The following is a 57,671-nucleotide window of genomic DNA, read 5'->3' on the forward strand; positions in this document are numbered from 1 at the left end:
GTTGAAACTGACGAGATAAAATATCTCTTGTTTGATTTTGCGAACAAAATCATTTTACTCACTCGTTGTTCAGTTTTCAAAGATCAAACCTGCATAATGTCTCACTTTGTTTCACCACCACATCTCAGCGGCGACTTAAATAATATATCATGTTTTCTACGTCTTTGCAACACTTTTTTTCAAGAGAATTTTTTAATCAATTCTGCTTTGTTTTCGTGTTGCTAACTATCTTGTAAAAGACATCTATAAGAATATACCACATAAATACGCTAAATAGCAACACCTTTTTTTGAATTCTTTTTTCATCTTTAAATCACTGCATTTAAATAAAGAGACCATTATTCCCACAAGCAGAATAACAGTCTCTTTAACATTCATTTCTTTCTCTTAATGAATAGTAAAACCGGGCACTACTAGGAGGTCCCTCTCTTTTTACATTTAGACACGTCAGTCCTTAATCCATGGATTTTTACGCGAACGAGCATTATAGGATGAGGAACGGGGTTCTCCTCCACTTGAATTATGGGATTTTTGCTTCTTATTGCTAGCATTTTTACTGGAAACCTTGGCTTTGGACGTCTCTTCTTTGGATGTACCGCCAGAACCGTCTTTTGATTTACCTTTACGCACGCTACGTTCCTTTGGTTTAGAAGAAGAAACAACTTCATTTTGGGATGCAATAGTCAGATTGTTACCCATCTCCTGCGTTCCTGGAATTGCTGGTGCCGACTGGACGTTATCTTCCCGGCATCCACAGTCTGGCATAAACATATAGGGGGTTGTATATCCCTCTAATGGATACATAGGTGCATTCCCATGCGCAAACGGATGATAAGGGGAATTCGCAGATTGTTGTCCTTGTAGCTGGCTATAGTCGGACACGTTTCCACCCGCAGGCAAACCATATTGAGGTCCTCCCCATGCCTGGCTCCATTGACTGCCCTGGACTGTACTCTCTGGATACTGCTGCGGATGCCCTTGATGGATAAAGGGAGGATAGACAGGGTAGGATGCATTTTCAGACGCCTCATGACTCGGATAATATCCGGGGGCGCAGCAATCTGAATAGGCAGGATAAGGTGTTGGATAGGCATTTATGGGTGATGTCTGCACAGGCCCCCAGCACCATGGATGCTCACATTCATGATGATAGCCCTGATCAGAAACTACAGTAGGAGAGGCATATTCTGCTAAGGAGGTATTTATAGGCGCATTCCCCAAAGTTTGTGGAGACCCAATCCCCGGATACCACGAGTTCGGCATTGCATTTATTTGTGGGCTATAATCAAATGTCGGCTGTTGTATCGACCACTCGGAATTTACCATCGGCTCCGATTTTGTGCAGCCGCAAAATTTTTCAGCTACAGGTTGCTTCACAACAGTTGTAGGAAGCTGTGGCTTAGATGCAATCGGTTGGGTAACTATGGGCTGCATTTGAGGTGGAGCAGGATTTACGGGTGCCATAGGAACTTCAGGCAGTTTTAATTCAGGAAGCTTAGGAGGATTCACTGTTTCTTTTGGCTGTGTCATCTCTTCTTTAGGGCTAGGCATATTCTCCTGCTTAGGCTGCGTCAACTCCGCCTTGGGCTGGGTAAGTTCTTGCTTGGTTGGGGATTCAGGTTTAGGCTGTGTCATCTCTTCTTTGACTGCGGTATTTTTTTTATTCTCAGTAAAATCAGACGCCTCTTCTTTGTAGTGTGGAATATTAACTGTTTCTCCAACCAGAAGTGCGTTCGGGTTTTTAAGCTGGGAATTGGCATCAATAATTAGCTTAAGCGGTACATTCCACGCCTTGGACAACTTCCACAATGAATCTCCTTGCTTAACCTTGTGTTGATATACCGTTGACGGCTGTGTTTCCATCGTAACAGGGTCTGTTGGAATTTTAATTTTCTCGCCGATGCTCAACTGATTAGGGTCTGCCAATTGGGGATTGGCGGCAATAACTTTCTCCAGCGTCACATTATACTTCTGTGCCAGCAAGTACAGAGTGTCACCTTTTTTGACGATGTGTATTTTCACAGGTCACAAACCTCCTAGACTTTCGTTCGGGCGGGATAAACGCCCGGCTTCTGTTATTACATCCTATGCACCTCCCGGGCGAATGACCCCATACAAACAAAAAAATCCTCTCAACCGAATACTCTCACGAGCATTCAGCTAAAAGGATTCGGTTTTATTTTAGTCCTGCCACACTTTGTAGCCATCCTTATCCACGATCTTCCGGAACTCAGCCAAGAGCTCCAAAGTCACTGGGCCAGCAACGCCGGAGCCGATCGTACGACCATCCACTTCATAAGCTGCAATAACTTCTGCTGCAGTTCCTGTAAAAAACACCTCGTCCGCAACATATACATCATGCAGTGTAAAAGGTTGTTCCTTAAGGGGGTATCCAAGCTTAGCACACAAATCGATAATAGCATTACGAGTAATCCCTTCAAGCGCTCCCAAATAGCAAGGAGGTGTATATAACACTCCGTTTTTGACAATGAAAATGTTGTCCGCAGAGCCTTCCGTCACATACCCTTGGGAATTGAGCATAATAGCCTCACCTACACCAGCATAGTTAGACTGGATCTTCACGAGGATATTGTTGAGATAGTTCAATGATTTAATCTTCGGATTCAAAGCATCTGGGATGTTGCGACGCTGAGAGACAGAAATTGTCTTCAGGCCAGTCAAGTAAGCTTCTTCCGGGTAAATGGCGAGCTGTTCCACGATAATGATGACACTCGCCTTCGCACAACGAAGAGGATCTAAACCTAGATTTCCTGCACCTCGGGATACAATCAGACGGATATATCCGTTACGCATTTCGTTAAGACGAATCGTTTCAGCCATTGCTTCCAACATCTCATCAGGAGACAACGGAATGTTTAACTGAATGGACTTCGCAGAATCATACAGACGCTCCAAGTGCTCCTTACATTTAAAAATATTCCCGTTATAGATACGAATGCCCTCAAATATACCGTCTCCGTACAAGAATCCATGATCATATACGGAAACCTTTGCGTTTTCCTTAGTCACATGCTGCCCATCCAGATAGATCCATTGTTCTGCCATTAAAACCACACCTCCGATTAATGTTCCTTTAAAATAGGTTCGATCGCTGCTTCAACATACTTGTAGCTTGGATAAGAGCCAAGAATACGTACATGGCATCCCAAAGCCTCAATCTCTGCAAAGGCTGCCGGAAGCAGAACGGAATGCAGAGATTCCAAAACTTCAATGTAAAAATAATAATTCCCCAATTGCTTTTTGGTCGGACGCGATTCAATACGGGACAGATTTAACCTGCGCCATGCAAATGCGGATAAAACCTGATGCAGCGCTCCCGGGAAATCCTGCGGTGGCGTGACCAAAATACTGGTTCGCTGACCTTCAGGTGTACCCGGGAGACTTATAGGTTGATGGCCGATCAAGACAAAGCGGGTAAAGTTGTTATCGTGATCCGTTACTTTGCTGGCCAAAATATCCAATCCGTGTTTGGCAGCCGCGAGCTTGGTTCCGAGAGCGGTCCAGCCTTTACCGGGGTTATGTTTAACAATTTCGACGGCTTCTGCCGTACTTCCTGCACTCTCCAGCTCGGCCTGAGGAGCGGAAGCCTGTATGAATTCTTTACACTGGGGAAGCGCTACAGGATGAGACATAATTTTGACCACTTTGCTCAAATCCAGCTTGTCCAAATCCTTCGTAAACTCACTACGATGTCCAATAAGATTTTGAATTGAAGGATATACCCATTCCGCCTGCATTTGAATGTCTACTTCATGTACAAGCCAATCCATATGCAAACTTACAGAGCCATCAATCGTATTTTCAATGGGAATTACACTATAGTCTGCCTGTCCCTTGTCTACTGCCTGAAATACGTCCGCAATATGCTTGTAAAACAGTAATTCATGGGACGTATCTCCTAACAAATACTTAATCGCTTCATGAGAAACGGTCCCCTCAGGAAGAAGTGCAATTCGTTTCATATCGTAAGTTCCCCTTTAATCATATCCATAAAAGGGAGTGTATTCCCTTCTGTATATACTTTAACTCCTTCACTCTCAGGGCGCAATTTTAAAACAGAAGCAGTGATCCCCTCTTTGTTCATGGTATCCGTTAAATACTGCTCCAGCTCCGCTTTCCGATTCACCCGTTGATCCGTCAATGCCAGCAGCGTCGGTCCAGCCCCACTGAGAGCCACACCCAAGGCACCATAATGGTGCGCATCCCGCAGGATCTCTGTCATACCCGGCACAAGCGCCGCACGGTAAGGCTGATGAAGCTGATCACGCATCGCTTCGGCAATTAAATCGGTTCTTCCCGACGCCAATGCTGCTACTAGCATGGAAGCATGACTTATATTATATACGGCATCCTTCAATGATACATGCGCGGGTAGAACCTCTCTGGCTTTCGACGTGGATAGCTGAAAATCTGGAATAACTACCATAACCTCCAAATTAGCATCCGGTTCAAGTCGTAAATGCCTAGCATGCTCGCCATCCCACATCGCTGTAATAATACCACCAAACAGGGAAGCTCCAACATTATCCGGATGTTTTTCAATGGCGCTTGCCATATCGAACAGTTTGGAATCCGGCAGAGGTGAGCCAATCAACGTATTGGCAGCGACCAAGGCGCCCACAATGGCAGAAGCACTACTGCCCAAACCACGAGTGAGTGGAATATCCGAGTACATCGAAATATCGAGCTCAGGTACAGATACACCTGCTTCCCGAAAAACCATTTGTGCTACCTTGAAAATCAGATTAGTTTTATCTTGGGGAACACCATTCATTTCATTTCCGTATAAATGAAAAGCCGTCTGTTCGGCCTCCTTCATTTCAATCCATGCATATAAGGACAATGCCATGCCCAATGTATCAAAGCCGGGACCCAAGTTGGCCGTACTCGCAGGCACACGCACTCTTGCTGTTTTTAAAACGGTCATACAGACAATTCCTCCTGCTTTTATTGACTATCCCTCTACTCGATATACGCTCTTGATGCGACGGATGACGTCCAAAGTTTCAAAATGCTCCAAAACCTTTTTCATACTCGCTTTACTGGCTAAATGAGTCACGATAATAATTTCAGCATCGGGGTTAACCTCATTCGGTTGCTGCACAACAGATGCCAGACTGACATCAAATTCAGCAAATACTTGCGTAATCCGTGCCAACACCCCTGCTTTATCATCCACATGCAGAAGCACGAAGTTTTTGAAATACACATCTTCATCGTTACTAATTTTTTTGGGATTGTAAGGAACGATGGCTTTAAGCCCATTGACACCAAGTTTGAGATTTTTCACTACAGCTACTAAATCGGCTACAACCGATGTTGCCGTCGGCATTTCACCTGCACCCGCACCATAAAACATGGTTTCACCCACTGCTTCACCATGCACATACACTGCGTTGAATACCCCGTTCACCGAAGCCAATGGATGCTGCTTGCGTACCATAGTCGGCTGAACGTTAATCGTAAATTCATCACCTTGGCGCTCTGCAATGCCGAGCAATTTCATTTCATATCCTAGTTTTTTAGCAAAAGCAATATCTTCACTGGTTACCTTTGAAATGCCGCTGACACTTACATCCTTGAGCTCTACATTAGAGCGGAAACCAAGCGTGCCGAGAATTGCCATTTTACGAGCTGCATCCAGTCCTTCCACGTCTGAGGTCGGATCCGATTCAGCATACCCAAGCTCCTGCGCTTCCTTGAGAACTTCCTCGTACGAGGCCCCTTCCTGACTCATTTTTGTTAAAATAAAGTTTGTCGTACCGTTCACAATCCCCATAATGCGGGTAATGCGATCGGAGGAGAAGCCTTCAATTAATGTACGAATGATCGGGATACCACCTGCTACACTAGCTTCATAAAAAATATCACACTGCTTTTCCTGCGCCTTTGCTAATACTTCAGAACCGTGCAAAGCCATTAAGTCCTTATTTGCTGTTACGATGTGTTTCCCCCGCTCCAGCGCTTCAAGAATGTACTCCTTCGTCTGATCAACGCCGCCCATGACTTCAATAATTACATCAATTTCAGGGTCCCGAATAACTTCCCATGGGTCCTCAGTAAGCTTGGCTGTCTCCACTTCAATGGAACGATATTTTTCTATGTTTTTTACAGCTATTTTTTCAATGATGATCGGTGAACCGACTTGTCTGCTCAAGTCTTCCTGATTGCCTTCTACGATTCGAACGACTCCCGTTCCAACCGTCCCCAAACCTAACAATCCTACTTTGACCGGTTTCATCCATTCCCCTCCCGCGAACTTATGTCTAATGAACTGAATCGCCTTAACCTTGCCCAATCAGGCGAACACGTTTAACTCCAGAGATATCTTCCAAGCCCTCCAGTAGAACACCCAACTCTTCACTGAGTCTGGACATTTCTACGGAGATGACTACGTTGGCTCTGCCTTGCAGTGGAATACTTTGCTGGATCGTCAGCACATTGCCTCCGAAATCAGCCACTCTGCCAAGCACCCTGGACAACATTCCGGATTGATGCTCTAAATCAATAGAGATATTGACAATTCGCTCACGCTCCAGCTGATTAACCAAATGTATGCCATCCTTATATTTATAAAAGGCGCTTCGGCTTAGCCCAACTTGCTCCACGGCATCATGCACGGTTTTAACATCTCCTGAAGCCAGCAGCAGTTTCACCTGTATGGTCTTAACAATTGCTTCAGGCAAAATATCTTCCCGTACCAAGTAATAGCGCTCTTTCAAGAACGTCCTCTCCTCAAAGACTTATGTTTTTGTATAGAGGACATTATATCGAAACTCTTGAAAATCGGCAAGCAAACAATGCAAAAAACGGCTACTGCCTTCTATAGAGTTTCCTATAGTACAGTAACCGTTCAGGTTTTAGAACTTTATTTGAAATTTAGTAGTAGCTGCTGCCTTCAACAAATTCGAACTCGAAATCAGCAATGCGTACAGATGTACCATCTTTGGCGCCACGCTTGCGTAACTCAGCATCCACACCCATATGGCGTAACGTTCTTGCTAATTTCAAAATGGCATCATGCGAGTTCAACTGCATGCGCTTCATCATGCGCTCAATTTTAGGGCTCTGCACCACGAATGTGTCGTTTTCACGTACAATTGTAAAGCCATCGTCTTCTGCTGTATCCAGCTTAAATACCTTACGTTCATTGACTTCTGCTACTTCCTCAACAACCGGCTCGTCCGGTATTTGATCCAGCAAATCAGCAGCCCGGTAGAGCAGTTCCTTCACACCTTGACGTGTCAGTGAGGAAATAGGCATGATTTCAAGATCAGGACGTATAGAAGCAATCTGCTCTTTGAAGTGAGTCAGGTTTTCTTCCGCTTCCGGCATATCCATTTTATTGGCCGCCACAATTTGTGGACGCTCAGCCAATGTTGCATTATATTGCTTCAATTCGTCGTTAATTTTAGTCCAATCTTCAAACGGATCACGTCCTTCGGAGCCCGCCATATCCACGACATGGATAATAATACGCGTCCGCTCAATGTGCCGCAGAAATTCATGTCCCAGCCCAATACCTTCATGAGCTCCTTCAATCAAACCAGGCAAATCCGCCATCACAAAGTTACGATGATCCCCCACATCCACAACGCCCAAATTCGGAGTAATCGTTGTAAAGTGGTATGCCCCAATTTTCGGTTTTGCGGAAGATACAACCGACAACAAGGTAGACTTCCCTACACTAGGGAACCCGACCAAACCTACGTCAGCCATTACTTTTAACTCAAGCGTGATATAACGTTCTTGTCCCTCTGCGCCGTTCTCAGCCAACTCAGGCGCTGGATTATTCGGTGTAGCAAAACGGATGTTCCCGCGTCCTCCGCGTCCTCCTTTAGCTACGACGACTTGTTGACCATGACGTGTCATATCTGCTACTACTTCACCAGTATCATCATCTATGATGACCGTTCCCGGTGGTATACGTACGATCATGTGCTCCGCATTGGCTCCGTGTTGGCTTTTGTTACGACCTTTCACTCCACGCTGGGCTTTAAAATGACGTTGGTACCGAAAATCCATCAAGGTACGCAAACCCTCATCTACACGGAAAATTACGTCTCCACCGTTCCCTCCGTCACCACCACCTGGGCCACCTTCAGGAACGTATTTCTCACGGCGAAACGCAATTAATCCGTCCCCACCGTCACCGCCTTTAACAAAAATCTTCGCTTTATCTACAAACATGGTTACACCTTCCTTATGTCTGGCACTGCATCCGAATTTGAAGCATTTCGCCCGTAGGGAGCTTCTCTGTTCGAATGCGTTCACTTCCGAGTACGGATCTGACCCGCTTCAGGATATTCAAATCCGCAGGTATGTCACTTCCTTCAAAACGGACGATAACATCATTCTGATCCATACCGAAAAAAAGTGTCAATCTGCGCACTTCTCCCCAGGACGACCGGCCCCCGCCATATTGATACGCACGCACCGTTTCTATGACGGCCGAGGCAAGCGACTCGCCGTCTTCGGGAGACATGACAGCGTCTAACTTTAACTGCTCCTCAACCTGTACCGACAACTGTAAATTACCGGCGTTCACGCGAAAAGACTGCAAATAAAACACCAGTGAGGGAATACCCAACTTAGATATTTTACTGTCTTCCGCCACGCGCCCTTTTATTGTTTCCACATAAGCAACAGATTTATCATGCTTATTCATACGAATATATCCATAAAGCACCTGCAAGTCATTCATCCAGTCATGCCGATGATGGTTAAGCATTGAAATCGCTGTACGCTCAAAAGAACGCAAAGCAGCTTTCCGCTCATACTCAACCTGTCTTTGCGTATACCACATACCAAAGCATGCAGCAACTACAGACCATACTGCTAATAAGATAATCGTTAATACTTCAGGATAGAGCAGTGAAAAAACCAAAGGAATCAGAATGGAACCCAACGCCAGATAAGGCGCTCTTATCCGCTGGAACATGGCTTCTCTCCGTTCTGCGAAATTAAATGGATTATTAAAGAACCTTAATCCAGTATAGCACAGACTAACTTTCCAGTTCATTACCATCATGCAAAAAAGCCTCCGACAAAAGTGCCGGAGGCTTTTCAGCGTGTCTAAGCCGCTATTAAGCTTCTACAGTAGCTGCTACTGGAGCAACGTCGATCGGGTAGATGCTCACCTTTTTGCGATCACGGCCCCAACGTTCGAACTTCACAACGCCGTCCACTTTCGCGAACAGAGTGTCGTCCTTACCGATGCCCACGTTCGTGCCCGGGTGAATTTTCGTTCCGCGTTGACGAACCAGGATGCTACCGCCGGTAACTGCTTGACCGTCAGCACGTTTCACTCCAAGACGTTTCGATCTACTGTCACGTCCGTTTTTTGTGGAACCTACACCTTTTTTCGATGCGAATAATTGAAGATCCAATGTCAATTTCAACATGATGTCTACCTCCTTCTTTGATTATTTTCTATTTGAATATACTTACCGTATGATTCAGCAATACTTGTCAGCATAATCACCATGGACTCCAGCAACAGTTGAACCTGTGCGTTCGCATCATGATAACTTTCAGGAGAAAGATACGCGCTTAAAAAGCCGTTTTCCATTTCCGTTTCCATCTCAACGTCCGTAAGAGCTCCAATCGAATTGACAGTTCCTACCGTTACCGCTGAAACGCCAGCACATACGATATCCTCGCCAGATTTAGCGAAATTCGCATGCCCTTTAACGGAAAACCCCTGTATGCTGCCATCCTCCAGTCGTGTAATACGCACGATAATCACTTATCGCACCCTCTTACGCTTGGATTTTTTCAATCGTCACTTTCGTGTACGGTTGACGATGACCTTGCTTCACATGGTAGTTCTTTTTAGGTTTGTATTTGTATACGATGACCTTTTGACCTTGACCATGCTTCTCAACTTTAGCTGTTACAGAAGCTCCAGAAAGAAGCGGTGTACCTGCTGTCAAGCCATTGTCGCCGGACACTGCCAGAACACGATCAAACGTTACAGTTTCACCATCATTAGCTTCCAACTTCTCGATGAACAATACGTCGCCCTCTTGAACTTTGTATTGCTTACCACCTGTTTCGATAATTGCGTACATTTGCTTGCACCTCCTTATGTCTCAGACTCGCCTAATAGCAGGTGACAGATTCCCTTAGGATACTGCACTTCAGTACCTGATTGGAGCGGTTACAGCATGTGCAGCCAATCTTACGCATCACACATACTAAATGATTGTAGCACAAGCTTTGTACACATTCAACCTTTAGTTTTAAAATGATTTTTGGTTTCGCACCACTCTACACGAGCGTCTTTTCCTCACGCACTTTTTTGCGGGTCATTTCCAGCAAACCTAACCGCGTCCAACCGACAACATAAGATTTGGTCCGATCCTTCTTCAATCTTGCTTCCAACACAGAGGATACTTCCCGACGGTTCTCCTCTTGTTCCATGTCAATAAAATCAATGATGATGATACCACCAATATCACGCACACGTACCAGGCGGGCAATCTCTTCGGCTGCTTCAATGTTAGTCTGGGTCACCGTCTCTTCCAGATTACTGCCTCCCGTAAACTTCCCCGTATTCACATCAATGACGGTTAATGCCTCCGTATGATCAATGACAATATAACCGCCGCCCTGCAACCATACCTTTCGCGCAAAATCGCGTTCCAGCTGCTCATGAATGCCATAAGCTTTAAAAATTGTTTCTTCTGCACCACGAAATATACTTACATGAGCTTTCGCAGGACCAATCTGTTGCAGCATTATTTCTGCGTCCTTTGCTTGCTCTTCACTGTCAATAACCAGTTCATCCTGTTCAGGTGTAAACACATCCCTAATCAATCGCTGAACGATACTTAAATCCCGATGTAATTCGCACGGAGCCGAGTGTTCACCAGCTTTACGCTGAATAGCCGCCCACTGCTTACGCAATTGATTTAAATCATTTTCAATCGCCTCTATACTCATGTCTTCCGAAACGGTACGGATTATGAGTCCTTCCTCACTTGTGCGTAGCTGCTCTCCCATTGCTTTCAAACGGGTACGTTCGCCCTCACGTTCGATCTTCTTGGATACGGCCACATAATCAGCACGGGGCATATATACGATCCAGCGACCCGGAAGTGAAAAATGAGTGGTGACCCTGGCTCCCTTGCTACCAACAGCCTCTTTTAATACCTGCACTACAATTTCCTGCCCCACCTTTAACACTTCTGAAATGGATGGCTTTACCTCCGGCTGCTTGTCCAAATGAGCATGAAGTACGTCATCTACATACAAAAAGGCATTCTTTCGCTGTCCAATGTCAACAAAGGCGGCTTGCATACCTGGTAGCACATTGACCACCCTCGCTTTGAAAAAAGAACCTAGAATTCCCCGTTTTCGCGGTAGTTCAGCCGCATATTCAACCAATCGTCCCTCTTCCAACAGCGCCATTTGGGTCATCTGCTGCTGGCATTGTACAATCATTTGCTTCATGGTTTTTCAACCTCTCTGGATACAGCCTCTTCCTTAACTCATAAAACATTATTTGGGCTTGGGTTCTCCACCATCTGGCGGGCGTGTCGCAAAATAAGAGCGAATAAGACGTTGCTCCGGCAGTACGGCTACAATCCGTCCCTGTTCATTCATAACATAAACCATATGATACCGATCTCTTCTGAAAAGACGCAAAATAGGCTCCAAATGTTTCACTGGCAGGGATACAATAGGTAAGGCAATACTCCCCTTAGCTACTTCGCGGTAAAAAAGCTCGTCCCTCCCCAGCAAAAACCGTATAAAACGGTAAGGGATATTCCGATAATCCACAATATTAGAATAAAGCAAAAAAATCCCTACCGCCAGCAGATTTAAATGCATAGGTCCATTTTGCCTTAACAACGGTGAAATACCATACATACAAAATAGCAGACTCGTTACGATACTGGCTCTAAAAGTCCACACTAATGTGCGGTGATAAGAACAAGATAAGCTAATCAATGACTGTAATATTTTTCCACCATCAAGTGGTAAAATGGGCAGCAAATTAAACAGTGCAATAACTGCATTCCCCTGAATTATATAATTTACATAATCATACTCCAGCCCACTCACATTTCTGAACCACAAAAGGATGATGATCATGATTCCGTTTTGCAGGGGCCCCGCTAGCGCAATGACAATCTCCTTCCACGCATTGAGCTTCCCCTGATCCTCAATGACCGCCACTCCTCCAAAGGGTAACATCTGTATGGAAAGCACCCGCGCGCCCAACAACGAAGCAGCTGTCGCATGACCTAGCTCATGAATAAACACCAATGTAAATAAAGTTATGATCTCGATAAAATGTCCAGTTAATATAGAGGTCAGCATAACCAATACAAACAGTGGATGTAATGATAAGGTCACCCCTCGGACATTAATCAAGGGCTACCACTTCCGACGGGTCAATGTATTGATCCCCTCTCTGAACTGCCAAAAACAAAGTTGCCGCCTCGCTGCCACTGTGACTTGCTGGCAGTACACCGATCTCATCCCCCTCCTGAACCCAGTCGTTCACTTTTAAGGTAGAGCGGGAAAGCCTTCCGTAAGTTGCTGTGATACCGCCAGTGTGTCGAACTGTAACCGAAATCCCGCTTTTGGGATGATTTAATATGTCTAATACTCGTCCTGCATCTATACTTTTAACAGCGATTGCCCCGTTGTCGGTAACATTCGGCGTAATTTCTACTCCTTTAAGGCTCAGTACAAAAGGCTGTGTTATGTTGCCTTCGATCGGTGGAGATCCCTTTCGACTTGCGTCAACCTTGTGCGTTTCATGCTCCTCGCCAAAAATCGGCAAAAAGGAAGGAGCTCCGTCAAAATAAGTTTCATACCATTGTCCGACGGCTGCAAAATCCATATCCTTATTCAAGGCATCCGCAATAAACATTCTCAAATTCACTGCATAGGGAATATCCCAACGAAACATTCCCCATACCATTCCAAATAACACCGTTGCTATGACTAATCTTCGCCAAAAGGAAGTCCAAAAAGACGGACCACGATTCGTCCCAAAAGATTGCTGCCAGCGTTGCCGCTCATTTTTCCACTCAGTTTCTGGGTCTCTGGGCGAGTTGGCACTGACTATAGGCATCGACTTCATATCTTTATCCCCGTGCCTGTTCTGATATATGCCAGAGGGATACGTCTCCGCTTTGCTTCCCGCGATTAGCTGCTGTATACGTTCTTCTCTGCGCTGCTTGATTCCGGAATTTTTATTCATCCTGTTCAGCCCCCTCAGCGAGGTATGTTTGATACATCTTATGAGGACGGGCTTCAACTTATGTTGTCCGGTTAGGGAATACGCACCTAAAAATCAAAAAAAACCGGCGCTCGTGCACCGGTTATGTTTTGTATTTATGATATTTATGTAGTGACCCTAAATTTTGAGAAACTGTATTATGGAAATTAAAAAAACAAACCAAAAACACTTAAATAAGATTACTACTTATTTAAGTGTCTAGTATTACAAATGAATACTACTACAGCTCCTACCTTAGAACCAATGGAAAATCACGTAGGAAGTGTGGAAGCAATTTACCAGTCATAACTTCCTGTTTTCCTCATCCACCCATACCAAAAAACTTCTTAAAGCGTGTCATCACGCTTTTCTTCTGGTCCAGCTGCATGAGGGGCACTGTATCGCCCAAAATCCGTCTCGCAATGTTACGGTAAGCAATCGCGGCCTGTGAATCTGGATTCATAACGGTAGGCTCCCCTGTATTAGCTGCTTTAATTACCATTTCATCATCCGGCACAATCCCAATAAGGTCTATGCTAAGCACTTGTAAAATCCCGTCAATATCCAGCATATCTCCGGATTTAACCATGCTATTGCGAATGCGGTTAACCACCAACTTGGGTGATATCACATGTGAGCTTTCCAGTAAACCAATTACCCGGTCTGCATCGCGTACGGCTGCATTTTCCGGAGTGGTCACAACAATGGCCTGATCCGCTCCGGCAATGGCATTTTTAAAGCCTTGTTCAATACCCGCAGGGCAGTCGATCAATATATATTCAAAATCCTTTTTAAGCTCCAAAATAATATCCTTAACCTGCTCCGGCGTAACAGCACTCTTGTCCTTGGTTTGAGCGGCTGGCAGCATATACAGCTCCTCAAAACGCTTGTCCTTAACCAGTGCCTGATTTAAACGGCAACGACCTTCCGCTACATCAACAAGGTCGTAAATAATCCGGTTTTCCAGACCCATCACAACGTCTAGATTACGCAAACCGATATCCGTATCCACCAAACATACCTTTTTGCCGAGCAGTGCAAGCGCTGTTCCTATATTGGCTGACGTCGTCGTTTTGCCGACGCCGCCTTTTCCTGAAGTGACGACGATAGCCTCTCCCATGTGCTACACCCCTTTGAACACGTTAAAATCGCGGCCCAGACGCACAATATTGCTCATTTTATCTATTTGCATAGCGCCATCCTTGAGATACGCAAATTCCATACCGGATTCACGTGTCTCCCATTCGTCTGGTGGACGGCTGATCATTTCGGAAATTCGCAGCTGTGTCGGTGCAAAATAGGAAGCCGCAATAATCGCTTCACTATTTCCCTCCATCCCTGCATGCGCCATGCCTCGCAAAGCGCCGAGGACATAAATATCACCAGTACATGTTATAATTCCACCCGGGTTTACATCTCCCAAAAAGAGTAGGTTCCCATTGTGATGAAGCACTTGACCAGAACGGATAATCCCTGTCACCGTGTGAATAGGGGGCTTTCCCTGCACTTCCACAGGCAATCCAGGTGATTCTACAGACCTGATGAGCAGATTCCCCTTCTGCTTCAAAATCTCCAGAATACTTTCCTTCTGTTCCTCTGTCACTTCTCGGCTTCCCAGCTTAATATCCACATGAATGATCGGGCCTGTTAAAATATTTTGATGACTGTGCTCCAGCTTAAAACGCAGCTCACCCAGCAAATCCTCAAACTCGCATTGATCGTCCAGCAGGAATACCAGGCCATCTTTGATGCCTTTAATCGTGACATGATTCGATTTCACCGCCATTAGCCTGTCCCTCCTATCTCAATCATTTCGTCCCCGGGACGTCAAATCCCTGCTAACCCGGACAAAATGTGTGTAAAAAGACCTAGACAGCCTCTTCCTTTTTCACACGGGTACCCAAACGCTGCAATTGCTTGCGAACTGGGACATAAATGATGAGGGCGAACAGAAAATGGATAAATAAATCAGGAATCATATACTGAGCAAGTGCCCAATTGAAAGTCTGATGATTCAGCTGGAACAGCTGATCAATAGCAAATAGCATAGAATCCAGCAGGAAACTACCAATCAACACGGCTGCCATCATAATGGGCATCTGCGCACGTCGAGCTGTAAAAACAAGCCCCAATAAGTATGCAGACAACCCCATTGCAAAAGAATAAGGTCCAATGATAAACCCGTAGAACACAACATCATGAATAAGTCCAAAAACAATACCTAGCACCAATGCTGTATGACGGCTGTAATACACAGACACAAACAAGATCACGACATACACAAAATTCGGAACCATTCTTGAATGCCAACTATCCGGAAGAAGCCACGGAAGAATCGTCCCTTCAGCTATAAACAGTACAAACAGCAGCAGTATTAGAACCTGACCGCGCATCTTCATTATTCCGGTACCTCAGGAGTGTAGAGGATGAGCAATTCTTTCCAATCCACAAAGCTGGCTGCCGGTTTAATAATCGCTGTCCGTGTTTTGCCAAACTCCCCAACCTGAATCTTCTCTACCGTTCCAATCATTAGGTTTTTGCGGAATTTCCCGCCTGCGCCAGACGTAATAATCTGATCACCCTTTGCGATTGGATCTTTTTCCTCAATGCGAGTCATTTGAAATCTGTTCGTACCCGGATCATAGCTTTCAATCATACCAAACGATTGATTTTCCTTGCCCAAGACTGTCGCTGCAATGGCATAAGAATTCGGATTTTTAGGATCCAATGTAGTCAACAGTGTAACGGTGGACGTAAAATTCCCCGTTTGACTAATGACTCCTACAAATCCTTCAAGCGAACTGACTTCCTGACCAACCTTCGCTCCGTCCTTCTCACCAATATCGATCACAAGCGTTTTGGAATCATTGCTGACACTGTTCACTTGAGCAACACGATAATCATAATTATTCTTCGCCTTTTGCGTTTGGGTGAACTTCAGTTCATTCTGCAGTCTGGCATTTGTTTCAACATAATTATGGGTCTGAATCTGGTCACGAGTCAGCTTTGCTACAGCAATTTTTAACCGTTCATTTTCTTCGTAGATGCTGCGCATATTTCCGATATCTTCAAAGAAGCCCGCTATTGCTGAAGCGGGCCTGTAAAAGATACCTTGCACAAAGCCAATTGAATCTCTGGCGAACTTCTCGGGCCAGGTTAAGGAATTTCTCTGTCCAAGTGTAATCCCCATAAGGGCAATAAACAGAACGATTCCGATCAATAGAACAAATAGTCTTTTATTGCCAAACAGCTTAAACAGTTCCTACACCCCCGATTCAACGTTTGGAACGGACGGCAGAACTGCTGCGCGATTTGAACAAATGAATATTTTCCAGCGCTCTGCCTGTACCGATTGCCACACAATCCAGAGGATTTTCCGCTACGATCACCGGCATTCCGGTTTCACCTGCCAACAGCTTGTCCAGATTACGCAGAAGTGCTCCACCACCAGTAAGTACGATTCCTCTATCCATGATGTCCGCTGCCAACTCGGGAGGGCATTTTTCCAGTGTTACTTTGACCGCATCCACGATTGCATTGACTGTATCCGATAACGCTTCGCTAATTTCATCAGAAGTAATCGTGATCGTCTTCGGCAAACCTGTTACCAGATCACGTCCGCGGATTTCTGAGGTTTCCACTTGCTCTAATGGCATAGCTGAACCAACTTCCATTTTCAGTTGCTCTGAAGTCCGTTCACCAATCATCAGATTGTATTGGCGCTTCACGTATTGGATGATGGACTCGTCCATTTCATCGCCAGCCACACGCACGGAGCGGCTTGTTACAATCCCGCCCAGGGAAATGACTGCCACTTCGGTTGTACCTCCACCGATATCGACAACCATACTGCCTGTAGGCTCCCATACAGGAAGATCAGCGCCAATTGCTGCTGCAAACGGCTCCTCTATCGTATATGCCTCTCTTGCGCCTGCTTGCTTCGTCGCATCTTCAACAGCACGCTGCTCCACCGCAGTAATGCCTGAAGGCACACAAACCATCACGTTCGGATGGCGCGGAAACAAAGAGCGTTGTGCTTGCGCCTGACGGATAAAATATTTGATCATCGTTGCTGTCGTATCAAAATCAGCAATGACACCGTCCTTCATCGGACGAATCGCACGTATATTTCCCGGTGTGCGACCGATCATTTTTTTCGCAGATTCACCAACAGCCTCAATGGTTTTTGTATCTGTACGCAAAGCGACTACAGATGGTTCACGAACCACAATTCCTTTACCTCTTACGTATACAAGCGTGTTTGCCGTCCCCAAGTCTATTCCCAAATCTTTTGTAAAGCCACCCAGCATGATGTAATCTCCTTTTCTCTTCCCTGAAATCTGTTATCCATGTATAAACGGTTTATTCAGGCCGGATTATCCGGTCGTGTTTAAATGTTTGATTTAAATATTATATTATATTAGACCTTGTTCCTTCAAACTTACAAAGGTCCCGTCCCCGATCACAATATGATCAAGCACGTCGATACCCACGATGTTGCCCGCTTCCATCAGGCGGCGAGTCAACTGGACATCCTCCGGGCTTGGCTTCGGATCACCGCTCGGATGGTTATGAGCGCAAATGATTGAAGCACTGCTGCATTTGATTGCTGCCCGAAATACTTCACGAGGATGCACGATGGCAGAATTCAGGCTACCCATAGATAGTGTTTCCTGAGCAATGACATGATTTTTAGTGTTAAGGAACAAGCATACAAAATGCTCTTTCTGCAAATAACGAAGCTGCTCAAACAGCAGATCAGCCACATCCCGCGGGCAACTAATCACCGGGGTCTCCAAATGGCGAGACAATGCTAATCGACGCCCCAGTTCGATACCCGCTTTTAGCTGTATCGCTTTAGCATCCCCAATGCCCTTAATCTGGGTCAACTCGCTCAAGCTCATATCCACCAGTTGACGCAAATTTCCTGCCTGCTGCAAAATACGCTGCGCTAAATGCACCGAAGACTCATTTTGCGTTCCTGTACGCAGCAATATTGCCAGCAACTCCGCGTTGCTTAAGGCATCCGCCCCATATGTCATCATGCGCTCTCTTGGTCGTTCTTCATGGGGGAGGTCGCGAAGCATCAGTATTGGCGACTCCAGCATATGTTTATCCCCTTTATGGACGCAACACATTCACTCCAAAATCGGACAGCATGTCCGACAGCAAGGAAAGCGGCAATCCTACGACGTTAAAATAACAACCCTGAATAGATTCCACCAGCGTAGCACCCATGCCTTGAATGCCATACGCTCCTGCTTTGTCAGACGGTTCACCAGTATTCACGTATGCCACAATTTGCTCTTGACTCAGAGGCTTCATTGTAACCTCCGTTTGGCGATGTCTGACAAGCATTTCGCCGGTTCCGGTATGTATGCAGGCTACCCCGGTGTACACACGGTGTGTCCTTCCCTGCAATGCAGTCAGCATGCGAACCGCGTCCGCATGGTCGGCAGGCTTGCCCAATACCGAACCATCCAGCACGACAATGGTATCACTGCCAATCACCAGTCCGGCTTCCTTCGACTGAGCGGCAGTGTTCACGACCGCTTCGGCTTTGCGTGCCGCAAGGGTCTCCACGATTTGCTGAGGCGTCCAGCTCTCAGGCGTGCTCTCATCCGCATGACTCGGCACCACCTCAAAGGGGAATCTCAAAAATGCGAGCAATTCCTTCCTTCTTGGTGAAGTCGATGCCAGAATAATGCGGGGCGTAATTTTCCCGTCCATAAGGGAAGCTCCTTTTCATCAGTTAGAGCCTGCGGTACAGCCAGAACGCGGCAATGATGCCGATCAGACTAAGCAGGCTCAATTCAAAATTTATCGTTATGTTGTAGCTGATAATATCCAGGTCCGCTCTTGGCGACCAAGATATCCTAGTGGGGTGGGTCAGAAAGGAAAGGAACTTGATCGATTGAAGGGCTTTGGCAATCCATGCACCCAAGAGCCAACCGAGCAACAAAAACAGTATAAGCATTCCTACATTTTTTTTCATCCTGATCTTCCCTCGCCATTTTTTGACACCTTCATTATTATACGGTGATTTGTACTGCAATACAAACAGAAATCCGGCATGGGGAACTATTTCCAGTTCCTTGCCGGAAAATATGGTTAGCTTATTGTTTTATGAATTGGATAAATTCCCTCTCACGCAAAACATATTCCATCATGGAGGATTGAATCTCCCAAATGTGTTCCTTGGCTGTGTTCTTGTTATATTCCCCAATTGCAGAGATCGCACTGTTCATCGCCTTTTCAAGTGAGGTTGCGGAGACAGCCGCTTCCTTCGAAAGCCCAGTGGGAAGTGCAGTGATATTTTGTGTCCACTGCTGATGCAGGTCGTTCAGCTCCTTCATGTCGGAGGCTGGCACCGTATTCGGACCTCCTTCTCCGAGCAAGGTTGAGGAAAGTCCGCTCAACTTACCCACCAATGAACTGCTTAACTGAAAAAAGCTAGTGAGTTTATCACCTTCGCCTCCGTAAGCTGCTTTTTCGAATCCAGGCAATTCAAGCTCACGAACATACAAATCGACTCCTTGTGTTTTCAACTGATTGCTGAGCAACTTGGCTTGCTCCCTATCCGGCGATATTCCTGCATATACCCGGTTTTGGTCCTCGGTATCCCCTCCTGCTGCAATGCCTGCCTTCAACAGTTCTTCTTTTGCTTGTAAGGCCCGTTCTGGAGTGCTGAAAACCCCATATTGCAGCAAATAGTAGGTTTGTGGAGGTACCTGAGCCTCTATGACAGTGACAGGGACAGAATTCTCTTTTGCAGATATTGCATCCACACCAACAGATTCTTTAAAGACCGGTACTGCCTCCTCTACTGAAGGATCTGATCCCGGGACCATGCCTCCTCCGTTAAACAGTAACAACATAATATATCCAAACATGCCTCCAGTCACCAGCGCGCTGGCTACAGAGCCAACCAGTTTCCATCTTGAAGGGTGGGGCGGACGCTTTCTGTACTCTTGGACAGAATGATAAGCTTCCTCATCCTCTTCCAGGCTATCTGGTAGAACTTCCGCATCTGACCAGGAAGCCGCCGAACGACCAAAGGGGTCATCCCATCCCTCTTGTACTCTTAATGTTGGAGCAAAACGCCGACTTGAAATGCGTTTGTTCAGATCCTCAGGCTCGTTAATCTCTGATTCTTGCGTAGCTACAGTATTTTTCTTCATTCCTCTGTTCCGTTCCGTTCCTTTATGCGAGTTATCAGTTTCACGCTGTTCGTTCGTAATCGACTCGTTTTTGTACGGAAGCACCTGTAGCTTATCCTCCCGGCTTGTCTCCGGCAACTGTTGGTCGAACCGGAATGTCATCTTGGTCTTGTTCATGGATGCACTCCCTCCTTGTCCCATACTTCCTCATAGTCTGTTGTATGAGTCAAGCTAAGAATATATGCCCCAGCATTACAAAAAAAGGGTATCCCGAAACACAGTCGTGTTCGGAATACCCTCGAATAAATGTAATTCATTGGCGTAACAGCTCATTTTTATACGTATTACACTTGCTGTCCGCGAAGATGGCGCGCTAACGCGTCACCTGCTTTCCAGATATCTCCCGCTCCCATCGTCAGCACAAGATCACCCGGCTGTAAGCGATCTTTCAACTCCTCGATCACAGCTTCTTTGGTCGGCAAATAGATTGCATTCGCATTGCTGTTTTGGACGATTAAATCCACGAGCTTGGAAGAATGCACGCCTTCAATCTGTTTTTCTCCCGCTGGTGAATAAATATCGGTAATTATGACTTCACTAGCCTCGCTAAACGCGCGGCTGAACGCATCGAGCAGGAAAAAGGTGCGGCTATAGCGTTGCGGCTGGAATACAGCAATAATACGTTTGCCAGTCGCTCTCGCTGCGCTAATCGTAGCCTCAATCTCTGTTGGGTGATGCGCATAGTCATCAATAATCAGTATGTCATTGCTTTCACCTAGTACTTGAAAACGACGCTTCGCGCCGTGAAATTCCACAATTGTCGCAGCGATTTGATCGAATGGAATCCCTGCTTCCAAACATGAAATCACAGTCGCCATCGCATTATACATGTTATGTTTACCCGGCACTGATAGTTCGATCGTTCCGAGTGCTGTTCCCTTGCGGCTCATAGTGAAGCTTAATCGACGGTCACCTAATTGGATATCTGTCGCCATATAATCCGCTTCATGCTCCACTCCATAAGTAATGACCCGAGTCTGGAGTTGAGGCAGCATTTCCCGGATGTTCTGATCATCTGCGCATACAATAGCCGCCCCATCCGGTCGAATTTGACTCAAAAACTGTACATAGGCACTTTTCAGACGATTAAAGTCGCCATCGTAATTTTCCAAATGATCCGCTTCAATATTGGTTACGATGCCTTGCCAAGGATGATATTGCAGGAAAGAACCATCACTCTCATCCGCCTCAGCAACGACAAACTCGCTTTTACCTGCTTTGGCATTCGTCCCCAAATTCGTGATTTCGCCGCCAATAATATACGTTGGATCAACGTTACATCTCTCCATAACCAGAGCGATCATGGAAGAGGTTGTCGTTTTACCGTGCGCACCCGCAACAGCTATTCCCTTACGTTCGTTAAGCAAGCGAGCCAGCATCTGCGAACGGTGCAGAGTTGGAATATTCAATTCCTCCGCTGCCACCCGCTCCACATTGTCACGTGACAATGCTGTTGAATAGACGACGATATCCGCGCCTGCAATATGCTCAGGCGTGTGTCCAATATATATTTTTGCGCCTTTTGCCGCCAGTTTTTCTGTCAGCTCTTGTGATGCCACATCTGAGCCAGTCACGGTATAACCCATCTCCAGCATGACCCGAGCAATCGCGCTCATCCCGTATCCGCCGATACCGATAAAATGAACATGTTCCGAAGTAATCAACAAATTTCACCAACCTTTTTCCGAATCGGTTTGATACATAAGGGTAGCCCGTACATCCGCAATAAGGTACAGCGTGCCGGACACCACCCCCAGATCTTCCGCTTCCGTATGTGACTGAAACAGGCCAAGAGCCTTTTTCCAGTCACCTTCTACAATTATTTTTAAATCCGTTTTGGCATAAGACGGCCGCAGCTTCTCCACGAGATGAGCCAATTCAGCGGCATTCATTTTGCGGCGAAAATCGGGCTCGGTCAGGATAAGCGTATCCACTAGTGGCAGTATATGCTGCAAGTATGCTTCATGATGCTTGTTTGACAGCATCCCCATCATTAAAACCAATTTTTTGTACGAATACACTTGAGGAAGACTCTTGGCCAGCGTCTGTGCTCCTTCTGGATTATGAGCTCCATCAAGGACAATCCTCGGCGAGGTACTGACTTGTTCGAGACGCCCTGCCCAGGCAGTTTGCCTAAAGCCCTCCAGCAGTTCTGCATCATCCAACACAAAAGCCATATACTGACGTAGGACCTCAAGTGCCATCATAGCTCCTGCCGCATTAGAACATTGGTGCTCGCCTAACAACGTGATGTCAATTTCCATATGTCGGAAGGGCCCCGCGAATGAAAAGGTCTGAGCTGTTTCATCCCCATTTAGCCGTTCATACGTAAACTGTTCTCCTGCCAGGTACAAGGTAGCTCCTTGCTTTGCCGCCGTTTCACGTATGACCTGAATAGCCTCGGGTTGGGAAACACAACTGACGACAGGTACACCCGGTTTGATGATACCAGCCTTTTCCCTTGCAATCTGTTCGAGCGTATCTCCCAAAATATCCGTATGATCATAGCCGACATTCGTAATAACCGAGACGATTGGACTCACGATATTAGTTACATCCATCCTTCCCCCGAGACCTGTCTCCCATACCACAACATCTGGGAAAGATACCGTAGCATAGTATAAAATAGCCAACGCTGTCGATACCTCAAACATCGTAGGTGATCCCAATTCACTATCTGCGATTTCTTTCACCAACGGATACAAGCGATTGGCAAGCAAAACCAGCGTTTCATCGGGAATATCGGTCCCATTGAATTGAAAACGGTTCGTAAATCGGGTGATGTACGGAGATGTAAAAGTTCCGACATCGTACCCACATTTCAGTAGCACAGAGGTCAGAAAGGCACAAGTCGAGCCTTTACCGTTGGTTCCCGCAATATGCACAAACTTCAGATGTCGTTGCGGATCACCCAACTTACTCATTAGCTGTTCAATTCGTTCCAATCCGGGTCTGATGCCAAACGGAATCAAGCCGTTAATCCATTCCACTGCTTCATCATAGCTTTGTAAAGGAGCCGTATCTCCGCCCCTGATCGTATCTGACATCCTCTTCACCTTCAGGTCATTTTATTGTGAGTGAAATTATCCCTTGAGTTCTTCAATACGTGCGATAACTTTAGCGCGCTTATCTGAGTAATCGGCTTGCTTGGCCTTTTCTTCCTCGATGACTTTAGCTGGTGCCTTCGCCACAAAGCCTTGGTTAGATAACTTTTTCTCCACGCGCTCCACTTCACTGTTCAAATGCTGAAGTTCTTTTTCCAGTCTGCTAATTTCCTGGGCAATATCAAGCAGTCCGGCCAGCGGCAGGTATAGCTCTGCGCCGCTAACTATAGATGTCATCGCTTTATCTGGAACGGTGAATTCTAATCCTGCGTCGAATTCAGACGTATTACAGAATCTACGTACATATTCCCCATTGCGGTTAATGATATCGAGAACGGCTTGATCGCCGGGTTTTATGAATAATTCAATTTTCTTACTCATCGGCACGTTGACTTCAGCGCGGATATTGCGTACAGCGCGAATTACGTCGATCAGCAAATTCATTTCAGCGACTGCATCCTTATCCTCAAAAGCCGGATCATAAACAGGCCAAGCGGCCAGTGTAATCGTTTCTCCCTCATGCGGGAGATGCTGCCATATTTCCTCAGAGATAAACGGCATGAACGGATGAATCATGCGCAGCGTCCGATCCAATACATATGCAAGTACGGATTGCGTTTTCTTTTTCGCCTCTGCATTGTCGCCATATAGGGAAAGCTTCGCAAACTCAATGTACCAGTCGCACAAATCATCCCAAATAAAGTTATACAGAAGGCGGCCTGTCTCGCCAAATTCATAAGCATCTATTAGACGCGTGATGTCGCGTGAAGTTTCGTTTAGACGATGCAGGATCCAACGATCAGCGGTGCTCAAGTCACCAGTAATGTCTATATCTGCCGAAGTGACGCCTTCCAGATTCATCAGCGCAAAGCGTGACGCATTCCAGATTTTATTGGCAAAGTTACGGGCCTGCTCCACCCGCTCCCAGCGGAAACGAAGGTCTTGCCCAGGCGTGCTACTGGTGGAAATCATATAACGCATGGCATCGGTACCATATTGGTCAATCACATCGAGCGGATCAACACCGTTGCCGAGGGATTTGGACATTTTTCTACCGTCCGCATCACGAACCAACCCGTGCATAAGTACGTCCTTGAACGGAATCTCTTCCGTAAACTCCAGCGCGGTAAAAATCATACGCGATACCCAGAAATAAATAATGTCATAGCCTGTAACCAAGACATTAGTCGGATAGTAGCGTTTGAGGTCCTCTGTCTGCTCAGGCCAGCCCAGTGTCGAAAACGGCCACAAAGCCGAGCTGAACCAGGTATCCAGCACATCCTCATCCTGTTTTAGCTTTCTGCCAGCATACTCAGGCAAAGTTGTAGGGTCCTCCGCCGATACAATAACTTCTCCGGTTTCCTCATCGTACCATGCCGGAATACGGTGTCCCCACCATAATTGACGGGAAATACACCAGTCACGCACATTTTCAATCCAATGCAGATAAGTACGTTCAAAGCGATCCGGTACAAAGTTTACCCCGTTGCCAGCCTTCTGCACTTCAATCGCTTTAGCTGCCAGAGGCTTCATTTCCACAAACCATTGTGTGGACAGATAAGGTTCTACAACTACACCTGTACGTTCACTGTGGCCTACTTGGTGTACGTGCTCTTCAATACGAATCAGTACGCCTTGCTCTTTCAGATCAGCGACGATTTGCTTACGGCAATCGCTACGATCAAGGCCCTGATATTTGCCTGCTTCGGCATTCATCGTTCCCGTTTCGTCCATCACCGTAATTTGTGGCAGCTGGTGACGTTGTCCCATTTCAAAATCATTCGGGTCGTGAGCCGGTGTAATTTTAACCGCGCCGCTACCGAAATCTTTATCAACGTAGTCATCCGCAATGACCGGAATTTCCCGTCCGATGATTGGGAGCACAAGCGTTTTGCCAATCATTTGCTTGTAGCGTTCATCTTCCGGGTGTACAGCTACTGCTGTATCGCCCAGCATCGTTTCAGGACGTGTAGTAGCTACCGTAATAAATCCGCTACCGTCTTTCAGTGGATATTGCAGGTGATACAGATTTCCGTTCACCTCTTTGTATTCCACCTCAATGTCCGATAATGCAGTACGTGCAGCGGGGTCCCAGTTAATGATGCGTTTACCGCGATAAATCAGACCCTTCTTGTACAGTGTAACGAATACCTCGCGTACCGCTTGGGACAGTCCCTCATCCAACGTAAAACGCTCACGAGAATAATCGAGAGAGAAACCCATCTTTTCCCATTGATTATGGATATTATCCAGATAAAGTTCCTTCCACTCCCACACTTTCTCCAAAAACTTCTCGCGGCCCAAATCATAACGTGTCAGGCCTTCTTCACGCAGCTTTTGCTCTACCTTTGTTTGGGTAGCAATACCCGCATGGTCTGCCCCTGGCAGCCACAAGGCATCATAACCCTGCATCCGCTTGGCGCGAATAATAATATCCTGCAAAGTAAAGTCAAGAGCATGTCCAATATGCAACATACCTGTAACATTCGGTGGTGGAATAACGATTGTAAAAGGCTCTGCCTCTGGATGTTGCCCGGCGCGGAAATAGCCCTTCTCCATCCACGTTTTGTACCATTTTTGTTCTGCTGATTTTGGATCGTACGTTGTTGGCATTTCCAAGGTTGTCTTGTTGTCTTGTTCTGACATATCAGGATACCTCCATGATTTTTCAATTGGCAAATAAAAAAAGCCCTTCATCCTCAAAGGACGAAAGGCTGTTCTCTCGCGGTACCACCTTTGTTTCACCCCTAGTGTATGTATCCACTGATCCATTACACATGGTGTGACACTTTATGCAGATAACGGTTGCGGACCGGCCTTATTCTACCGTGAACCTCTTATCTTCCGTAGGAATTAAATGAGGAACCGTTCAAACAGGCGACTCCCGGGTGACTTCGGCCAGTAGCTTCCTGCGGAACCTCACAGCGCTGCAATTCCACTCTCTGAAGGGCTTGCTGCCTACTCTTCCCGATCTCAGTCTTTCAATAACTATACCACATCATACATTTCCCATTGACTATAGTCAACACCCGCTGTGCATTTTTCAGCAACCGGATCAAGGGATGTACAATACCTGTCCTTCTTCCACATGATGCTCCGCCAATCTGTTATACAGTTGAAGCTCACGTGTGCTGAGCTGATAACGGTCAGCTATGGTTTCCAGTGTATCCTCGCGCTGTACAATGCATAAGCGCACCTTGCGAAAAGGTGTTTCATCTTGTGTATGAAAAAAAAGGTTCTTCCACTTGGCATTCTCCCGCTCTTCTTCGGCTTTCTGATCCTGATCCTGCGGCTCCTGCTCCAATTGCTGCTGGTATTCGGCTTCCTTCACCGAACGGCTGGATTGGAGCAATGATGAGTAGACAACCGGGTCTGGCTCGTCTGCCCCTTCATCCTTTTTACTGTTAAGCGCCACACGCATCTCTGGCTTATCCTCAGTAAAGGTGTCATGGGCCTCGTGGTTCACCTGTTCTGACGCTTCAGGCCTGAAGTCGGAGTTATCTACTTGACTCGCCTCCAACTGTGGCTCCAGATAGACCTCGGACTCCGTGGCAGGATGCGGTTCATTCAACAAAGGGTCATATACTACATTGGGAGATGCGGAAGATACTTTAGGTTCATTCCCCCCTGTCCATGCTTCCTCTTGCTGAAATCCCCACACTTCCGGAGACCCATGCTCATGCTTGACCTCGGGAGAGCTGTCTTCAACTGCTTTACCCGTCCAAGGCTCATAGAACCGGTTAGAATCTACTGCCGACTCATAAGCTTGCTGTTCCGACGATGCCTTCTGTTCTCCATGGCCCTCAGACAGCTGTTCCCATGAAACGGACTCCTGTTGTGCTGGCACTCTGTAGGAAGTTTCAGGGTCTGTAAAATTGGAGGTCGAGTCATTGGTAGAATAGGCCTCTGCATGGCGATGCTCTCCATCGGCGGGAAGGGATTGAACCGGATGCTCAGGTGCATGCACTACGGTAAATTCCTCATCCAGCCAGACCGCCGTCTCCTCCGCGTGCGAGCTTTCCACGCCATGCAAAGAAAGAACACCTGTAATGTTTAGACTACGTAAAGAGAGCAGGTCCACATCAAAATTTTCAATCTCGACAGAGATATCTTCCAATCTCCCTACGCGGTTTAGCGGAATGGTAATTTCCACAGGGATCAAATGATGAAGCTCGCTCGTGATCTGTTCAGGTGTGCGGTACACGCCCTCCAGCAGCAAATGCCCTCGCAAAGCGGCATGGTCGCCGTGGGTTACAACCTGAATGCGTGGCAGAAGCTCAATTTCCTCCAACTCAGCAATCCCGGCAGCTTCCTCCGTCAAATGAATGCGTTCATAAATATCAAAACGCAAGCCTTGCGGCTGATCATTCTGTTGTTTGTTCAAGGATGGCATCCTCCTTTGGGCAGTCTCCGCACATCCTCTGACTTCTGGTCAGGCGCACGGAAACTCCATATTGCAAACCGTTTCTAGGTTCAAGTATATGCGCCAAAATAGAAGGCATGCCATCTTTTATAGCTGTTTGTGCAGCTTTTGAAAATCATCCGGCCAAGCATCCTCCACGGTAATCGTTTCGCCACTCAGCGGATGACAGAAGATAAGACGCTCTCCGTGCAGCGCCTGCCTGCCAAAATCAGTAGCCCGCCCCCCGTATAATACATCCCCAAGCAACGGGTAGCCAGCATGACTAAGATGTACGCGAATCTGGTGCGTCCGGCCTGTCTCCAGCGTCAGATATACGAGACTCACTGCACTTGAACCGCTTCCCCATACTTCCCCAAGTTCAATATGGGTAACCGCCTTCTGCCCAGTCGGAGATACACGGCGGCGCTGCTTATGATGCCTGTCCTTGCCAATCGGCCAATCCAACGTTCGCAGCGATGGAGGTACTTTCCCTCGTACCAAAGCTACATACCTGCGGCCGATATCCTTAGCTCTCATTTGCTCGTCCAGCTTGAGCAACGCAAATTCATTTTTGGCATACAGCACTGGGCCCGTCGTATCCACATCCAGACGATGTACATGCCGTACCGCCGCATGTATGCCATTCATCTCATAGTAGGATGCGACAGCATGATCCAACGTCAGCGGACCATCCTGCACAGCGCCGTCCGGATGTACTGCCATACCTGCTGGTTTATGCACTACCAGGCAAAAATCATCTTCATACAGTACCTTTAAATCATACCAACGAGGGGTGATGCCAAGGTTCATTACAGGAAAAAGGGCCAGCCGCAGCCGGTCCCCTGTAAGTTCAATCTCTTTTTCATGACGCAGTCTGCGCCACAGCTTTTCCGGTAATTCCAAACGATTCAGCAACCACTGATCTACAGCATCAGCGCTGTTTTTTTCCCCGTCTGTGACTTCCCGTCCTGGCGTGACTTCCAGCCACGGTCCTCTTCTTTTCCAGCCACCTTGCCAGCTCATAGACGTTTGAGCGCGCGATAGTTCGCCTCAATGGTAGCATCAATATCCTCTACCGTATGCACGCCCGACACAAACATACCCTCAAATTGAGATGGTGCCACACTAACTCCCTCATTCACCATTTCAGTAAAGTAACGGCGGAAGTGGTCCTGATTACTCGTTTTAGCTGTGTCAAAATTGACAACCTTTTCTTCTGTAAAAAATGGACAAACCATAGAACCCACGCGATTGATCGTGACAGGGATACCCAGCTCGCTCGCATTACGTTCGAATCCGGCTTGAAGCCTTGCTGCCCGCTCTTCCAGACGATCGTATACTTCTGGCGTCAGCAATTTAAGTGTCGAATAACCTGCTGCCATAGCCAGCGGATTTCCGCTAAGCGTACCCGCTTGATATATTGGTCCCGATGGAGCAATCTGCTCCAGAATATCGCGACGTCCGCCGTAAGCACCTACAGGGAGTCCACCACCAATCACTTTACCCAGACAGGTAAGATCCGGCGTCACACCAAAGCGACCTTGAGCCGAATGAAGTCCAACCCGGAATCCAGTCATTACTTCATCAAAAATCAGCAGACTTCCGTACTGCTGGGTTACCTCACGCAAACCTTCCAAAAATCCAGGCTGTGGCGGTACAACGCCCATATTGCCTGCTACTGGCTCGACAATAATTGCGGCAATCTCTTCGCCAAATTTCTCAAAAGCTAGCTTCACCGAAGCCAAATCATTATAAGGGACGGTGATTGTATGGGTGGCCACGACTTCAGGTACACCCGGACTATCGGGCAAGCCTAAGGTCGCAACACCAGAGCCTGCTTTAATCAGCAAGCTGTCCGCATGACCGTGATATGATCCCTCAAATTTAAGAATTTTACTACGGCTCGTAAATCCGCGTGCGAGTCGAATCGCACTCATAGTCGCCTCAGTTCCGGAGTTAACCATACGTACAATATCCATGGAAGGAACACGTTCACAAACGAGCTTGGCCATTTCAGTTTCTGCCAACGTTGGTGCGCCGAAGCTGGTTCCTTTTACAACAGCAGCCTGTAAAGCTTTAACCACTTCGGGATGTGCATGCCCCATAATAAGCGGTCCCCATGAACATACATAGTCTAAATAGGATTGACCATCAATATCATATACGCGCGATCCTTCGCCATGGTCGATATATACAGGTGTAATCCCAACAGATTTAAAAGCCCGTACCGGGCTGTTTACGCCACCCGGAATGTATTGTTTTGCCTCATCGAAGGCTACTTTGGAGTTCGTATCCTTGCGCACTGTTCGTTGTTCATCGATCAATCTGACCACTCCTATCTTCTGAAAATAGACTTATTGCTTCAACCATCTTGCCGCATCCTTGGCCGAATAGGTAATAATCATATCTGCACCCGCACGCTTCATGCTTGTCAAAATCTCTAGCACCATTGCTTTTTCATCAATCCAGCCTTGAAGAGCTGCTGCCTTGACCATGGCATATTCACCACTAACGTTGTAAGCCACCATAGGCAGATCAAATTGATCCTTAATCGTGCGCATCACGTCCAGGTAAGAAAGAGAAGGCTTCACCATCAGCATATCCGCACCCTCCAGCACATCAGATTCCGCTTCTCGCAATGCTTCACGTGCATTAGCAGGATCCATCTGATAGGATTTACGGTCACCAAACTGCGGTGCAGAATCAGCAGCTTCCCGGAAAGGACCATAAAAAGCAGACGCATATTTGACGGAATACGACATAATCGGAATATGTGAAAAGCCTTCTAGATCCAGCCCCTGCCGAATCGCCTGTACAAAACCGTCCATCATATTAGATGGCGCGATAATATCCGCACCAGCTCTGGCCTGAGAAACGGCTGTACGTACCAGCACCTTCAGAGATTCATCATTCAATACTTCACCGCATACCTCACCATCATGCTCATGCATGTGTACCATACCGCAGTGTCCATGGTCCGTAAACTCACACAAACAAGTATCAGCCACAACCAGCAGTTCGGGATAACGAGACTTGATCAAACGAGTTGCTTCCTGAACAATACCATCGTCCACAAAAGCCGAAGTCCCTACACTGTCTTTTGTTTCCGGTATGCCAAACAGGAGCACGGCGGGAATGCCAAGCTCACTAATCTCTTTCAGTTCTTCCTCCAGCCGATCCAGAGAAAAACGGTATACACCTGGCATAGAGCTAATTTCCTGTTTCACTCCAGTGCCAAATGTTACGTAAATCGGTTGGATAAAATCAGCGGGATTCAATACCGTCTCACGCACCATACTGCGGATTGCAGCTGACTGGCGCAAACGACGATGTCTAGTAAAAGGAACACTCATGAATACAAACCTCCATTTTTTATACATTCATTAGCAAAAACAAAAAATTATAATGTCATAAGAGTACTTGATCGTTTCCAGTCACATAACGATTGAATCAGACTTTCAATGGTTGCCTTCTCTGACATAAAACTCACAGTCAAACCGGCTTGGGTAGCTGTCTCACCGGTCAAAGGACCGATCACAGCAATCGTAACTCCCTCCAGCAGCGACAACGGATCATGGATCCCCATTTGTCTGAGCGCTTCCAGAAAAAAGGTGACGGTTGAGGAACTCGTAAACGTAATCGCGTGAATGGCACGTTCCTCAAGCAGCTTGAGGAGCTCGTCATCCTGTGTGTTGGCTGCCAGCACCGTTTGATACAAATCAGCCTCGGTCACATGAAGGCCCATCTCCCTCAGCTTTTCTGGCAGCCACGACCGAGCTAGATCACCCCTTGGGAGAAATACATCCTGCCCTGCCTGCAAATCCTGCTCAAACCCTTCGAGCAAGCCCTCTGCCTGAAAAGGGCCTTCGATCTGTTCTGCCGCAATTCCGTGCGTCCGAAGCGCGGCTGCTGTAGCCGGTCCGACTGCGGCAATACGCGCTTTGAACAACGCGCGTACGTCCTTGCCCTGTTCCTTTAAGTGCGTGAAAAAGTATTCCACTCCATTAACGCTGGTAAAAAACACCCAATCATATTCAGGCAGTCGTGCAAATGCCTCTTTAATTTCCTGTTTGGTTGGCTCGTCCGAAGGGGCGACAGTCTGAATAACTGGAAATTCATAAGGCTCGCCACCAAGCTCTTCAATCCGGTGAACCAGACTGCTGGCCTGCGCACGCGCGCGAGTAACTAAAATCCGCTTGCCAAACAAAGGCATGTCCTCAGCCCATTTTAACTGTTCACGTTGATTGACCACTTCTCCGACAACGATGACGGCGGGAGGCTGAAAATTCGCGGCTTTCACCTTAGCTTCAATATCCGCCAGCGTACCCACCAGCGTATCCTGCTCGGCGCGGGTCCCCCAACGGATCAAGGCAACAGGAGTATCTGACGGCTTGCCGTGTTTTATGAGCTGTTCACTGATATAGCCGATCTTTGCTACACCCATCATAAAGATCAGTGTGCCCGTTGCGTTCGTCACTTTATCCCAATGAATACTTTTGTCGAGTTTATCCGGACTTTCATGACCTGTAATGATAGAAAGCGATGAGGCCATATCTCGGTGTGTGACTGGAATGCCCGCATAGGCGGGCACACTGATCGCTGATGTGATGCCGGGTATAATTTCATAGGAAATACCGTGTTTACGCAATAGCCCGGCTTCCTCGCCGACTCGTCCAAATATAGTGGGGTCTCCCCCTTTAAGACGAACAACTGTTTTGCCCTCCAAGGCCAAATCCACCAGCAGCTGATTAATTTCCTCTTGCTTCATGGTGTGACGATCTGGCAACTTGCCGACATATATTTTTTGGGCACCTGGCTTCATCAGTCCCAAGAGGCGTGGGCTTGCCAGTCTGTCGTACACAATGACATCGCCCAATTGAATGCATTCCCAACCCTTGACCGTAATTAATCTTGCGTCTCCGGGTCCTGCACCTACCAAATATACTTTTCCTGCCATGCTATCATCCCCTCACCTGCGCCAGAATCTGTTCCGCTCCTTTGGCTATCAAACTGGCCGCCACCGCTTCTCCCAGCTTTTGCGGATCATTTCCCTGGAGCGTTTCCTTCAAAATAAACTCGCCATCTGGCGATCCTACCATGCCCGTGAGGCTGATTTCTTGACCAGCCCAGACCGCATGAGCCCCGATCGGCACTTGACATCCCCCATTTAACACGCCCAGAAAGGTTCGTTCTGCCGCAACGGTAGCCGAGGTATCCCGGTCGTTGTAAAGGCGCAGCAAGGCCAATAGCTCTTCGTCGCTCGCACGACATTCAATACCCAGCGCTCCCTGCCCAACCGCCGGCAAACAGTCTTCTTCCGGTATATAGGACGTAATTCGCTCTTTCCAGCCCATCCGATGCAAGCCTGCTGCCGCCAAAATGATAGCGTCAAAACCTTCCGTCTCCAGCTTTTTCAGACGGGAATCAATATTACCACGCACAGGCTCCAATTGTAGATCAGGTCGCATGGACTTGATTTGACTGGCTCTGCGCAGGCTGCTCGTGCCCACCTTTGCCCCTTGAGGCAAATCCTCCAGGCTCTTGGCGCCCAATGTGATCAGGCAATCACGTGGATCCTCACGGCGCGGCACAGCGCCGTTGACAAGCCCTTCCGGTAATTCGGAAGGCATATCCTTCATACTATGTACTGCCATATCAATCTCACCAGCCAGCATGGCCTGTTCAATTTCTTTGACAAAAAGCCCTTTGCCACCCACTTTGGACAAGGTTACATCCAATATTCGATCACCCTTGGTCAGGATTTTCTTCACGACAAATTGCAAATCCATTCCATGCTCCGCGCACAGCGCGTTCAAATCTTCAATGACATGCCCGGTCTGAGTTAACGCCAGCGCACTCTGTCTGCTGCCTACCACAATTGTTCGCATGTTATTCCTCCTGATTTTGCGCAATCCATAGGTCTATTTCTTTTTCGGTCCAAGCCATAAATTCATGACGGCGTATTTGATCCAAAATTCCGCTACTCGCCAAGCGCCTCAGTAGTTTGGTCCTTTGCTGTGGAGAACTTATCTTATGTTTGATGATCTGTCGCATATCGTGCATGAAATCCAGATATGGCTCGTATTCGCTACCAAACAACGTATCCAAAGCTGATGTAATATCAGCGGTCACAGCAGGGCCAGCCCCTTCTGTGGAAATACTAATCGTCAATCTTCCTCGTCGAATGATACCCGGCGTTATAAAGTCTCCATCTTCCGATCGATCCGCCACATTTACCAGTATACCCCTTTGTCTGGCCTCATGCGCAACCTCATAATTCACTTCTCTCTGGTTCGTCGCCGCATATACAAGAAAGGCTCCCTGAAGGTCACCCTCGCGATATACGCGATTTACCCAGTGGAGCTGCTTGTGATCCGCCAGAACCTGTAAATCCGGCGTTATATTCGGGCTAATGACGGTAATGAATGCCCCACTTTCCATCATCCCCTTTACCTTTCGTTCCGCAATCCTACCGCCACCTACAACACAACAGATCCTATTCTTACAATTCAACGAAATCGGGACAAAATGCTGCAAAAGGCTTTTCACTCTCCCGTCCACTGATGAAATACAGACCAGGAATTCAGCAAAAAATTAAGAATCAATAGCGTGTAGCCCACCAATGCCCACTTTGCCATCACAAGCCCTGAACGCTGATTCAATCTTTTGCTCACTAAAAATACAATATACACGCACAAGGCAATCGCTGTCATCAGCACCTTGGTATCGAGCAAGAGACGCCAGCGTTCCTCGGCAATAATAGAAATAACGGCAACTACAATAGAGACTCCCAGCAAAGGAGTACCAATCAACAGCGCCATATGCGTATACCGATCCATCATTTCCAGACTCGGCAGGCGCCTGATCGTGTCATTCCATTTCTTTACTTTCAATTTACGATGCAAAAACAGATATAACCCCGAAAATACAGCCGCTACCGTCATTGCTACAAAACCAAGATTAGCCAGCGCAATATGAATCAGGAGCAGCCCATGCACTGTATGCCAATTTCCAAGCGGGTTGTCGAGAGGCTTCATCCATATATTGTTGAGCACTAGCACTGCAAAACTAATAATATTAAGCAGCAATACCGCAAATTCGGATCGCTGATAACGTGTCAGAATCAAAGAAATCAGTACCAAAATAACTGAGAACAGAAATAGAAAATCATAGGTCACGAAAATAGGAAGATGCCCTTCATTCCAGGTTCTTATCCCCATATAAGCAAGCTGGAGCACCAGAACGACAACAAGAAGCCCTGTACCTGTCCGTTTAGCATTCGCATTGCGACGAATCCCATCCGAGAATACAAACAGAAGGCTCAGGGCAAAAACATAAATCATTGAATCATATATAAGCATGCCTGAAGCCACGTCTGTTCACCCACCTTTACAGGCTGGCCGGCGCAAACGACGCTGGCAAAGCCTGAGCCTGAACGGTCTTTTCATGAACACCGGCTTCCGGTTTCATTAACGCAGATGCATCGCTTTTATCTACTTTCTGAGCGGCGTCATCCAAACGATCCTCCAGAGCAAAAATGTGGCTAAACATGTCTAGGGCCTCATTTCCCTGCTTTTGGACAGCCAGTTCCTTTACCCGATTGATCGGATCATGCATCATCTGATTCAGCATACTCTTCGTCAAGCGGCTAATCACTTTGCGTTGCCGTTCATCCAGCTCGGGAAGCTTATTGAACAAGCTTTCCAACGTATCCTGATGTACAGACTCCGCTTTTTCCTGTAATGCACGAATCACCGGACGCACTCCCATCGTTTTCAACCATTGATAAAACTCGCTAAGCTCATCTTCGATCATATGCTCGATTTTTGTAGCTTCGGTACGGCGCATTTCCAAATTGCTCTCCACGATCCCTTCCAGATCATCAATATCGTACAGGAAAACATTCTGTAATTCACCAATAGCCGGGTCGAGATCACGCGGAACCGCAATATCAATCATAAACAAAGGACGGGACTGTCGACGTTTCATACTTGCTTCAACCCGAGTCCGATCCAGAATATAACCCTGGGCACCTGTCGAGCTAATAACAATATCCACATCCGCCAACCGATTCATGCCTTCCTCCATCGTAACCGGCGTTCCATGAAACTTGGAGGCAAGGTCTTCCGCACGGGACAAGGTTCGGTTTGCTACAATAACCTCGGCTGCTCCGCCGCTGTACAAATGCTTAACAGTAAGCTCGCTCATTTTACCAGCACCGAGAATCAGTACCTTTTTATCGGTAAACATCCCGAAAATCCGTTTGCCCAGCTCAACTGCTGCATAGCTGACAGATACGGCACTTTCTCCAATAGACGTCTCCGAATGGGCACGCTTGCCCAATGTGACGGCCTGCTTAAACAACATATTAAACCACGTTGCCGTAATTTTCTGGGATTGAGCCTGAAGAAAAGCGTTCTTTACCTGTCCCAAAATTTGTGTTTCTCCGATTACCATAGAATCAAGACCACAAGTCACACGGAACAAATGCCGAATCGCCTGCTCGTCCTCATATATATATAAATGTTGTGTAAATTGATCACGCGGAATGCCAAACCATTGCTCCATAAAACTGCGTATAAAATAACCGCACATGTGAAGGCGGTCCACCACAACATATATTTCAGTCCGATTGCAGGTTGCGACAACTACGCCTTCCAACACACTTTTGGTAAGTTTGAGTTGTTCCAGCGCTTTTGGCAAATCTTGTTCTGCAAATGTAAAACGCTCTCTGACTTCCACAGGCGCCGTACGATAATTCAACCCAACAACGACGATGTGCATTGCAAATTCACCTGCCTAAACTGTAATAAGAATAACCACTGTTATCATAAACTATGTTAATTATATCACAGAAGTCCGAATCTCCTCCGGCTGTTTTATGAATTGTTTATGAAAATTGGATGGCTTTCATGAACATCTAGCACGTTCTGTATGATTTGATTTAGTGTAAACCACTTTTAAAACAAATAACCATGGAAATGTTCCATGGTTATAATATAGGACGCACAAATGGCTCCATAAAGAACGATTTACACTAACTCGGCCAGCTTGCACTCCGGTGATTCCACCTGAAGTTCTCCCAAGCCGCGAATCAGCTTCTTCGCATATGTTTTTTTCGGTTTTAGAACGGATACCAGGTAATCAATAGCCAGCTGCGGATCGACAGTCTCACCGCAAGTATAACAATCAATAGCGGCAAATCCTCTCTCAGGATACGTATGAATAGAGAGATGACTCTCCGACAACAGTACAAGCACGGTAGCTCCCTGTGGTTCGAATTGCTTGGATTGAACGGACATCACCGTTGCTCCGCAAGCTTCAGCTGCTTCAACTAATTGAGCCTCCAAAAACTGCGCATCATTCAGCAATTCAAACTCAACACCCCAAGTATCTACGGCAACGTGTCTTCCGAAAGTTGAGTACTCCAATTCCATCTTTCGGTTCCCCCTTCCTAGGAATAAAATGTTTGAAAAAATTTCATCCGCTAGGACCTACGTCATTCACTTCCCGAGGGAATAACCTCTCGCAACATTCAATGTCCTGAGTGAATCCTGGTTCCTATATTCATTTTCAACGAGATTAAAAATAACATCTATGTGCAGCAAATGCAATCATTTTTTTGGAATAAAAAAGCCCCTTTCGGTAAAGAAAGGGACTACACTGCATAACGATTCATTCCATATATTCATGCCTTATTAAGCTTCCAGTGCAAATAATTTCGAGCAACTCATTCGAAGCTTGTGGTCAATCTGTTCCAACTCCGAGAAAGTACGCGCCAAATTCCGCTGGTCAAGCAACGAATTAATGAGATGATATACGTCTGATATTTCATTTTCGACGTTCTGATGCTGAAAAAGCTGTTGCAGTTCCTGTACCGTATTTTTATATTCAAATACCAGCTTAGAGCCTGCGGCATTCTTCTCCATAATTTTACGAACCGTACCTTCATTATAAAAATACACCATAGTGAATCCTTGATACATTCGGTAAACGATGCCTTCACCCTTAAAACGAACAAAAAGTTTGCGTATAAATAGGGTTAGTTGCGGATGAATTAAGCGGCAAGTCAATTCACACACTAATGCTCCCTCTTTGGCTTCAAAAAACAAATGAACTTCCTCACCCGCACTATGCTCCAGAACGATTTCCTGACTTCCGTTATCCAGAACTTTAATGTGGTAATGCACCTGCGGATCATCCACTGCCCGCAAAAATTCGTCCATTTGAGTTTCCGACAAGGTCAATGTGGTTTTAACATACTCTGTGGCTAACCGCTGAGCCATACCAATCTCCTCAATTCTTTCCTGAACCTTTAGTTTAAGCTCTATGCTTCATTATACATCAGACCTACAGCGCTTATCTTGCACATCAATCATAAATTTCCGTCACACATCGAAAAAAACAGAAAATAATGGGGTTGAGACTGCATTATCCTCCATATACACTCACTTTTCTGCTTAAAGTCCACGAGTTCCTTTAGTTATTATATATTATTCCTACCATTTTAGTAAGCTTATTTTCCCGAAGCCCGAATCATGAAAAAAGGACGCCCTTAAGGACGTCCCTAGCCTTACAATTCCGTCTGCTCTTCGTCGTCATTCTCTATATAGCTGGAGATGACAGACCACAGCTCTTCCTTGCCCATACCTTCTTCGGATGAAAAGGGGATAAACAATCCCCCGGGAAGTATTCCGAGTTCTTGCTTGATTACTTTATAATGCTTTTCTCGTCGCGTTTTAGGGATTTTATCTGCCTTCGTGCCTACAACACATACGGGAAGCCCATTATGACGCAGCCAATCATACATCATGATATCATCCTTGGACGGCGGATGGCGTAAATCTACCATTTGAAGCACCAGTTTGAGTGGCTCACGCTCCAGCAAATAAGACTCAATCATCTGCCCCCAAGCCTTGCGGGACGTTTTGGATACTTTGGCGTAACCGTAACCGGGAAAATCGACAAAATAAAGATCATCATTAATCCGGTAATAATTGAGTTGCTGGGTTTTACCTGGCGTAGAACTGGTACGCGCCAAATTCTTACGGTTAATCAACCGATTAATCAGTGAAGACTTTCCTACATTGGAGCGCCCCGCCAGAGCAATCTCTGGCAAAGCGTCCACAGGAAACTGATCGGGGCCAACCGCACTTATTATAAATTCTGCTTTTGTTACTTTCATTGTGTCCTTAATTCCTCTCTAATGTACCCTTGCCTGCTCAACCAAAGCATGCTTTAGCACCTGATCCATATGGGCAACGGGGACAAATTCAACATCCTGCCGGATACTGTCGGGAATATCCTTCAAATCCCGTTCATTATCTTTGGGAAGCAGAATTTTTTTGTAGCCTGCCCGGTGGGCAGCCAGCGACTTCTCTTTCAAACCACCAATTGGCAATACACGACCACGCAGAGTAATTTCGCCCGTCATAGCCACATCTTTGGATACATGACGGTTGGTCAAAGCTGAAATTAATGCGGTAGCAATAGTAATTCCTGCAGATGGGCCATCCTTCGGAATCGCACCCTCAGGAATATGAATGTGGATATCATTTTTCTCATAAAAGTCCAGTTCAATGCCCAGATCAACTGCTTTCGAACGAGTGTAGCTGAATGCCGCCTGTGCAGATTCCTTCATAACGTCTCCCAGTTTACCCGTAAGAATCAGTTTACCGCTACCAGGTACGACCGTCACTTCAATCATCAATGTTTCACCACCGACTTCTGTCCATGCCAAGCCTGTAACCGTACCGATCTGATCCTCCAGTTCTGCAACACCGTAACGGAATTTAGCGATACCTAGATAATCCTTCAGATTATCCGGTGTGATTTGAATCGGGCCTTCGCCACCAGATACAACTGACTTCGCCGCCTTGCGGCACAGAGAAGCCATTTGCTGCTCAAGATTCCGTACACCGGATTCACGGGTATATTCGCGAATGACACGCAGTAGCGTATCCTCCCCGATAACCAGTTGTTCCTCGTCCAAGCCATGCTCTCTCTTCTGCTTGGGCAATAAATACCGATTGGCGATTTCCAGCTTCTCCAGTTCGGTGTAGCCAGGAATATATAATGTCTCCATGCGGTCCATTAGCGGACGCGGGATGTTGTGCGCAGCATTGGCTGTCGTTACAAACATCACATTGGACAGATCAAACGGCAGCTCGACAAAATGGTCACTGAACGTATTGTTTTGTTCAGGATCAAGCACTTCAAGCAATGCCGCCGATGGATCCCCTCGAAAATCGGAAGCCATTTTATCAATCTCATCCAGCAAAAATACCGGATTAGACGTTCCTGCGGTCTTCATCCCTTGAATGATCCGCCCTGGCATCGCGCCAACATAAGTCCGGCGGTGACCACGGATTTCCGCTTCATCCCGCACACCTCCGAGAGAGATGCGAACAAATTCCCGACCCATGGATTTGGCAATCGAACGGGCCAACGAGGTCTTGCCGACCCCTGGCGGACCTACAAGACACAGAATCGGTCCCTTAATGGTCTTCACTAGCTTACGTACAGCCAAATACTCCAATACACGCTCCTTGGGTTTATCCAGTCCGTAGTGGTCGTTATTGAGTACCTCTTCAGCTTTGACGATATCCAGATCATCATCGGTAAACTTGTTCCATGGCAAGCTTAACAACCAATCAACATAATTACGGATGACGCCACCCTCGGCAGAGCTTGCTGGCATTTTTTCCAGACGGTCGATTTCCTTTTCAACCTTCTCCTTCACCGGAACAGGCAACTCCAGTTCACTTAGCTGGTTGCGTAGTTCTTCAACTTCTCCTGCGCGACCTTCCTTCTCACCAAGTTCCTTCTGAATTGCCTTCATTTGTTCACGCAGATAATACTCCTTCTGCGTCTTTTCCATCTGCTTCTTCACACGCTGGTTGATTTTACGTTCCAGCTCCAGTACTTCACGCTCATTGTTCAAAATATCCAGAAGCTTCTCCAGACGCTGAGTAACGTCGATCGTCTCCAGTATATCCTGCTTTTCCTTAATTTTGAGCGTCAGGTGACTTGTGATCACGTCTGCAAGCCGTCCTGGCTCCTCAATATCGGATACCGCAGCGAGAGTCTCTGGTGTTACCTTTTTGGACAAGTTGATATAATGCTCGAACTGAGTTAATACAGTGCGCATAAGCGCATCCGTCTCAGGCTGTACGTTTTCTGCCTCGTGCAGCTCCTTCGCCATTACCTCGTAATATTCTTCATTGTCCGTATATTGAATAATCTCGGCGCGTTCCAGCCCTTCCACCAATACTCGAATGGTTCCATTAGGAAGCTTGAGCATCTGACGTACCTTGGCTACCGTGCCGACTCGAAAGATGTCCTCTTGTGTGGGTTCTTCAATATTTACTTCTGATTGAGAACACAGGAGAATCAAATTGTCTTCAACCATCGCTTTTTCCAAAGCCTTGACCGATTTTTCCCGGCCCACATCGAGATGCAGAACCATGCTCGGGTAGACCAGAAGCCCTCTTAAAGGCAGCAAAGGAAAACGACGACCTTTTGTCTTGGTGGGTCCCATCGCTTTCGCACCTCCAGTGATTCTCAGGTTCCGGATTTTACAATCCTCACGTTGCTATCTTTCATATTTTATCAAATGTTTTATGAAAAAACCAATGAAAGGGTGGTTTATCAGCAAGATCCTGTATCTGATATCGTCCCGTTATGCGTTCCATCAGCCTGTAACAAGGAAGATTGGGATGGGCGAAAAGTCTCAATTGGCGCATGCACAGGCAAATCCGACGTCATCTCTTCCCCAAACACATGTCGGAACACTTCTGTAACCGACTGTACGGGGATGACTTTTAGACCCTCAATGCTATCAAAAAGAGCTTGCCAGTTATCCTGCGGAATGATCACTTTTTTGGCTCCCGCCTGAAAAGCGGCTTCAACCTTGGCTAACACACCACCAATCGGTTTGACACGACCATGGATGCTAACTTCGCCAGTCATAGCAATTTCATGATCCACCGGAATTCCCCGCATCGCGGAAGCAATAGCTGTTGCCATCGCAATTCCTGCGGACGGGCCATCTACCGGCGTACCCCCGGGGAAATTGATATGCAGATCGTAATTCGACGGAGCCAATCCGAGCGTACGCAAAACGGTCAGAACATTTTCCACAGAACCTTTAGCCATGCTCTTACGGCGCAGTGTGCGGGACCCACCTCCGATTTCTTCCTCGTCCACGACCCCCGTAATATTATAGCTTCCCTTCCCCTCAGGAACCGGAACCGCGGTAACTTCAATTTCCAGCAGCATTCCCATGTTTGGGCCATATACAGCTAATCCGTTAACAAATCCGATTTGCGGCAAGCCCGGTATTTTTCGGTCAGGACGCGGCTGAATTTGACTGCTGCCCGCTACCCATTCCACGTCGGAAGCATTGAGACGTTCCCTTTTCTCGGTAAGTGCCAAACCAGCAGCAAGCTGGATCATATTGACCGCCTCCCGGCCGTTAGTGGCGTAACGCTGTACAACTTCTACCGCCTCAGGACAAGGACCAAAGCCTAGCTTGTGGACAGCATCCTCAGCAATACGGGCAATCTCCTGTGGCTGCAAGGCACGGAAATAAATTTCCATGCACCGGGAGCGAATCGCAGGTGGCAACTCATGCGGCGAACGGGTCGTCGCACCTACCAAACGAAAATCCGCTGGCAAACCGTTTTGGAATATATCGTGGATATAAGCAGGAGTATGCGAATCTTCCGAGTTGTAATACGCACTTTCCAAAAATACCTTGCGATCCTCCAGCACTTTCAACAGTTTATTCATCTGCGTTGGATGCAGCTCACCAATCTCATCAATGAACAGCATACCCCCATGTGCCTTCGTTACAGCTCCAGGCTTAGGCTGCGGGATACCCGCCACCCCCATCGCTCCTGCCCCTTGATAGATTGGATCATGTACTGAACCTATCAGCGGGTCCGCAATACCGCGCTCGTCAAAGCGGGCCGTCGTGGCATCAATCTCCGTGAATTTGGCATCTCCCTTGAACGGGGATGACAGATTCTTCTTCGCCTCTTCCAACACCACGCGTGCAGCAGCCGTCTTCCCTACACCCGGCGGGCCATAAATAATGACATGCTGCGGATTCGCACTACATAACGCCGCCTTGAGCGCGCGCAATCCGTCCTTCTGACCCACGATATCCTGTAATGTGGCAGGACGTGTGCGTTCAGCCAATGGTTTGGTAAGTGAAATTGAACGCAATTTGCGTAGCTTATCTAATTCCTTCCGGGATTCTCGATCCACCGCACTACGGTTCGTTTTCTGGCTCCGCAGGAGGTTCCAGAAATACAGACCAATAACAATCCCGAAAAACATTTGCACCAATAACAAAATCATAGTCAAGTCCATCGTATTTCCTCCGTTTCTCATCTCAGCAATTTGAAAAATGCCGCTCTATGAAAAACAGTATTTCCTTTTCCGCGATAGCTAAACGGCGGTCTTTCAAAAGATCAGAGAGAAATACAAAAACACCGCGAAGAACAGTTCTGTAGCAGAGCTGCTCTCCACGGCGTATAAATGATGACAATAGATTATGACTATGCCTCTTTATAATAACTGCTTTTGCCTACACCTTCTCGGCGGTATGACGTTCTTCACGTCCAGGGATTTTCCCTGTTTCCTCATATGCCTTGACGATGATATCAATTTCTTTTTTCAATTCCTCGACCATATCAGCCTCAGGTACTTTGCGAATCATTTTTCCATAACGGAACAAAAGGCCTTCACCGCGCGCTCCGGCAATTCCGATATCAGCTTCCTTCGCTTCACCCGGGCCATTCACTGCACAACCCAGTACTGATACTTTAATCGGTACCTTGAGTTTTGCAATGTAGTCTTCTACCTCGTTAGCAATAGAGAACAGATCAATATCCAGACGTCCGCAAGTCGGACAAGAAATCAGTGTAGCTGCGTTTGTGATCAATCCAAACGTCTTGAGCAACTCACGTGCTACCTTCACTTCTTCCACCGGATCGGCGCTGAGCGAAATACGCATTGTGGAGCCGATGCCTGATGCCAGCAAAGCGCCCATACCTGCCGCGCTTTTAACCGTACCCGTAAAGAGCGTCCCAGCTTCGGTAATACCCAGATGGAGCGGATATTTAATAATTTCAGCTGCCTTCGTGTAAGCGGCAATCGCCATAGGAACATCAGACGCCTTCAATGACACGATAATGTCATGGAAATCAAGCTCTTCCAGTATCCCGATATGATACAGTGCGCTTTCTACCATCGCTTCTGGCGTAGGGTAGCCATACTTATCAAGTAAATGCTGTTCCAACGACCCGGCGTTCACACCAATCCGAATTGGAATCCCTTTTTCCTTACATGCCTTAACGACAGCTTCCACTTTTTCACGTCGTCCAATGTTACCTGGATTAATGCGAACCTTATCAATTCCATTTTCAATTGCCAGTAGAGCCAGCTTGTGATTAAAGTGAATATCTGCAACCAGCGGAATATGAATCCGTTTTTTTATTTCCTTAATGGCAGCGGCAGCTTCCTCATTGTTGACAGTAACCCGCACCAGTTGACATCCGGCTTCTTCCAAACGAAGAATCTCGGCTACAGTTGCTTCCACATCTGCTGTTTTGGTTGTACACATGCTTTGGATGATGACTTCATTGCTGCCGCCAATCGTCAGATTCCCGACTTTTACGGGACGTGTGTCTTGTCTTAAGAACATGTACTTTTCTCTCCCATTAACGCCAAACCTCCACCCCTTAAAACCTCATACAGGTTTAGTGAAGTGGAGATCCGGCTTCTCATGTTTTAGAGATCGCGAAGTATCAATCCTTAGGCGCTCTCTTCTTGTTTTTTATCCTTATCTGTACCACCGAGTTCCGGTGCGATTTTATCTTTTACAACCTGCTCATTGATGACGCAAGTAGTGATATCATCACGGGAAGGAACCTCATACATCACATCCAGCATAATGCCTTCAATGATCGCACGAAGACCACGGGCACCCGTGTTACGCTTGATGGCTTCACGGGCAATGGCTTCCAGAGCATCTTGCTTAAACTCCAAAGTAACATTATCCAGTTCAAGCATCTTCTGATACTGCTTGACTAACGCATTTTTCGGCTCAGACAAAATACGAACCAATGTGTTCTCATCAAGCGGCTCCAGCGTAGAAATAACCGGCAAACGTCCTACAAACTCCGGAATCAGACCGAATTTCAAAAGATCCTCAGGCAATACCATTGAAGTATATTCGCCTGGTTTCAGATCTTTTTGTTCGCTAGTAGCGTTAAAGCCGATGACCTTTTTACCGATACGGCGTTTAATCATTTGCTCCAAACCATCAAAGGCACCACCGCAAATGAACAGGATATTCGTGGTGTCAATTTGAATGAACTCTTGATGTGGATGCTTGCGACCGCCTTGCGGAGGTACAGAAGCAACCGTGCCTTCCAAAATTTTAAGCAACGCCTGCTGTACACCTTCACCCGATACGTCACGCGTAATGGACGGGTTTTCGGATTTGCGGGCTACTTTATCAATTTCGTCAATGTAGATAATGCCGCGTTCGGCTTTTTCCACATCATAATCGGCAGCTTGAATCAGTTTCAGCAAAATATTTTCAACGTCTTCACCCACATAACCTGCTTCCGTAAGGGAAGTGGCATCTGCGATAGCAAAAGGAACGTTCAAAATTTTAGCCATGGTTTGCGCAAGCAACGTTTTACCCGAACCTGTAGGTCCAAGCATCAAAATGTTACTTTTTTGCAGTTCCACATCATCAATTTTGTTTTGAGTATTAATACGTTTGTAGTGATTATATACCGCTACAGACAACGATTTTTTCGCTTGATCCTGACCAATGACATATTGGTCCAGAATGTCACGGATTTGCATTGGTTTCGGAATGTCTTTCAGATCTACTTCTTCTTCATGACCCAGTTCCTCTTCTACAATCTCCGTGCATAACTCAATGCATTCGTCACATATATATACGCCCGGTCCAGCAACAAGCTTGCGAACCTGATCCTGAGATTTACCGCAGAAAGAACATTTCAATTGTCCTTTTTCATCATTAAATTTAAACATAGAGCCACCCCTTTACAGATTAATCGGTTTAGACAGCACCTGGTCAATGATACCGTATGCTTTTGCCTCTTCCGCTTCCATGAAGAAATCCCGGTCAGTATCACGTTCGATTTTTTCGAGGGGCTGACCCGTACGCTCTACATAGATTTGATTCAGCTTAGCACGTGTTTTGATAATCCAGTCCGCATGAATCAGCATATCGGAGGCTTGCCCCTGAATGCCACCGAGCGGCTGATGGATCATGACTTCACTGTTGGTAAGTGCATATCTCTTGCCTGGTGCACCCGCTGTTAGCAGCAACGACCCCATACTTGCAGCCATGCCTACACAGATCGTCGATACGTCCGGCTTAATGAATTGCATTGTATCATATATACCCATGCCCGCAGTTACAGAACCGCCTGGCGAGTTAATGTACAAATTAATATCCTTCTCTGGATCTTCCGCAGAAAGGAACAATAGCTGTGCAATGACGAGATTGGCGACATCGTCATCAATCGGGCCACTTAGGAAAATAATACGATCCTTAAGCAACCGCGAGTAAATATCGTAAGATCGTTCTCCTCGATTCGTTTGTTCCACAACCATAGGGACGAGACTCATCACGACCAACCTCTTTTCTTTATTAAAATGAACACCTGTATTCATCCGCTTCCTTATGTCCCATTAAAACGGAAGCAGCAAGCATGAAACGTGAACACCTTACAAAATATTTTAACATGTTCAGAGTCTCGTGTCATATTTGCATGCGCTCATATATGCAGTGCGGGCTGTTTAAAGTACACTCTGCCGAGACCTTCTCATATTTAACCATGTTTCGTATGTATGTGCAAATATACGGTAGTGACTTATGTAAAACAAGAAAACACGACTCACAGCACTTTCCATAAACGACTAAAATTTGGGTTACCAAAGGTAAAAATAAGGCACGTAACTTTCACTACGTGCCTTATCCCTATCTAATTGCTACGTTGCAGCTTGTTACAGCATACTCCGTATATTTATCGTCTGAATTATTCAGCAGCTTCAACTGGCGCTTCTACTTCTTTGCTGTTTTCCACCAACAAAGCAATTGTTTTGCGCAGTGAAATTTCTTCTTTCAGGTTAGCGAACGAGCCGTTACCTTCCAGAATGCTGCGGATTTCCTCAACTGAACGTTTGTAAGCTTCAGCCATGTTTTTCAGTTCTTCATCAATTTCCGCTTCGGAAACTTCGATGTTTTCTGCTTTAGCCACTTGCTCCAGCACGAGGTTGTTACGTACGCGCTTCTCAGCATCAGCTTTCATTTGCTCTTCCAGGTCTTCCTTGCTTTGACCAGAGAATCCGAGGAACATTTCAAGGTTCATACCTTGGCTACGCAAACGGTTGTCGAAATCGCGAACCATGTTTTGCACTTCGCTCTTCACCATTGCTTCAGGAATGTCGATTGTTGCATTCTCAGCAACTTTCTCCACTACAGCACCCTCACGGGCTGCTTTAGCTTCGTTTTCCTTACGATCCAACAATTGCTTTTTCAAGTCTTCCTTGAATTCAGCCAGTGTGTCAAATTCGCTTACATCTTTAGCAAATTCATCGTCCAGTTCAGGAAGAACTTTGCGTTTCAGTTCGTGAACTTTCACTTTGAATACCGCTTGTTTGCCAGCGAGGTCAGCAGAATGGTAGTTCTCAGGGAACGTTACTTCAACGTCCTTGGAATCGCCAGTGTGCAAACCAACCACTTGCTCTTCAAAACCAGGGATAAATGTGTTAGAGCCCAGTTCCAAAGAATACTTCTCAGCTTGTCCACCTTCGAACGGTACACCGTCCACGGAACCGTCGAAGTCAATAATAGCTGTATCACCGGATTGAGCAGCATCTTCATCAACGACAACCAATTCAGCATGACGTTGTTGCAGGCGCTCCAGTTCTTGAGCTAATTCTTCGTCGCTTACTTCGAGTTTGCTTACAGGCACTTCTACGCCTTTGTAATCGCCCAAAGTCACTTCAGGTTTAACAGTAACCTTCGCTTTGAACTTGAAAGATTCGCCTTTAGCAAATTGATCAATTTCAACGTCAGGGCTGTCAACCGGGAAGATGTCCGTTTGCTCTACAGCTTGGCTGTAAGCTTCTGGCAACAGGATGTCAATTGCATCCTGGTACAGACTTTCAATACCATAGCGTTTTTCAAAAATAGGACGTGGTACTTTACCTTTACGGAATCCTGGTACACTTACTTGTTTTGCCACTTTATTAAAAGCTTTGTCGAGTGCAGCGGCTACACGATCCGCGTCAACCTCAACTTCAAGAACCCCAAGGTTCTTCTCTATTTTCTCCCAAGTTGCTTTCATTTTATGCTTTCCCCTCCAACAAAATCTTCACTTAGTTTTCATTACAATCAACGCACACAAAATAACCACTATAGTATATCTAACATTACTGTCTTTTTCAAGAGCAGCCCTTTGAATGCTTCACAGGTAAACGTTTCCGGTCATTAAGGAGTGTTCATTCCCGCCGCTACAAATAGTCGCATCGACCGATACGCCTGCTCAAAACGGAAGCGCAACGCATCTGTAATGCCATATATAGCACGGGTTTCTTCCTCATTATTATTTCCGTTCAAACTTTCCGAAACTGTCTGATGGAGTGCTGCAGCCCAAATATCTGGCATTCCGTCCTCTTCCACCAACATTGATCTATAATCTTTCGTACCGTATACCGCCATCACAAACTGTGACCACAGCTCCTGTGCAAAATAGAATAGTGTAGGCTCGTGCACCTCAGTCTGATCAGCCACCCGTTCCAAAATACGCATAATCGACTCTGGAAAATCACCTGGCTGTAACGGAACCGTTTCAATGTCGATTTCCGCTTGTTCATCACCCCGTCTGATTTCTATCGTCCCTTCCGTTCCGCGTCGTCGCATTGTTTGTAGAACACGGAATTGAAGTAAAGGATGGATTTCCCGTTCCGTAATCCAGCGAAGCAAGGCATCGTCGATTTCTGGGAGTTCCAGATAGGACAACTGCTCCAATGCTAAAATCGTCTGTTCGGATAAAGGTTCATCCATAGCCATCCGCAACAGCTTGTTGCCGTAGCCTGCATCCTGCTCCTGCTTAAAGCGTGCATGACGGCGAGCTAACTCTACTTCACTGACTTCTTCTTCCACAGCGTCCGTTACCGCCCCGCTGTCAGCGTACTGTGGAAATGCAGCTTCCAGCCATTGTAATAGAGCGTTCCATTCATCGTATTGCTTCTGCTCCTGTCCCTGACACTGCATTAAAAAACGCAGCATCGCCATCGCCTCTCCGTAACGTTCGTTTTCAAGCATCACAGTAAGTTGAATTTGATAATAGTCCAGTGTCTTCGGAAACAATACAATATTATTTTCTTTTGTCGTCACCTTGGAGTCCTTTATTCAAGGCACCCCCTCTCCTTCGCAAGCTCAAGTATTTGTAGATTATATGAGAAACAGTAGCCGAAGTCCAACCACTCGTCTTACACATATTCACCTGTATTCTAACATACCCTTTTATAAGGCAAAAAAAACTACGTCTACTCAGAATTTATGCTGTATAAAGCTTAAATAAGCGATATATGCAAAATAAGACTTGAATTTCTTTTATCCATATGATATATTAATATTCGCTTGAATTTTATGTCCCAGTAGCTCAGCTGGATAGAGCAACGGCCTTCTAAGCCGTCGGTCGGGGGTTCGAATCCCTCCTGGGACGTCATAACAAGAAGCTTCCATAATGGAGGCTTTTTTTGTTCTCATGAGATAAACCACGGGGGAACGTCGGGCCATCGGCATCGTTAGCCTATACTTCGCAGTCGACCATAGGAGAGTTCTCTCCTGATATATTACACCAAAAAAAGCTTCCGCAAGGGAGCTTTTTTTGGTGTAAATAATGTAGAAAGAATAGTCTGCCCAACGTTACTTTAGGCGCTGGTTTCAAGTCTCTACTCTTTCAAAAAAACGCAGAAATTGCTATCATCTATCATGATGCACCATTTTTAAGTAAAGGAGGTAGACTGACTCCCTTGACTACGAATAAACTGCAAAAGTCGCGGGAAATTCATCGTTTTCTTGCCACTTTGCTTTCTATATTAGGTACTGGATTGGGTATGTTTTATCTCGCCATTCCTTCCTATATGATTGGAGGAGCGGCTCTTATCATCACACAGGGAATTCTGATCTATTTTACAATGTTTTCACTCGGATACCTGCTTATTATCTCGGGACCGTTGGCCATTCTTTTTCACATTTTAGGCATTGTTTTTACAGTACGATCTTTTCAAATTCCACACCATGCGGAGAGAGCACCGACAGGTGTATCCTTGCCATCCAAATGGCGCGCTTTACTCAGTCTCGCTTTGGGAGCTACACTTCTACTTCTTGCAGTCACAATGAAATACGTAGATATTATCGAGCCTTTTACACAAACAGGTGAAAATAAACGCAACGTAGCCGCAGAATCAGAGCAATATCTGGAGCAATACGGAGAGGACTTTCAAATTCAAAATATTAGCTATCATAGTATTCCCTTCACTGAATATACCATGGAGGCGATCTCTAATCGTCATCCTTCCGTCCTCTTTAACATGACCAAGCGTCCTTATGATGATGTCCCATTTAGAGAAAATTATCTTAACGCCCTTTGGGAGAGTCAACTGGACATGAAGCTCAAACCCGTTATACAAAAGCTATACGATGATTCAGCCGCTGTTCATTCTGGAGTGCAAGAAGGGAACACGGATAAAATGATCAAAGAATACGACGATTTTAAACTGAATCCCAAAGCGTTCGGCGATCAGTATATTCGTATAATTGTATTCGAGGATCTAACTGACTCAGGATTGCCATTGGAAAAAGAACGAGTATTACAAACCGCGAAAGTTCTCAAGACAGTGTTGGCCGGAAATAAAGCCTCATTAGATATCGAATACTTCCCTTCGACTATGAATACCAAACGAAACCTTAAGGCAATAGAAATAAACGATTATATGTTTGGTCAGGACCATTTTGATGAAAAGACCTATGAAGTCCAGATAGAAGACATTTATAAACTTATGTCAACAAAGGATATACAAATCACATCGCTTGACCGCGTGAATTAGCAAGGAGATTAATCAAATGAAATTAATATCTTGGAATGTAAATGGCTTAAGAGCCTGTGTGACCAAAGGGTTTTATACTTATCTAAAAGAAACAAATGCCGATATTTTTTGCGTACAGGAAACGAAGCTTCAAGAAGGTCAAATCCTCATGGAGAACATGGAGGAATACACACAATACTGGAATTATGCTGAGAAAAAAGGATATTCCGGCACGGCTATTTTCACCAAAATCAAGCCGCTCTCTGTGCATTATGGACTTGAAGAAAATGAAGAACCGGAGGGCCGAACCATTACTTTGGAATTCGAAAAATTTTATCTCGTCAATGTGTACACACCAAATACCAAACGGGACTTATCCCGACTGCCCTACAGACTGGAATGGGAAGACCGTTTTCGCAGCTACCTGCAACAACTGGATGCTTTGAAGCCTGTCATCGTTTGTGGAGACTTGAACGTAGCTCATCAGGAGATCGACCTCAAAAATGCCAAAGCTAACTACGGAAATGCGGGATTTACGCCTGAGGAACGGGAACGCATGTCACAGCTGCTAGACGCCGGATTTATAGATACCTTTAGATACTTTTATCCTGACCGGACGGATGTTTATTCCTGGTGGTCCTACATGCCAAAGGTGAGAGAAAGGAATATCGGCTGGCGGATTGATTACTTCCTCGTCTCGGAGAGACTTCGTCCGCTATTGATGGATGCGAGCATTGATTGTCATATTACAGGCAGTGACCACTGTCCTGTGATATTGGAATTGCAAGATATTTCAGCATAGGCCCCTGCCTGGCACAAGGATTTATGAAGTCTTAAAAAGCCGTCATGCTCTGTTATTGCAGCATGACGGCTTTAATTCATGGAGCTATGTCCCCAAATATACCTCGATACGGGAAATCAACCGCTCTCTCACATCTTGCGCCTCTTTTTGATCTAATACAGCCTGGCTTATCGTCTTCTTTTCGCCACTGGCGTAATGCAGTACATACTGGGTCACTATGCATTCCGGTGCATAAGTATCCTTGCGATCCTTATTTAAATAAGTCACCTGGCAGCTTCCGAGAAAACAGAAAGATAGCTCACCTGTAGCTGTGAACAGCCAGCCTGGCAGCTTGGGCTCCAGTCTCAAGGATAGGCCCCTATGATCATAGCCAAACGGTTGCCCGCCGGTCATCATCCATATCCACATATGAATAAATTCTGCCGTAGATCCGCTCAGCCTCGCAATATATCCCGTTCCATGCAAACTTGCATCAGGATTAGCCATACTAGCAATAAAGGAGCTGTTCTCCAGCGTGCTTCTTCCGTAGACCTCTGGGTCCATAAAAGGCGGTAACGCTTTTTTAATGTCTGAAAAAAATTCAGTGTATAGACCCGCCCTTAAGCATTCAAGTAAATATTTATATTCCATATGCATAAATATAGATTCATTTTCCAGCCAACCCGGTGTAAAAGCTCTGGAACGACCGAGTTCGAACGGCTGCCCCGCCAGACTTTCATTCACCTTATACATGCCCAGCTTCCTGTCGTAAAGTCCACTCTGCCTGATTTGCCGATACAGCTTCTGCCCATTTACAATGTCACCAACCACTTTCATAGCCCGGGTCGGTCCCTCCAGAAAATATGGTGTATCCTTACGTTCGAAGGAATGTATGTTTACGAGCTTGCCCCCGCAGTCATCCTCCTGTACCTCGAATTCTCTGGCTTCATAATAAAAGAAGGTTGGGTATATCCCCTCACCGATAAGCAGAGCCTTATCCATCCCCTGTTGGAGCTTACGTTCAGCCTGGCGCAAAAACACCAGCACATCATCAAACGCTAGCGGTGTTTCTACCCCTTCAAATCCAAAACGAACTGTTTCTCGATACGCTTCTCTAGCATCGGAAATTCGTGACCAGAAGCTGTAATCCTTGCTTTCATTCCTGTAATCAGCCTCATCAGAAGCGTGGTAGTATTCCTCCATTGTGAGCCTCAGCTGTTGGATTAACTTAGCAACTTCTCGCGGCAACCGTAGCACAGAATCGCCCAAAAGCTTCACCTGTGCATGTATTAAAAATCTTACGAGTCGCTGTAATTCACACAGTTCACTGAATCCAGAAGCAAACAGCCCCGGAAGTCCGTTCATGGAATCATTCCATCCCGGCTTGCCCGCCTCCATCTCAATTCCCAAGCCCTCCGGGTCCAGCGTGGACAGCTTGATGGCTGCCAATGACAGCAGCTTTTCATATAAATTGGACTTATAAATCTCTCCGCTTCCATGTTCGGTTCGAACCCAATGAACATCGCGATCCCGGGCGTGCAGCTGAGCTTCTTTCTCCTTGCTCTCTACGACCGCCCCGTACTGACGGATACGTCCGTCCTTCATCTGCACGTATTTGTTTCGACGTGGCTGTACCCATGCCGGACTGTCGTAATACATGTACTCTCGGGTCGCGAGCAAGAGTTCCTCTTGTTTGTCCGGATAAATACTTAGATAACTTTCGATGAGATCCATGTTATAAGTCCAATGGTCGATCCAAAAACCTTCACCAAAATCAGCCTCATAGCATTGTTCGGAATGCTTGAGAGCTTCGGTTACAAACGTCTCAACCGTTTGCTTTAGCGCGATGTTGTCATGAATGATATGTTGAATCAGCTCACCCGGGGTGAACGACGATTGGAAAAAAGCACGCAAAGACGAATGATCTGCCACCTCCACCTGTCCTAGCAACGGTTCCAGCTCTCGTATTTGAAAGCTACACCCCTTTACAACAAGCGGATTATAGCCGTCTGGCTGAATCAGGCTCATAAACAAACGGATATTGAAATCTCCTATGCTGGGGTTAAACCACACATCATTTCTCCGGTTCTGGTTCGCATCTCGAAAATTACCATTTCCTTGAGAATAATATCCCGCCTGGAGCTTAAAGAAATTATAGTCCCGTTCCAGATCCCCATGCTTGCGCGAAAATACATGATATACAAATGGTTGCTCGGTGCCGTTGTCCAGCAGCAATGGATAACCACCGCGTAACAGGTTATCCAGATAGTTCTGACGGCAGTATTCGTCAAATAACGGAATGGATGTCCGCGTTGCCATTTCATCCGTCAACTCTTCGATCAACGCTTTGGCTTCCTCCGCCTTCCGCTCAATATAAGACATGGTTGCAATTTCCGTAATCCGTTCATTGATAGAGTGAATATCATTCACATGCCCGATGATCGTACAGTGATTGACGGCAGTACCTGCCGCTAGTCGTGCTGTGTAGCCGCTAAACCCACAAGGCACTTTATTCGTCGTCACAGGCTGCTGTGAAACCAAGTCTTCGACGCGTGAATGGATAAAGCGATCCGGGAAGGTCAGTGCCGTATTTTCACCAAAGATTACGGACGGATCGACAATTGGACTCAATAGCCTGGTCTTGCCCTCCTCCTCCACAAAGCTGTACATAAAATGTCCCGCTTCAATTTGATGAATCTCACTTGTATCCGCTGTACTTCCACGTACCTTATAGTAAGGAATGCTATTGTTGAGATTATACACATCCATCCAGCTTTTCAGTGTATGTCCAAGCTCCTTGTATGCCGCATTATCAATACCGAAGGGCAGCACGGCAGGCATGCCGTCCAGCACCTCCAGTTCAAGCTCTTGAGCGGAATGATTGACAATCTCCACCTTGCGCACCAAAGCAGCGTAACTTTCATGAGGAAGCGTGAAATATTGCACACGTACCTCAAGCCCTGTGTCTGGATTAGAGCTGTGTATTTCCAGCATGTGGCGGGATATCAGCATTTTTTGCTGTTCACGCTTCATAGGATGCACAGCCGAAAATGGCTCCACATAGTTCCACTCCCCCTGCATCTTCACCTTTAAAAACGTTCGAAAGCCATGTATCGGCACGAGACTATAGCTGCGGTTGGCCGGGAAAAACTCCATGATTGCTCCATTCTTATCCTCCACACCAAAGCTCGCAATTCCTTGTCCACGATTAACATAATATGCCCACAGAGGAATCCCATGAACCCCAGCAATACCGGGTAGAAAACTGGAAAAGGGCTTGACCTGCGCATAATTCTCAATCACAAAACGTCCTTGATCGTCAAAATAATACTGCTGCATCGTATCCCCCTTTTCTATTTAAAACCCGTTATTCGCCATCACTTGTTTGAACCACAGCGCACTTTGTTTGGGAGTCCGTTCCTGTGTGTCGTAATTGATGTGTATAATACCGAAACGTTTGCTGTATCCCCAGGCCCATTCAAAGTTATCGAGGAACGACCAGACAAAATAGCCCTTAAGCTGACCTCCCTCCCCAATAAAGCGATGGCATGCCTTTAAATGTTCCTCAATGTAATGCTGACGCTCAATGTCCTCAATCTTTCCATTCACCAGTTCGTCCTTCATCGCTGCTCCGTTTTCCGTAATCAGGATAGGTAATCCCTTGGTAAAATCCTTCTCAATCCGCGTTAGCAGCTTATAAAAGGATTCAGGGTGAATCTCCCATCCCATATCCGTTACCGGTTCCTCTATGGAAATCTGCTCGACCTGAAGCAACGAAGCGTCTGTAGTCGCTTGAATGATACTGCGGGCGTAGTAGTTGATGCCCAAAAAATCCCCTGGCTGCTGAATCAGCTCCATATCACCAGGCTGTACAAAATCCAATCCGTTCAAGTGCCCCCCGTACCATTCCACCATATCCTCAGGGTATTTCCCGTTAAACAATGGCTCGGCAAACCAACGATTAATAAAACCATCCCGCCGGACAGCAGCGGCTACATCTTCGGGGTGTTCAGAGGCTGCATCGACATGCTCCATGTTCAGCGTAATACCGATGTTGCCCGTCAGGCCCTTTTCCTTGTGTAAGTTCATGGCTATCCCGTGACACATCAGAATATGATGAGCGGCAGTAAAGGCTTCCCTCCAGTTCTCGTGGCCGGGGGCATGCTCGCCTGTACCATAGCCCAAAATAGAGGCGCAGTAGGGCTCATTTATCGTATTCCACCAGCTTATACGCTGTCCAAATCGATCCATGATTACAGAGGCATACGTTTTAAAATGTTGGGTAATCTCTCGCTGCGTCCAACCGCCCTCGTCCTCAATCCACTGCGGTAGATCCCAATGATACAGCGTCAGCATTGGAATTAGCCCGGCCGACTCAATCTCATCCAGCAGACGCTCATAGAAGAGTAGCCCCTGTTCGTTAACCACACCGGGTGCGGGAATAATGCGCGGCCAGGCCACGGAAAAACGGTAATGTAAAAAGCCAAGTTGCTTCATTAATTGCACGTCTTCCTTAAAGCGGTGAAAATGGTCACAAGCCACATCTCCGCAGTCCCCTCCTATCACCTTCCCGGGTGCTCGACAGAAAGTATCCCAAATAGAAGGCGTTCTCCCTTCCTCATCCGCGCCACCTTCAATTTGATAAGAAGAGGTCGAAGTTCCCCACATAAACGTGGTGGGGAATGTATAGGTATTCTCACTCATACTCGGTATCATCCTTTCAGGTATCAAGACTTCACAGCTCCGGCCATTGCACCGCCGACAATAAAGCGCTGGAGGAAAATATACAAAATCACGAGCGGTAGTGTAACAATCAGAATGCCGCAAGCGAGCAGCGGCCAGTTGTTCATGTATTGTCCGTAGAAGGAGAACAATCCCTTGGTCACTGGCTGATAAGCAGGATCAGACAAATAAATAGTAGGACCTATAATGTCATTCCACGCCCCAATAGCTGTCAAAATAATGCCTGTCGCCAACACTGGCTTCATCAGCGGGACAAGAATCGTAAACAAATATCGTGAATATCCGCACCCGTCCATTGCAGCCGCTTCATCCAGCTCTCGGGAGACAGACTTGATATACCCTACAAACATCAGGAAGGCGATGCCGGTACCTGTTGTTTTCAGTAAGATAAAACCAAGCTGTGTATTGTAAAGTCCCAGACTATTAATAAGAGCAAATTGCGGAATCAGAGGATTCGGGAGATACATAGATATCAGGAAAAACACATAAAAGAAGGTACTGAACTTAACGTATCCCCGTGCCAACGGAAAAGCTGCGAACACGGATATAATCAGTGTTAATAACGTAGATACGCCTGTATACAAAATGCTATTCCACATGTATTGAGAGAAGTTCCCTTTCTCCCAAGCATCCATGAAATTTTCCAAATGTAGACTCTTGGCTAGAGCTACAGGATTCATCAAATACTCACTTTGAGTCTTCATGGATACATTAAAAAGGTAAAAAAGAGGGAACACATATAACGAAAGCATGAGCAGTACGATGATGTAGCTCAGTATTTTGGTCCCTTTGGTACTGCTCATTACATTTCCACCTCTCTTCTACGTAAGTAATACAAGGCAATCATCGATACTGTAAATACGAACACGAACTGGATCATAGCAACTGCGGAAGCAAGACCGTAATCTGACGTTCCAGTACCAAAGGCTGTTGCATATACATCAAACGCCAGGGTTGTTGTGTTGAATTTACCACCTGTCAGCACATAAATAATGTCAAAGGT

The 57,671-nt window shown here is 46.4% G+C and carries 51 protein-coding genes, 1 tRNA gene and 1 other annotated feature (1 of these 53 running past the window's edge); of the genes, 3 read left to right on the top strand and 49 right to left on the bottom strand.

All coding sequences use genetic code 11. The features are described 5' to 3' along the window. Nucleotides 1–447: 447 nt before the first annotated feature. The 45 genes from NSS66_RS18140 to NSS66_RS18360 all read right to left on the bottom strand — a co-directional run bounded on the left by NSS66_RS18140 (nucleotide 448) and on the right by NSS66_RS18360 (nucleotide 49,447). A complete protein-coding gene (locus NSS66_RS18140; protein WP_316244115.1) occupies nucleotides 448–2,022 on the bottom strand; it encodes a LysM peptidoglycan-binding domain-containing protein in 1,575 nt (524 codons plus the stop codon). A 159-nt stretch (nucleotides 2,023–2,181) separates the two neighbouring features. Then, nucleotides 2,182–3,066 (bottom strand): branched-chain-amino-acid transaminase, encoded by an 885-nt coding sequence (gene ilvE / locus NSS66_RS18145; RefSeq protein WP_069079914.1) that lies wholly within the window; start codon nucleotides 3,064–3,066, stop codon nucleotides 2,182–2,184. A 17-nt stretch (nucleotides 3,067–3,083) separates the two neighbouring features. Then, nucleotides 3,084–3,983, bottom strand: coding sequence for a prephenate dehydratase (gene pheA / locus NSS66_RS18150; RefSeq protein WP_160789769.1), 900 nt, complete (start codon nucleotides 3,981–3,983; stop codon nucleotides 3,084–3,086). Then, the gene (gene thrB, locus NSS66_RS18155) at nucleotides 3,980–4,948 is read right to left on the bottom strand and encodes a homoserine kinase (RefSeq protein WP_075154646.1); all 969 of its coding nucleotides are present in this window, start codon (nucleotides 4,946–4,948) and stop codon (nucleotides 3,980–3,982) included. Before thrB ends, pheA begins: the two co-directional genes overlap by 4 nt. A gap of 27 nt (nucleotides 4,949–4,975) precedes the next feature. After that, nucleotides 4,976–6,262 (bottom strand): homoserine dehydrogenase, encoded by a 1,287-nt coding sequence (locus tag NSS66_RS18160; protein ID WP_023989944.1) that lies wholly within the window; start codon nucleotides 6,260–6,262, stop codon nucleotides 4,976–4,978. A 43-nt stretch (nucleotides 6,263–6,305) separates the two neighbouring features. Further along, on the bottom strand, nucleotides 6,306–6,743 hold the full coding sequence (locus NSS66_RS18165; protein ID WP_013311587.1) for an ACT domain-containing protein: 438 nt from the start codon (nucleotides 6,741–6,743) through the stop codon (nucleotides 6,306–6,308). 157 nt (nucleotides 6,744–6,900) lie between these two features. Then, the gene (gene obgE, locus NSS66_RS18170) at nucleotides 6,901–8,211 is read right to left on the bottom strand and encodes a GTPase ObgE (RefSeq protein WP_023989945.1); all 1,311 of its coding nucleotides are present in this window, start codon (nucleotides 8,209–8,211) and stop codon (nucleotides 6,901–6,903) included. A 13-nt stretch (nucleotides 8,212–8,224) separates the two neighbouring features. Continuing rightward, nucleotides 8,225–8,962 carry a Spo0B domain-containing protein gene (locus tag NSS66_RS18175; protein WP_013311589.1) on the bottom strand — a complete coding sequence of 246 codons (738 nt, stop codon included), beginning with the start codon at nucleotides 8,960–8,962 and terminating at the stop codon, nucleotides 8,225–8,227. A gap of 145 nt (nucleotides 8,963–9,107) precedes the next feature. Continuing rightward, on the bottom strand, nucleotides 9,108–9,425 hold the full coding sequence (rpmA, locus tag NSS66_RS18180; protein ID WP_013311590.1) for a 50S ribosomal protein L27: 318 nt from the start codon (nucleotides 9,423–9,425) through the stop codon (nucleotides 9,108–9,110). 5 nt (nucleotides 9,426–9,430) lie between these two features. Next, nucleotides 9,431–9,769, bottom strand: a complete 339-nt coding sequence (locus tag NSS66_RS18185) for a ribosomal-processing cysteine protease Prp (protein WP_013311591.1) — start codon at nucleotides 9,767–9,769, stop codon at nucleotides 9,431–9,433. Nucleotides 9,770–9,782: 13 nt separating this feature from the next. Next, on the bottom strand, nucleotides 9,783–10,094 hold the full coding sequence (rplU, locus tag NSS66_RS18190) for a 50S ribosomal protein L21 (protein ID WP_013311592.1): 312 nt from the start codon (nucleotides 10,092–10,094) through the stop codon (nucleotides 9,783–9,785). Between the two features lie 13 nt (nucleotides 10,095–10,107). Further along, nucleotides 10,108–10,195: a sequence feature (ribosomal protein L21 leader region), on the bottom strand. A gap of 98 nt (nucleotides 10,196–10,293) precedes the next feature. Beyond that, complete coding sequence (locus NSS66_RS18195; protein WP_023989948.1) at nucleotides 10,294–11,478, bottom strand: Rne/Rng family ribonuclease; 1,185 nt, start codon at nucleotides 11,476–11,478, stop codon at nucleotides 10,294–10,296. 48 nt (nucleotides 11,479–11,526) lie between these two features. Then, the gene (locus NSS66_RS18200) at nucleotides 11,527–12,405 is read right to left on the bottom strand and encodes a M50 family metallopeptidase (protein WP_023989949.1); all 879 of its coding nucleotides are present in this window, start codon (nucleotides 12,403–12,405) and stop codon (nucleotides 11,527–11,529) included. Continuing rightward, the gene (locus NSS66_RS18205) at nucleotides 12,398–13,243 is read right to left on the bottom strand and encodes a M23 family metallopeptidase (RefSeq protein ID WP_338532757.1); all 846 of its coding nucleotides are present in this window, start codon (nucleotides 13,241–13,243) and stop codon (nucleotides 12,398–12,400) included. Before NSS66_RS18205 ends, NSS66_RS18200 begins: the two co-directional genes overlap by 8 nt. A gap of 340 nt (nucleotides 13,244–13,583) precedes the next feature. After that, the gene (gene minD / locus NSS66_RS18210; protein WP_013311596.1) at nucleotides 13,584–14,381 is read right to left on the bottom strand and encodes a septum site-determining protein MinD; all 798 of its coding nucleotides are present in this window, start codon (nucleotides 14,379–14,381) and stop codon (nucleotides 13,584–13,586) included. Between the two features lie 3 nt (nucleotides 14,382–14,384). Further along, entirely contained in the window at nucleotides 14,385–15,047 is a 663-nt protein-coding gene (gene minC / locus NSS66_RS18215) for a septum site-determining protein MinC (protein WP_013311597.1), read from the bottom strand. Between the two features lie 82 nt (nucleotides 15,048–15,129). Beyond that, a complete protein-coding gene (gene mreD / locus NSS66_RS18220) occupies nucleotides 15,130–15,660 on the bottom strand; it encodes a rod shape-determining protein MreD (RefSeq protein ID WP_023989951.1) in 531 nt (176 codons plus the stop codon). Further along, nucleotides 15,660–16,481, bottom strand: a complete 822-nt coding sequence (gene mreC, locus NSS66_RS18225; protein ID WP_023989952.1) for a rod shape-determining protein MreC — start codon at nucleotides 16,479–16,481, stop codon at nucleotides 15,660–15,662. Before mreC ends, mreD begins: the two co-directional genes overlap by 1 nt. 55 nt (nucleotides 16,482–16,536) lie before the next feature. Then, nucleotides 16,537–17,571: a rod shape-determining protein gene (locus NSS66_RS18230; protein ID WP_013311600.1), complete on the bottom strand. Its 1,035-nt coding sequence runs from the start codon at nucleotides 17,569–17,571 to the stop codon at nucleotides 16,537–16,539. Between the two features lie 105 nt (nucleotides 17,572–17,676). Further along, on the bottom strand, nucleotides 17,677–18,369 hold the full coding sequence (radC, locus tag NSS66_RS18235) for a RadC family protein (protein WP_025722728.1): 693 nt from the start codon (nucleotides 18,367–18,369) through the stop codon (nucleotides 17,677–17,679). A 13-nt stretch (nucleotides 18,370–18,382) separates the two neighbouring features. Continuing rightward, nucleotides 18,383–18,991 carry a Maf family protein gene (locus NSS66_RS18240; RefSeq protein ID WP_053325966.1) on the bottom strand — a complete coding sequence of 203 codons (609 nt, stop codon included), beginning with the start codon at nucleotides 18,989–18,991 and terminating at the stop codon, nucleotides 18,383–18,385. 22 nt (nucleotides 18,992–19,013) lie between these two features. Continuing rightward, nucleotides 19,014–19,256: a DUF4321 domain-containing protein gene (locus NSS66_RS18245; RefSeq protein WP_023989955.1), complete on the bottom strand. Its 243-nt coding sequence runs from the start codon at nucleotides 19,254–19,256 to the stop codon at nucleotides 19,014–19,016. A 121-nt stretch (nucleotides 19,257–19,377) separates the two neighbouring features. After that, nucleotides 19,378–20,598: an SPOR domain-containing protein gene (locus NSS66_RS18250; protein WP_023989956.1), complete on the bottom strand. Its 1,221-nt coding sequence runs from the start codon at nucleotides 20,596–20,598 to the stop codon at nucleotides 19,378–19,380. 167 nt (nucleotides 20,599–20,765) lie between these two features. Further along, nucleotides 20,766–22,145 carry a UDP-N-acetylmuramate--L-alanine ligase gene (murC, locus tag NSS66_RS18255; protein WP_013311605.1) on the bottom strand — a complete coding sequence of 460 codons (1,380 nt, stop codon included), beginning with the start codon at nucleotides 22,143–22,145 and terminating at the stop codon, nucleotides 20,766–20,768. Between the two features lie 6 nt (nucleotides 22,146–22,151). After that, nucleotides 22,152–23,528, bottom strand: a complete 1,377-nt coding sequence (locus NSS66_RS18260) for a bifunctional folylpolyglutamate synthase/dihydrofolate synthase (RefSeq protein WP_339200748.1) — start codon at nucleotides 23,526–23,528, stop codon at nucleotides 22,152–22,154. Nucleotides 23,529–23,564: 36 nt separating this feature from the next. Continuing rightward, nucleotides 23,565–26,231, bottom strand: coding sequence for a valine--tRNA ligase (locus NSS66_RS18265; RefSeq protein WP_340959516.1), 2,667 nt, complete (start codon nucleotides 26,229–26,231; stop codon nucleotides 23,565–23,567). Nucleotides 26,232–26,640: 409 nt separating this feature from the next. Beyond that, nucleotides 26,641–27,969 carry a LysM peptidoglycan-binding domain-containing protein gene (locus NSS66_RS18270; protein WP_069079911.1) on the bottom strand — a complete coding sequence of 443 codons (1,329 nt, stop codon included), beginning with the start codon at nucleotides 27,967–27,969 and terminating at the stop codon, nucleotides 26,641–26,643. A 126-nt stretch (nucleotides 27,970–28,095) separates the two neighbouring features. Beyond that, the gene (locus tag NSS66_RS18275; protein ID WP_069079910.1) at nucleotides 28,096–29,010 is read right to left on the bottom strand and encodes an RluA family pseudouridine synthase; all 915 of its coding nucleotides are present in this window, start codon (nucleotides 29,008–29,010) and stop codon (nucleotides 28,096–28,098) included. Further along, complete coding sequence (hemL, locus tag NSS66_RS18280) at nucleotides 29,007–30,311, bottom strand: glutamate-1-semialdehyde 2,1-aminomutase (RefSeq protein ID WP_028541575.1); 1,305 nt, start codon at nucleotides 30,309–30,311, stop codon at nucleotides 29,007–29,009. Before hemL ends, NSS66_RS18275 begins: the two co-directional genes overlap by 4 nt. Before the next feature lie 30 nt (nucleotides 30,312–30,341). Beyond that, nucleotides 30,342–31,340, bottom strand: a complete 999-nt coding sequence (gene hemB / locus NSS66_RS18285; RefSeq protein WP_023989962.1) for a porphobilinogen synthase — start codon at nucleotides 31,338–31,340, stop codon at nucleotides 30,342–30,344. A gap of 47 nt (nucleotides 31,341–31,387) precedes the next feature. Beyond that, complete coding sequence (gene cobA / locus NSS66_RS18290) at nucleotides 31,388–32,944, bottom strand: uroporphyrinogen-III C-methyltransferase (protein WP_340959517.1); 1,557 nt, start codon at nucleotides 32,942–32,944, stop codon at nucleotides 31,388–31,390. Nucleotides 32,945–32,948: 4 nt separating this feature from the next. Continuing rightward, on the bottom strand, nucleotides 32,949–33,875 hold the full coding sequence (gene hemC / locus NSS66_RS18295; protein ID WP_023989964.1) for a hydroxymethylbilane synthase: 927 nt from the start codon (nucleotides 33,873–33,875) through the stop codon (nucleotides 32,949–32,951). A gap of 1 nt (nucleotide 33,876) precedes the next feature. Continuing rightward, nucleotides 33,877–34,524 (bottom strand): precorrin-2 dehydrogenase/sirohydrochlorin ferrochelatase family protein, encoded by a 648-nt coding sequence (locus NSS66_RS18300; RefSeq protein ID WP_028541572.1) that lies wholly within the window; start codon nucleotides 34,522–34,524, stop codon nucleotides 33,877–33,879. An 8-nt stretch (nucleotides 34,525–34,532) separates the two neighbouring features. Further along, the gene (gene ccsA / locus NSS66_RS18305) at nucleotides 34,533–35,360 is read right to left on the bottom strand and encodes a cytochrome c biogenesis protein CcsA (protein WP_023989966.1); all 828 of its coding nucleotides are present in this window, start codon (nucleotides 35,358–35,360) and stop codon (nucleotides 34,533–34,535) included. Between the two features lie 16 nt (nucleotides 35,361–35,376). Beyond that, complete coding sequence (gene hemA, locus NSS66_RS18310; protein WP_013311616.1) at nucleotides 35,377–36,771, bottom strand: glutamyl-tRNA reductase; 1,395 nt, start codon at nucleotides 36,769–36,771, stop codon at nucleotides 35,377–35,379. Nucleotides 36,772–37,019: 248 nt separating this feature from the next. Further along, on the bottom strand, nucleotides 37,020–37,418 hold the full coding sequence (gene speD, locus NSS66_RS18315) for an adenosylmethionine decarboxylase (RefSeq protein ID WP_025365654.1): 399 nt from the start codon (nucleotides 37,416–37,418) through the stop codon (nucleotides 37,020–37,022). 267 nt (nucleotides 37,419–37,685) lie between these two features. Then, nucleotides 37,686–38,273, bottom strand: coding sequence for a hypothetical protein (locus NSS66_RS18320; RefSeq protein ID WP_023989968.1), 588 nt, complete (start codon nucleotides 38,271–38,273; stop codon nucleotides 37,686–37,688). A gap of 287 nt (nucleotides 38,274–38,560) precedes the next feature. Beyond that, nucleotides 38,561–39,172 carry a ribosome biogenesis GTP-binding protein YihA/YsxC gene (gene yihA / locus NSS66_RS18325; RefSeq protein WP_013311619.1) on the bottom strand — a complete coding sequence of 204 codons (612 nt, stop codon included), beginning with the start codon at nucleotides 39,170–39,172 and terminating at the stop codon, nucleotides 38,561–38,563. 18 nt (nucleotides 39,173–39,190) lie between these two features. After that, nucleotides 39,191–41,527: an endopeptidase La gene (lon, locus tag NSS66_RS18330; protein ID WP_023989969.1), complete on the bottom strand. Its 2,337-nt coding sequence runs from the start codon at nucleotides 41,525–41,527 to the stop codon at nucleotides 39,191–39,193. Nucleotides 41,528–41,637: 110 nt separating this feature from the next. Beyond that, nucleotides 41,638–43,365: an ATP-dependent protease LonB gene (lonB, locus tag NSS66_RS18335; RefSeq protein ID WP_023989970.1), complete on the bottom strand. Its 1,728-nt coding sequence runs from the start codon at nucleotides 43,363–43,365 to the stop codon at nucleotides 41,638–41,640. Between the two features lie 217 nt (nucleotides 43,366–43,582). After that, entirely contained in the window at nucleotides 43,583–44,701 is a 1,119-nt protein-coding gene (ispG, locus tag NSS66_RS18340; RefSeq protein ID WP_023989971.1) for a flavodoxin-dependent (E)-4-hydroxy-3-methylbut-2-enyl-diphosphate synthase, read from the bottom strand. 110 nt (nucleotides 44,702–44,811) lie between these two features. Then, the gene (clpX, locus tag NSS66_RS18345; RefSeq protein ID WP_023989972.1) at nucleotides 44,812–46,068 is read right to left on the bottom strand and encodes an ATP-dependent protease ATP-binding subunit ClpX; all 1,257 of its coding nucleotides are present in this window, start codon (nucleotides 46,066–46,068) and stop codon (nucleotides 44,812–44,814) included. 12 nt (nucleotides 46,069–46,080) lie between these two features. Further along, nucleotides 46,081–46,671, bottom strand: coding sequence for an ATP-dependent Clp endopeptidase proteolytic subunit ClpP (gene clpP / locus NSS66_RS18350; RefSeq protein ID WP_016324659.1), 591 nt, complete (start codon nucleotides 46,669–46,671; stop codon nucleotides 46,081–46,083). 410 nt (nucleotides 46,672–47,081) lie between these two features. Continuing rightward, nucleotides 47,082–48,395 (bottom strand): trigger factor, encoded by a 1,314-nt coding sequence (gene tig, locus NSS66_RS18355; RefSeq protein WP_028541569.1) that lies wholly within the window; start codon nucleotides 48,393–48,395, stop codon nucleotides 47,082–47,084. Nucleotides 48,396–48,538: 143 nt separating this feature from the next. Further along, a complete protein-coding gene (locus NSS66_RS18360; protein ID WP_023989974.1) occupies nucleotides 48,539–49,447 on the bottom strand; it encodes a hypothetical protein in 909 nt (302 codons plus the stop codon). 257 nt (nucleotides 49,448–49,704) lie between these two features. Here NSS66_RS18360 and NSS66_RS18365 point away from each other — a divergent pair. The 3 genes from NSS66_RS18365 (at nucleotide 49,705) to NSS66_RS18375 (ending at nucleotide 51,946) form a co-directional block, all read left to right on the top strand. Further along, nucleotides 49,705–49,778 (top strand) — tRNA-Arg (locus NSS66_RS18365). 310 nt (nucleotides 49,779–50,088) lie between these two features. After that, a complete protein-coding gene (locus tag NSS66_RS18370) occupies nucleotides 50,089–51,165 on the top strand; it encodes a hypothetical protein (protein WP_340959519.1) in 1,077 nt (358 codons plus the stop codon). A 16-nt stretch (nucleotides 51,166–51,181) separates the two neighbouring features. Beyond that, nucleotides 51,182–51,946, top strand: a complete 765-nt coding sequence (locus NSS66_RS18375) for an exodeoxyribonuclease III (RefSeq protein ID WP_075154650.1) — start codon at nucleotides 51,182–51,184, stop codon at nucleotides 51,944–51,946. A gap of 84 nt (nucleotides 51,947–52,030) precedes the next feature. On the opposite strand, the gene NSS66_RS18380 is transcribed toward NSS66_RS18375, so the two are convergent. The 4 genes in view from NSS66_RS18380 to NSS66_RS18395 are tightly spaced (at most 23 nt apart) and all read right to left on the bottom strand, a layout consistent with a single transcriptional unit that may run on beyond the window. Continuing rightward, nucleotides 52,031–55,264 (bottom strand): cellobiose phosphorylase, encoded by a 3,234-nt coding sequence (locus NSS66_RS18380; RefSeq protein WP_340959520.1) that lies wholly within the window; start codon nucleotides 55,262–55,264, stop codon nucleotides 52,031–52,033. Between the two features lie 18 nt (nucleotides 55,265–55,282). After that, complete coding sequence (locus NSS66_RS18385; RefSeq protein WP_028541565.1) at nucleotides 55,283–56,629, bottom strand: GH1 family beta-glucosidase; 1,347 nt, start codon at nucleotides 56,627–56,629, stop codon at nucleotides 55,283–55,285. Between the two features lie 23 nt (nucleotides 56,630–56,652). After that, nucleotides 56,653–57,471, bottom strand: a complete 819-nt coding sequence (locus tag NSS66_RS18390) for a carbohydrate ABC transporter permease (RefSeq protein WP_028541564.1) — start codon at nucleotides 57,469–57,471, stop codon at nucleotides 56,653–56,655. Continuing rightward, nucleotides 57,471–57,671 carry the final stretch of a carbohydrate ABC transporter permease gene (locus NSS66_RS18395; RefSeq protein WP_028541563.1) on the bottom strand. Its footprint extends 693 nt past the window's final position, so the window shows 201 of its 894 coding nt (coding positions 694–894); its start codon lies beyond the right edge, outside the window — the gene reads right to left on this strand; it ends in the stop codon at nucleotides 57,471–57,473. Before NSS66_RS18395 ends, NSS66_RS18390 begins: the two co-directional genes overlap by 1 nt.

Origin of the sequence: Paenibacillus sp. FSL R10-2748, assembly GCF_038005565.1 — a bacterium.
GTDB lineage: Bacteria > Bacillota > Bacilli > Paenibacillales > Paenibacillaceae > Paenibacillus > Paenibacillus polymyxa_B.

What these genes read in the sequence shown, in the direction of transcription:
- obgE (WP_023989945.1), bottom strand. Translation starts at nt 8,211, where the DNA reads ATGTTTGTAGATAAAGCGAAGATTTTTGTTAAAGGCGGTGACGGTGGG.
- NSS66_RS18385 (WP_028541565.1), bottom strand. Translation starts at nt 56,629, where the DNA reads ATGAGTGAGAATACCTATACATTCCCCACCACGTTTATGTGGGGAACT.
- NSS66_RS18175 (WP_013311589.1), bottom strand. Translation starts at nt 8,962, where the DNA reads ATGTTCCAGCGGATAAGAGCGCCTTATCTGGCGTTGGGTTCCATTCTG.
- NSS66_RS18260 (WP_339200748.1), bottom strand. Translation starts at nt 23,528, where the DNA reads ATGTCAGATACGATCAGGGGCGGAGATACGGCTCCTTTACAAAGCTAT.
- minC (WP_013311597.1), bottom strand. Translation starts at nt 15,047, where the DNA reads ATGGCGGTGAAATCGAATCATGTCACGATTAAAGGCATCAAAGATGGC.
- minD (WP_013311596.1), bottom strand. Translation starts at nt 14,381, where the DNA reads ATGGGAGAGGCTATCGTCGTCACTTCAGGAAAAGGCGGCGTCGGCAAA.
- clpP (WP_016324659.1), bottom strand. Translation starts at nt 46,671, where the DNA reads ATGAGTCTCGTCCCTATGGTTGTGGAACAAACGAATCGAGGAGAACGA.
- NSS66_RS18160 (WP_023989944.1), bottom strand. Translation starts at nt 6,262, where the DNA reads ATGAAACCGGTCAAAGTAGGATTGTTAGGTTTGGGGACGGTTGGAACG.
- tig (WP_028541569.1), bottom strand. Translation starts at nt 48,395, where the DNA reads ATGAAAGCAACTTGGGAGAAAATAGAGAAGAACCTTGGGGTTCTTGAA.
- NSS66_RS18265 (WP_340959516.1), bottom strand. Translation starts at nt 26,231, where the DNA reads ATGTCAGAACAAGACAACAAGACAACCTTGGAAATGCCAACAACGTAC.
- hemB (WP_023989962.1), bottom strand. Translation starts at nt 31,340, where the DNA reads ATGAGTGTTCCTTTTACTAGACATCGTCGTTTGCGCCAGTCAGCTGCA.
- NSS66_RS18195 (WP_023989948.1), bottom strand. Translation starts at nt 11,478, where the DNA reads ATGAAGCAAATGATTGTACAATGCCAGCAGCAGATGACCCAAATGGCG.
- NSS66_RS18275 (WP_069079910.1), bottom strand. Translation starts at nt 29,010, where the DNA reads ATGAGCTGGCAAGGTGGCTGGAAAAGAAGAGGACCGTGGCTGGAAGTC.
- NSS66_RS18205 (WP_338532757.1), bottom strand. Translation starts at nt 13,243, where the DNA reads ATGAATAAAAATTCCGGAATCAAGCAGCGCAGAGAAGAACGTATACAG.
- hemC (WP_023989964.1), bottom strand. Translation starts at nt 33,875, where the DNA reads ATGCGAACAATTGTGGTAGGCAGCAGACAGAGTGCGCTGGCGTTAACT.
- NSS66_RS18230 (WP_013311600.1), bottom strand. Translation starts at nt 17,571, where the DNA reads ATGCTGGGTGGCTTTACAAAAGATTTGGGAATAGACTTGGGGACGGCA.
- NSS66_RS18375 (WP_075154650.1), top strand. Translation starts at nt 51,182, where the DNA reads ATGAAATTAATATCTTGGAATGTAAATGGCTTAAGAGCCTGTGTGACC.
- lonB (WP_023989970.1), bottom strand. Translation starts at nt 43,365, where the DNA reads ATGGACTTGACTATGATTTTGTTATTGGTGCAAATGTTTTTCGGGATT.
- pheA (WP_160789769.1), bottom strand. Translation starts at nt 3,983, where the DNA reads ATGAAACGAATTGCACTTCTTCCTGAGGGGACCGTTTCTCATGAAGCG.
- ispG (WP_023989971.1), bottom strand. Translation starts at nt 44,701, where the DNA reads ATGTTCTTAAGACAAGACACACGTCCCGTAAAAGTCGGGAATCTGACG.
- clpX (WP_023989972.1), bottom strand. Translation starts at nt 46,068, where the DNA reads ATGTTTAAATTTAATGATGAAAAAGGACAATTGAAATGTTCTTTCTGC.
- NSS66_RS18380 (WP_340959520.1), bottom strand. Translation starts at nt 55,264, where the DNA reads ATGCAGCAGTATTATTTTGACGATCAAGGACGTTTTGTGATTGAGAAT.
- thrB (WP_075154646.1), bottom strand. Translation starts at nt 4,948, where the DNA reads ATGACCGTTTTAAAAACAGCAAGAGTGCGTGTGCCTGCGAGTACGGCC.
- rplU (WP_013311592.1), bottom strand. Translation starts at nt 10,094, where the DNA reads ATGTACGCAATTATCGAAACAGGTGGTAAGCAATACAAAGTTCAAGAG.
- NSS66_RS18245 (WP_023989955.1), bottom strand. Translation starts at nt 19,256, where the DNA reads ATGAAAAAAAATGTAGGAATGCTTATACTGTTTTTGTTGCTCGGTTGG.
- NSS66_RS18240 (WP_053325966.1), bottom strand. Translation starts at nt 18,991, where the DNA reads ATGGACGGGAAAATTACGCCCCGCATTATTCTGGCATCGACTTCACCA.
- cobA (WP_340959517.1), bottom strand. Translation starts at nt 32,944, where the DNA reads ATGGCAGGAAAAGTATATTTGGTAGGTGCAGGACCCGGAGACGCAAGA.
- mreD (WP_023989951.1), bottom strand. Translation starts at nt 15,660, where the DNA reads ATGAAGATGCGCGGTCAGGTTCTAATACTGCTGCTGTTTGTACTGTTT.
- rpmA (WP_013311590.1), bottom strand. Translation starts at nt 9,425, where the DNA reads ATGTTGAAATTGACATTGGATCTTCAATTATTCGCATCGAAAAAAGGT.
- yihA (WP_013311619.1), bottom strand. Translation starts at nt 39,172, where the DNA reads ATGAAAGTAACAAAAGCAGAATTTATAATAAGTGCGGTTGGCCCCGAT.
- hemA (WP_013311616.1), bottom strand. Translation starts at nt 36,771, where the DNA reads ATGCACATCGTCGTTGTTGGGTTGAATTATCGTACGGCGCCTGTGGAA.
- lon (WP_023989969.1), bottom strand. Translation starts at nt 41,527, where the DNA reads ATGGGACCCACCAAGACAAAAGGTCGTCGTTTTCCTTTGCTGCCTTTA.
- radC (WP_025722728.1), bottom strand. Translation starts at nt 18,369, where the DNA reads ATGCTGGAGTCGCCAATACTGATGCTTCGCGACCTCCCCCATGAAGAA.
- NSS66_RS18320 (WP_023989968.1), bottom strand. Translation starts at nt 38,273, where the DNA reads ATGGCTCAGCGGTTAGCCACAGAGTATGTTAAAACCACATTGACCTTG.
- ilvE (WP_069079914.1), bottom strand. Translation starts at nt 3,066, where the DNA reads ATGGCAGAACAATGGATCTATCTGGATGGGCAGCATGTGACTAAGGAA.
- NSS66_RS18250 (WP_023989956.1), bottom strand. Translation starts at nt 20,598, where the DNA reads ATGAACAAGACCAAGATGACATTCCGGTTCGACCAACAGTTGCCGGAG.
- NSS66_RS18390 (WP_028541564.1), bottom strand. Translation starts at nt 57,471, where the DNA reads ATGAGCAGTACCAAAGGGACCAAAATACTGAGCTACATCATCGTACTG.